General features: G+C 55.8%; 60 protein-coding genes (1 of these 60 running past the window's edge). 24 read left to right on the top strand and 36 right to left on the bottom strand.

All coding sequences use genetic code 11. From position 1 onward, the window contains the following. Positions 1 to 68 precede the first annotated feature (68 nt). The 9 genes from tolB to ruvC all read right to left on the bottom strand — a co-directional run bounded on the left by tolB (position 69) and on the right by ruvC (position 7,135). On the bottom strand, positions 69 to 1,394 hold the full coding sequence (gene tolB / locus K3729_16335) for a Tol-Pal system beta propeller repeat protein TolB (GenBank protein ID UWQ98960.1): 1,326 nt from the start codon (positions 1,392 to 1,394) through the stop codon (positions 69 to 71). A gap of 100 nt (positions 1,395 to 1,494) precedes the next feature. After that, a complete protein-coding gene (locus K3729_16340) occupies positions 1,495 to 2,616 on the bottom strand; it encodes an energy transducer TonB (protein UWQ98961.1) in 1,122 nt (373 codons plus the stop codon). A 6-nt stretch (positions 2,617 to 2,622) separates the two neighbouring features. Next, complete coding sequence (locus K3729_16345) at positions 2,623 to 3,090, bottom strand: ExbD/TolR family protein (protein UWQ98962.1); 468 nt, start codon at positions 3,088 to 3,090, stop codon at positions 2,623 to 2,625. Between the two features lies 1 nt (position 3,091). Next, on the bottom strand, positions 3,092 to 3,760 hold the full coding sequence (gene tolQ / locus K3729_16350) for a protein TolQ (protein UWQ98963.1): 669 nt from the start codon (positions 3,758 to 3,760) through the stop codon (positions 3,092 to 3,094). Between the two features lie 104 nt (positions 3,761 to 3,864). Beyond that, on the bottom strand, positions 3,865 to 4,251 hold the full coding sequence (gene ybgC / locus K3729_16355; protein UWQ98964.1) for a tol-pal system-associated acyl-CoA thioesterase: 387 nt from the start codon (positions 4,249 to 4,251) through the stop codon (positions 3,865 to 3,867). Continuing rightward, positions 4,248 to 4,871, bottom strand: coding sequence for a hypothetical protein (locus K3729_16360; protein UWQ98965.1), 624 nt, complete (start codon positions 4,869 to 4,871; stop codon positions 4,248 to 4,250). Before K3729_16360 ends, ybgC begins: the two co-directional genes overlap by 4 nt. Positions 4,872 to 4,943: 72 nt before the next feature. Further along, positions 4,944 to 5,963, bottom strand: a complete 1,020-nt coding sequence (gene ruvB / locus K3729_16365; GenBank protein ID UWR01099.1) for a Holliday junction branch migration DNA helicase RuvB — start codon at positions 5,961 to 5,963, stop codon at positions 4,944 to 4,946. Positions 5,964 to 5,972: 9 nt separating this feature from the next. Continuing rightward, positions 5,973 to 6,632, bottom strand: coding sequence for a Holliday junction branch migration protein RuvA (gene ruvA, locus K3729_16370; protein ID UWQ98966.1), 660 nt, complete (start codon positions 6,630 to 6,632; stop codon positions 5,973 to 5,975). Beyond that, positions 6,629 to 7,135: a crossover junction endodeoxyribonuclease RuvC gene (gene ruvC, locus K3729_16375; GenBank protein ID UWQ98967.1), complete on the bottom strand. Its 507-nt coding sequence runs from the start codon at positions 7,133 to 7,135 to the stop codon at positions 6,629 to 6,631. Before ruvC ends, ruvA begins: the two co-directional genes overlap by 4 nt. A 347-nt stretch (positions 7,136 to 7,482) precedes the next feature. On the opposite strand from ruvC, the gene K3729_16380 reads away from it, so the two are divergent. Then, positions 7,483 to 7,689 (top strand): DUF1127 domain-containing protein, encoded by a 207-nt coding sequence (locus K3729_16380; protein UWQ98968.1) that lies wholly within the window; start codon positions 7,483 to 7,485, stop codon positions 7,687 to 7,689. A 121-nt stretch (positions 7,690 to 7,810) separates the two neighbouring features. Here the strand turns inward: K3729_16380 and K3729_16385 are convergent, their stop codons facing one another. The 5 genes from K3729_16385 to K3729_16405 form a co-directional block, all read right to left on the bottom strand. Then, entirely contained in the window at positions 7,811 to 8,095 is a 285-nt protein-coding gene (locus tag K3729_16385) for a hypothetical protein (protein ID UWR01100.1), read from the bottom strand. 163 nt (positions 8,096 to 8,258) lie between these two features. Next, positions 8,259 to 9,131 (bottom strand): 50S ribosomal protein L11 methyltransferase, encoded by an 873-nt coding sequence (locus K3729_16390; GenBank protein ID UWQ98969.1) that lies wholly within the window; start codon positions 9,129 to 9,131, stop codon positions 8,259 to 8,261. 108 nt (positions 9,132 to 9,239) lie between these two features. Next, positions 9,240 to 9,890 (bottom strand): peptide-methionine (S)-S-oxide reductase MsrA, encoded by a 651-nt coding sequence (gene msrA / locus K3729_16395; protein ID UWQ98970.1) that lies wholly within the window; start codon positions 9,888 to 9,890, stop codon positions 9,240 to 9,242. Positions 9,891 to 10,036: 146 nt separating this feature from the next. Then, positions 10,037 to 11,263: an MFS transporter gene (locus K3729_16400; protein ID UWQ98971.1), complete on the bottom strand. Its 1,227-nt coding sequence runs from the start codon at positions 11,261 to 11,263 to the stop codon at positions 10,037 to 10,039. A gap of 49 nt (positions 11,264 to 11,312) precedes the next feature. Further along, positions 11,313 to 13,505, bottom strand: a complete 2,193-nt coding sequence (locus tag K3729_16405; protein ID UWQ98972.1) for a primosomal protein N' — start codon at positions 13,503 to 13,505, stop codon at positions 11,313 to 11,315. A gap of 111 nt (positions 13,506 to 13,616) precedes the next feature. Here K3729_16405 and fsa point away from each other — a divergent pair, with 111 nt between their 5' ends. The 5 genes from fsa (at position 13,617) to K3729_16430 (ending at position 17,461) form a co-directional block, all read left to right on the top strand. Beyond that, positions 13,617 to 14,270 carry a fructose-6-phosphate aldolase gene (gene fsa, locus K3729_16410; GenBank protein UWQ98973.1) on the top strand — a complete coding sequence of 218 codons (654 nt, stop codon included), beginning with the start codon at positions 13,617 to 13,619 and terminating at the stop codon, positions 14,268 to 14,270. Positions 14,271 to 14,284: 14 nt separating this feature from the next. After that, positions 14,285 to 14,890 carry a histidine phosphatase family protein gene (locus K3729_16415; GenBank protein ID UWQ98974.1) on the top strand — a complete coding sequence of 202 codons (606 nt, stop codon included), beginning with the start codon at positions 14,285 to 14,287 and terminating at the stop codon, positions 14,888 to 14,890. Positions 14,891 to 15,004: 114 nt separating this feature from the next. After that, positions 15,005 to 15,712 carry a DUF484 family protein gene (locus tag K3729_16420; GenBank protein UWQ98975.1) on the top strand — a complete coding sequence of 236 codons (708 nt, stop codon included), beginning with the start codon at positions 15,005 to 15,007 and terminating at the stop codon, positions 15,710 to 15,712. Next, positions 15,709 to 16,623: a tyrosine recombinase XerC gene (locus tag K3729_16425; protein UWR01101.1), complete on the top strand. Its 915-nt coding sequence runs from the start codon at positions 15,709 to 15,711 to the stop codon at positions 16,621 to 16,623. Before K3729_16420 ends, K3729_16425 begins: the two co-directional genes overlap by 4 nt. 142 nt (positions 16,624 to 16,765) lie before the next feature. Beyond that, positions 16,766 to 17,461, top strand: coding sequence for a CDP-alcohol phosphatidyltransferase family protein (locus K3729_16430; protein UWQ98976.1), 696 nt, complete (start codon positions 16,766 to 16,768; stop codon positions 17,459 to 17,461). Between the two features lie 40 nt (positions 17,462 to 17,501). On the opposite strand, the gene K3729_16435 is transcribed toward K3729_16430, so the two are convergent. Both K3729_16435 and ileS read right to left on the bottom strand, forming a co-directional pair. After that, positions 17,502 to 17,942 carry a methylated-DNA--[protein]-cysteine S-methyltransferase gene (locus K3729_16435; protein ID UWR01102.1) on the bottom strand — a complete coding sequence of 147 codons (441 nt, stop codon included), beginning with the start codon at positions 17,940 to 17,942 and terminating at the stop codon, positions 17,502 to 17,504. Positions 17,943 to 17,964: 22 nt separating this feature from the next. After that, positions 17,965 to 20,955 (bottom strand): isoleucine--tRNA ligase, encoded by a 2,991-nt coding sequence (gene ileS, locus K3729_16440; GenBank protein UWQ98977.1) that lies wholly within the window; start codon positions 20,953 to 20,955, stop codon positions 17,965 to 17,967. Between the two features lie 244 nt (positions 20,956 to 21,199). Between ileS and K3729_16445 the strand changes: the two genes are divergently transcribed. Continuing rightward, complete coding sequence (locus K3729_16445) at positions 21,200 to 22,399, top strand: FAD-dependent monooxygenase (GenBank protein UWQ98978.1); 1,200 nt, start codon at positions 21,200 to 21,202, stop codon at positions 22,397 to 22,399. Here K3729_16445 and K3729_16450 read toward each other — a convergent pair. The 4 genes from K3729_16450 to K3729_16465 all read right to left on the bottom strand — a co-directional run bounded on the left by K3729_16450 (position 22,396) and on the right by K3729_16465 (position 26,062). After that, complete coding sequence (locus tag K3729_16450) at positions 22,396 to 23,127, bottom strand: extensin family protein (protein ID UWR01103.1); 732 nt, start codon at positions 23,125 to 23,127, stop codon at positions 22,396 to 22,398. The genes K3729_16445 and K3729_16450 overlap by 4 nt on opposite strands. A gap of 173 nt (positions 23,128 to 23,300) precedes the next feature. Further along, complete coding sequence (locus tag K3729_16455) at positions 23,301 to 24,224, bottom strand: prephenate/arogenate dehydrogenase family protein (GenBank protein UWQ98979.1); 924 nt, start codon at positions 24,222 to 24,224, stop codon at positions 23,301 to 23,303. Then, the gene (gene hisC, locus K3729_16460; protein UWQ98980.1) at positions 24,224 to 25,309 is read right to left on the bottom strand and encodes a histidinol-phosphate transaminase; all 1,086 of its coding nucleotides are present in this window, start codon (positions 25,307 to 25,309) and stop codon (positions 24,224 to 24,226) included. The genes K3729_16455 and hisC overlap by 1 nt, the downstream gene beginning before the upstream one ends. 60 nt (positions 25,310 to 25,369) lie before the next feature. Beyond that, positions 25,370 to 26,062: a rhomboid family intramembrane serine protease gene (locus tag K3729_16465; protein UWQ98981.1), complete on the bottom strand. Its 693-nt coding sequence runs from the start codon at positions 26,060 to 26,062 to the stop codon at positions 25,370 to 25,372. A gap of 91 nt (positions 26,063 to 26,153) precedes the next feature. On the opposite strand from K3729_16465, the gene trpS reads away from it, so the two are divergent. Continuing rightward, entirely contained in the window at positions 26,154 to 27,176 is a 1,023-nt protein-coding gene (gene trpS / locus K3729_16470; GenBank protein ID UWQ98982.1) for a tryptophan--tRNA ligase, read from the top strand. A 63-nt stretch (positions 27,177 to 27,239) separates the two neighbouring features. Here the strand turns inward: trpS and K3729_16475 are convergent, their stop codons facing one another. Next, positions 27,240 to 28,055, bottom strand: a complete 816-nt coding sequence (locus K3729_16475) for a PRC-barrel domain-containing protein (GenBank protein UWQ98983.1) — start codon at positions 28,053 to 28,055, stop codon at positions 27,240 to 27,242. Positions 28,056 to 28,320: 265 nt separating this feature from the next. On the opposite strand from K3729_16475, the gene K3729_16480 reads away from it, so the two are divergent. After that, positions 28,321 to 29,040, top strand: a complete 720-nt coding sequence (locus tag K3729_16480) for an SGNH/GDSL hydrolase family protein (GenBank protein ID UWQ98984.1) — start codon at positions 28,321 to 28,323, stop codon at positions 29,038 to 29,040. Positions 29,041 to 29,057: 17 nt separating this feature from the next. Here K3729_16480 and K3729_16485 read toward each other — a convergent pair whose 3' ends face one another. Next, positions 29,058 to 29,513, bottom strand: coding sequence for a universal stress protein (locus tag K3729_16485; protein UWQ98985.1), 456 nt, complete (start codon positions 29,511 to 29,513; stop codon positions 29,058 to 29,060). Between the two features lie 64 nt (positions 29,514 to 29,577). Then, entirely contained in the window at positions 29,578 to 30,435 is an 858-nt protein-coding gene (locus tag K3729_16490) for a branched-chain amino acid aminotransferase (GenBank protein ID UWQ98986.1), read from the bottom strand. Positions 30,436 to 30,747: 312 nt separating this feature from the next. Between K3729_16490 and K3729_16495 the strand changes: the two genes are divergently transcribed. The 12 genes from K3729_16495 (at position 30,748) to K3729_16550 (ending at position 40,396) form a co-directional block, all read left to right on the top strand. After that, the gene (locus K3729_16495; protein ID UWQ98987.1) at positions 30,748 to 31,311 is read left to right on the top strand and encodes a NifU family protein; all 564 of its coding nucleotides are present in this window, start codon (positions 30,748 to 30,750) and stop codon (positions 31,309 to 31,311) included. A 3-nt stretch (positions 31,312 to 31,314) separates the two neighbouring features. Further along, positions 31,315 to 31,596, top strand: a complete 282-nt coding sequence (locus K3729_16500; protein ID UWQ98988.1) for a hypothetical protein — start codon at positions 31,315 to 31,317, stop codon at positions 31,594 to 31,596. Continuing rightward, the gene (gene tsaB / locus K3729_16505) at positions 31,593 to 32,177 is read left to right on the top strand and encodes a tRNA (adenosine(37)-N6)-threonylcarbamoyltransferase complex dimerization subunit type 1 TsaB (protein UWQ98989.1); all 585 of its coding nucleotides are present in this window, start codon (positions 31,593 to 31,595) and stop codon (positions 32,175 to 32,177) included. Before K3729_16500 ends, tsaB begins: the two co-directional genes overlap by 4 nt. After that, complete coding sequence (locus K3729_16510) at positions 32,174 to 32,620, top strand: GNAT family N-acetyltransferase (GenBank protein ID UWQ98990.1); 447 nt, start codon at positions 32,174 to 32,176, stop codon at positions 32,618 to 32,620. The genes tsaB and K3729_16510 overlap by 4 nt, the downstream gene beginning before the upstream one ends. Positions 32,621 to 32,775: 155 nt before the next feature. Next, positions 32,776 to 33,771 (top strand): BMP family ABC transporter substrate-binding protein, encoded by a 996-nt coding sequence (locus K3729_16515; GenBank protein ID UWQ98991.1) that lies wholly within the window; start codon positions 32,776 to 32,778, stop codon positions 33,769 to 33,771. A 77-nt stretch (positions 33,772 to 33,848) separates the two neighbouring features. Beyond that, a complete protein-coding gene (locus K3729_16520) occupies positions 33,849 to 34,202 on the top strand; it encodes a molecular chaperone GroEL (protein ID UWQ98992.1) in 354 nt (117 codons plus the stop codon). Then, positions 34,199 to 35,737: an ABC transporter ATP-binding protein gene (locus tag K3729_16525; protein ID UWQ98993.1), complete on the top strand. Its 1,539-nt coding sequence runs from the start codon at positions 34,199 to 34,201 to the stop codon at positions 35,735 to 35,737. The genes K3729_16520 and K3729_16525 overlap by 4 nt, the downstream gene beginning before the upstream one ends. Further along, complete coding sequence (locus K3729_16530) at positions 35,737 to 36,837, top strand: ABC transporter permease (GenBank protein ID UWQ98994.1); 1,101 nt, start codon at positions 35,737 to 35,739, stop codon at positions 36,835 to 36,837. The genes K3729_16525 and K3729_16530 overlap by 1 nt, the downstream gene beginning before the upstream one ends. 3 nt (positions 36,838 to 36,840) lie before the next feature. After that, positions 36,841 to 37,809 carry an ABC transporter permease gene (locus K3729_16535; protein UWQ98995.1) on the top strand — a complete coding sequence of 323 codons (969 nt, stop codon included), beginning with the start codon at positions 36,841 to 36,843 and terminating at the stop codon, positions 37,807 to 37,809. After that, the gene (locus K3729_16540) at positions 37,793 to 38,602 is read left to right on the top strand and encodes a purine-nucleoside phosphorylase (GenBank protein UWQ98996.1); all 810 of its coding nucleotides are present in this window, start codon (positions 37,793 to 37,795) and stop codon (positions 38,600 to 38,602) included. Before K3729_16535 ends, K3729_16540 begins: the two co-directional genes overlap by 17 nt. 127 nt (positions 38,603 to 38,729) lie before the next feature. Next, positions 38,730 to 39,644 (top strand): sulfite exporter TauE/SafE family protein, encoded by a 915-nt coding sequence (locus K3729_16545; GenBank protein UWQ98997.1) that lies wholly within the window; start codon positions 38,730 to 38,732, stop codon positions 39,642 to 39,644. Between the two features lie 2 nt (positions 39,645 to 39,646). Then, positions 39,647 to 40,396 carry a TIGR02186 family protein gene (locus K3729_16550; GenBank protein ID UWR01104.1) on the top strand — a complete coding sequence of 250 codons (750 nt, stop codon included), beginning with the start codon at positions 39,647 to 39,649 and terminating at the stop codon, positions 40,394 to 40,396. A 3-nt stretch (positions 40,397 to 40,399) separates the two neighbouring features. Here K3729_16550 and K3729_16555 read toward each other — a convergent pair whose 3' ends face one another. From K3729_16555 to K3729_16585, 7 genes are all read right to left on the bottom strand, one after another. Continuing rightward, positions 40,400 to 41,116, bottom strand: coding sequence for an SDR family oxidoreductase (locus K3729_16555; protein UWQ98998.1), 717 nt, complete (start codon positions 41,114 to 41,116; stop codon positions 40,400 to 40,402). Continuing rightward, positions 41,113 to 42,645 carry an AAA family ATPase gene (locus K3729_16560; protein UWQ98999.1) on the bottom strand — a complete coding sequence of 511 codons (1,533 nt, stop codon included), beginning with the start codon at positions 42,643 to 42,645 and terminating at the stop codon, positions 41,113 to 41,115. The genes K3729_16555 and K3729_16560 overlap by 4 nt, the downstream gene beginning before the upstream one ends. Positions 42,646 to 42,684: 39 nt before the next feature. Continuing rightward, positions 42,685 to 43,317 carry an autoinducer synthase gene (locus K3729_16565; protein UWQ99000.1) on the bottom strand — a complete coding sequence of 211 codons (633 nt, stop codon included), beginning with the start codon at positions 43,315 to 43,317 and terminating at the stop codon, positions 42,685 to 42,687. A 106-nt stretch (positions 43,318 to 43,423) separates the two neighbouring features. Then, positions 43,424 to 44,200 (bottom strand): LuxR family transcriptional regulator, encoded by a 777-nt coding sequence (locus tag K3729_16570; protein UWQ99001.1) that lies wholly within the window; start codon positions 44,198 to 44,200, stop codon positions 43,424 to 43,426. 346 nt (positions 44,201 to 44,546) lie between these two features. Next, a complete protein-coding gene (gene ccrA, locus K3729_16575; protein UWQ99002.1) occupies positions 44,547 to 45,830 on the bottom strand; it encodes a crotonyl-CoA carboxylase/reductase in 1,284 nt (427 codons plus the stop codon). 143 nt (positions 45,831 to 45,973) lie between these two features. After that, complete coding sequence (locus tag K3729_16580; GenBank protein ID UWQ99003.1) at positions 45,974 to 46,339, bottom strand: hypothetical protein; 366 nt, start codon at positions 46,337 to 46,339, stop codon at positions 45,974 to 45,976. A 92-nt stretch (positions 46,340 to 46,431) separates the two neighbouring features. Next, a complete protein-coding gene (locus K3729_16585) occupies positions 46,432 to 47,784 on the bottom strand; it encodes a 1-acyl-sn-glycerol-3-phosphate acyltransferase (GenBank protein UWQ99004.1) in 1,353 nt (450 codons plus the stop codon). Between the two features lie 157 nt (positions 47,785 to 47,941). Between K3729_16585 and K3729_16590 the strand changes: the two genes are divergently transcribed. The 3 genes from K3729_16590 to K3729_16600 all read left to right on the top strand — a co-directional run bounded on the left by K3729_16590 (position 47,942) and on the right by K3729_16600 (position 51,150). Next, entirely contained in the window at positions 47,942 to 49,909 is a 1,968-nt protein-coding gene (locus K3729_16590; protein UWQ99005.1) for a protein meaA, read from the top strand. A 94-nt stretch (positions 49,910 to 50,003) separates the two neighbouring features. After that, positions 50,004 to 50,339 (top strand): H-NS histone family protein, encoded by a 336-nt coding sequence (locus tag K3729_16595; GenBank protein UWQ99006.1) that lies wholly within the window; start codon positions 50,004 to 50,006, stop codon positions 50,337 to 50,339. Positions 50,340 to 50,733: 394 nt separating this feature from the next. Next, on the top strand, positions 50,734 to 51,150 hold the full coding sequence (locus K3729_16600; GenBank protein UWQ99007.1) for a hypothetical protein: 417 nt from the start codon (positions 50,734 to 50,736) through the stop codon (positions 51,148 to 51,150). Here the strand turns inward: K3729_16600 and K3729_16605 are convergent. The 6 genes from K3729_16605 to sdhA all read right to left on the bottom strand — a co-directional run. Further along, positions 51,147 to 51,995, bottom strand: a complete 849-nt coding sequence (locus K3729_16605) for a DUF1989 domain-containing protein (protein UWQ99008.1) — start codon at positions 51,993 to 51,995, stop codon at positions 51,147 to 51,149. The two genes, K3729_16600 and K3729_16605, sit on opposite strands and share 4 nt — an antisense overlap. Before the next feature lie 266 nt (positions 51,996 to 52,261). Beyond that, positions 52,262 to 52,777 carry a hypothetical protein gene (locus tag K3729_16610; GenBank protein ID UWQ99009.1) on the bottom strand — a complete coding sequence of 172 codons (516 nt, stop codon included), beginning with the start codon at positions 52,775 to 52,777 and terminating at the stop codon, positions 52,262 to 52,264. Positions 52,778 to 53,121: 344 nt separating this feature from the next. Further along, positions 53,122 to 53,901, bottom strand: a complete 780-nt coding sequence (locus K3729_16615) for a succinate dehydrogenase iron-sulfur subunit (protein ID UWQ99010.1) — start codon at positions 53,899 to 53,901, stop codon at positions 53,122 to 53,124. 32 nt (positions 53,902 to 53,933) lie between these two features. Further along, positions 53,934 to 54,227, bottom strand: a complete 294-nt coding sequence (locus tag K3729_16620; GenBank protein UWQ99011.1) for a hypothetical protein — start codon at positions 54,225 to 54,227, stop codon at positions 53,934 to 53,936. Next, positions 54,224 to 54,697 (bottom strand): hypothetical protein, encoded by a 474-nt coding sequence (locus K3729_16625; protein ID UWQ99012.1) that lies wholly within the window; start codon positions 54,695 to 54,697, stop codon positions 54,224 to 54,226. The genes K3729_16620 and K3729_16625 overlap by 4 nt, the downstream gene beginning before the upstream one ends. Continuing rightward, a protein-coding gene (gene sdhA / locus K3729_16630; protein ID UWQ99013.1) for a succinate dehydrogenase flavoprotein subunit crosses the window boundary here: on the bottom strand, positions 54,697 to 56,101 show its 3' portion. 401 nt of this gene lie beyond the right edge of the window; only the last 1,405 of its 1,806 coding nucleotides appear in the window; its start codon lies beyond the right edge, outside the window; the stop codon is at positions 54,697 to 54,699. The genes K3729_16625 and sdhA overlap by 1 nt, the downstream gene beginning before the upstream one ends.

Below are 56,101 nucleotides of genomic sequence, written 5' to 3' on the forward strand. Positions count from 1 at the left end.
TCCTATTATTCTTGGTTTGTTGGCGCGATCTTAACATGTGTTTCGCATCATGTGAATCACGCTTTGTTTTATGGCTGTAATGGACCCCATGTAGGGTCAGATGCGCCGCCTTGGACTGGTACGGCTTGTAAATTGCGCCCTGAAACATCGACAGAGTACAGGGACGACGTCCCACCGGCGCCCAATGTTTCACGGAAAAACATGATGACGCGCCCATTCGGTGACCATGTGGGGCCTTCGTCCAAAGGTGACGCGGTCAAAAGGCGTTCTTCGCTGCCGTCAGTACGCATCACGCCGATGTGGAACCGGCCTGCGTTTTGTTTTGTAAAGGCGATCAGATCGCCCCGCGGTGACCAAACGGGTGTGCCATATCGACCTTCGCCAAAGGAAATGCGCTGCGCATCACCGCCATTTGCGGACATGATGTAAAGCTGCGGCGCGCCCGAACGGTCGCTTTCAAACACGATTTGGCTGCCATCGGGGCTAAACGACGGTGCCGTTTCAATCGAAGGGGCAGAGGTCAACCGCGTGTGCGCACCGCTGGCCAAGTCCGTCCGGTAAAGATCCGTGTTGCCGCCATTCGCGAGGCTATAAATCACTTGTGTCCCGTCACGTGAAAAGCGCGGCGAAAACGCCATTTCGCCTTCAGCGGTAGGAAGCTGCCGTTTTCCAACATTTGCTACGTCCAAAACGTTAATGCGCGGGAAGCCGGATTCATACGATGTATACAGGACCCGATCGCCTGTCGGACTGAAACGTGGCGCCAAAACAATCGCGCTGCTGTCCGTTAAGAATTGAACGTTCGCACCGTCATAATCCATGATCGCGAGCCGTTTGGCACGGTTATCTTTTGGCCCAGCTTCGGCCACATAAACCACGCGACTGTCGAAATATCCGCCTTCACCTGTGATCCGCGAATAGGCTGCATCGGCCACTTTGTGGGCCATACGCCGCCAGCCCGGCACGGTGCCTGCGAACTGCAAACCGCCGCCCAATTCAGCACCAGAGAACACATCATATAGCCGGAATTTCACCGTCAGGTTCTGCCCGCTGACCGTCACGGCCCCTTTAATCAAGGCCTGCGCGTTGATGGCGCGCCAGTCAGGATAGGACACTGGCTGCGAAAACGAAGCTTCTTGCGCGATAAAGGCAGACGACGGAATTTCGCGGAACAGACCCGTCCCGGTCAAGTCAGCCGCAACAAGGCGCGTGATATCGGCGGCGACCTGTGCGGCCTCCGGGTTTTCGGCCTCGAACGCGGGCACGGCGAACGGCAACGGTTCGATCACACCATCAGTAATGGTTAATCGCAGTGGACCATCTTGCGCCACAACGGGGGCCGCTAGCCCGCCGGACAAGGCCGCCGCTAGCAAAATGGTCAATAGTCGTTTCATGCTCTCGCCTCATTTTCGATAGGTGCGCCTGCACCTTCGTCTTAACTATTACACGCGTCACGGGGAAAAGGTTCCTGCCCCCCTGCGCAATTTCTTGCCGTTATCTTAACCGCATCCCTGAAGGGTCAAAGGTAATTTCGACATCTTTCCATTGGCCATATTTGTCCGCAGGCAACTGGTATCCATTTGGGTTTTGGCACCGCAGAATGGCACGTCGCGCCGCCCCAAAGGCCGTACTTTGCGCAGAACTATCACCACCGGATGCAGAGATTTGACGCACGTCGCCTTGAACTTTGCCCGCTTGATCAAGGCTGAATCCAACGACAAGCGTCACTCGTGCTGCCACTGATCCCGGGTCCACGTTCCAGCATCGGTTCACCGCGACACGGAAACCTTCACGTTCTGATCCAGTCATCGGCGGGCCTTGCGGGATATTTGGCGCATCGCTGCTGCTGGCCGCGTCCGCGAGCGCTGCTGCGACCGCGTCATCAACTTCGGTCGCCACGTTGTCGCTTGATGCTGTCGATGTCTCTGCTGGTGTCACAGGCGCGGGAGTTGGACGGTTCGGGCGCACGTTGGGTCGCACGGATGTCTCAACCGCACCTGACGGCACGGCGTCTTCCAACACGATTTCTGTCGCGGCTTCTTCGGGTGCCGTTTCTTCGACCGCTTCTTCAACGACCTCTTCGGGTGTTTCTTGTTCGGGCGCTGCGCTTTCGGTTGCGACCTCTGCTACAGCCACGTCTTCCGGCGGCGGCGCAACCTGCGTTGGTGCGATGCGGTCCGCCTGACGCTGTTGCGGGCGTGGCGATGACGTCAAATCTGGCGCACCGGGTGGTGGCGTGTCTGGCACGGGCGGCAGTTCCGGGATCGCGTCGCTGACAACAGCGGGTTCGGCGGCAGGAACAGGTGCAGGCGGCGGCGTATCTTCAGCCGGTGTTTCCACGGCTTCGGGTTGTGCTGGCACAGGCGTCGGATCATCGACCGCTTCGGGGGTCGGGGCCGCATCGTCGACTTCTGGCACGGGCGGCGCGGACGGGTCTGCAGTGCCCGGTTGCGGCGTCGTGGCCGCCACGATCTGCGCATATTCCTCTCCAGAAACGACCGACACCTCGGATACCTCGAACGGCAAAGGTTCGGCGTTGAAGCCCCAACCGGCGATCAGCCAGATCAGGAGCCCCGCGTGCCCTACGCCTGAAATGATAGTGCCCGGTGTCGCCATTTTGGCTTACTCGCTCGCGCCTGTTTGGGCCATGTCCGTCACCAAGCCGATGTTGGAAAAGCCACCCGCGTTCAAGTCGCCCATGATTTCCGCGACCGCATTCCAAGAATTCGCGCCATCGGCCCGCAGGAAGATGCGGTCAGATGTTCGTTCTGCGGCAATCGCAGACAATTTCGCGATCAATTCAGCGCGCGGCGTTTCCGTCGTTTGGATCAACGTGCGCCCATCGGCGGTGATTGTAACGGTCAGCGGTTCCTCGTCGTCGGACGGCAACGCGTTCGCGCTGGTCTCGGGAAGTTCGACAGGAATACCGACAGTCATCAACGGCGCGGCCACCATAAAGATGATCAGCAGCACCAACATCACATCCACAAAGGGGGTGATATTGATCTCGGCCATCGGCTGGCCACGCGATGACCGGCGACGCCGTCTGCGTCCACCGCCATCGTCTGATTTCATGACACCGGCACCCATATCAGGAATCCAACTGACGGCTGAGGATCGTCGCGAATTCGTCGGCGAAGGCTTCGTAGCCAGCAGTGATCCGGTCGGCATCGGCGCTGAGTTTGTTATAATAAATCACGGCAGGGATCGCGGCGAGCAAGCCAAGGCCCGTGGCCAAAAGCGCCTCAGCAATACCGGGTGCCACAACGGCAAGGTTCGTTGTTTGGGCTTCTGCGATTTCGATAAACGCGTTCATGATCCCCCAAACGGTCCCGAACAGGCCAACAAACGGAGCGGTCGAACCGGTCGTTGCGAGAACTGGCAGGCCCTTTGTCAGCTTTGCGGACTCTTTCGCAATCGCCACATCCATCGATCTATCGATCCGCGCCTGCGCGCCCGCGATCAGGTTGCCGTCCTGCTTGTGCGACCTGCGCCATTCCAGCATGCCAGCCGCGAAAATCTTTTCGCTTTGACCACGCGGGTTCGCACCGATCTGATCAAAAAGGGTATCCAGCGGTTCACCCGACCAGAATGCGCGGTCAAAAACCTCCGCTTCGCGCCGCGCTTTGCGGTATTGAATGATCTTGTCCACGATCACCGCCCAGCACCACAATGATGCGGCAATCAGCATGATCATAACCAATTTGACGGTAATCGTCGCGCGCGCAAACAGCGCCCACATTGTGAAGTCGTGTTCCATATACCTGCTCTGCCCTTAGGCCCGTTGTCGGGCTCTGTTGCAGATAGTGTTAGCGCATCGCGAAAACAAAATCCACGACGCAATTGATCACGAATTGTTGGCGTTTATGCCAATTGTGCGCGAAGTTCCGCCGGAAGCCGCACGGGACGTCCTTCATTCGTCATGCAAACGGCCGTGACGTCGGCCTTGAACAGACATTGATCGCCGCGCCAAACCGTCTGGTCGAACACCCATCGCAGTGGGGATGTCGCCTTATGCGTGGTTTTGACTTCCAATCGGTCGCCCAGTTTCGCAGGCGCCAGATAATCGGCCACCACGCGGGTCACGACGAAGACGTATCCGTCAGCTTTCATGATATTTTGATCTACGCCCAATTCTTCAACGATTTCGGATCGGGCCCGTTCGATGAACTTGAGGTAGTTAGCATAGTAGACGACCCCGCCCATGTCCGTGTCTTCGTAATAGACTTTGACAGGCAAAACATGGGTCATTGCACCATTCCAATTCTGGCGGACAGGCGCAAAGCATGGGACGGATCATGCGCAACGGCAGGCATAACCGGATCGTAAACCGCGCGGATGACGTTTGCGATTTCCGGACGCAGAACAGTTTGGTCATTCACAACGGCCAAAGGCGATGTTTCACGGAACGCCTGATCGGACCATAAAACAATCGTCTGAACCGCTTGCGAAAGCGCCAACGTATCGGCCGACACCTGTTCAAGATGCGCGTCCATCCGCAGGAAAACAAACGCCGCGCGAATGGCGCCGGCTTCGTCAAAGCGGAAAATCCGGTATTGGTTCGCGTCCGCTGCCTTCAGCCGCTCCACCAGCGGCACCAGATCCGGCACCAGCTTTTCCAGATGCGGCACCTCTGGCATCTCGTCCCAATCGCGACAGAAGAACACCATCAGGTTTGCACCCAATTCCATGTCCGTTTCATCCATCTTGTGGTTGGCAAGCGTCACGACAGCTTCGATTGCGCCTTTGAAAACGGCAAGCGTCGCGTCATCCACACCAAACACCACTGGCACAATCGGTCGACCCCACCGCGCGCACAGATAGGTGTCATCTGCACGCGTGAACAACGCAGCAACTTGATCAGGTTCCATTTTCATCTGTCCTTAACAATTCTCGCCGGAGGATCTTGGGTTTCGATTTTTCCAGAAAAATCGCGCATCCCGCTACCCGAACATATCCGTCTGCCCTTTGGGCGCATCCAACCCCAGATGACGCCACGCGGCCTGCGCCAGCATCCGCCCGCGCGGGGTCCGTTGGATCAACCCTTTTTGCAGCAGGTATGGTTCAATCACGTCTTCCAAACTATCGCGGCTTTCGCTTAATGCCGCCGATAGGGTTTCAACGCCCACAGGACCACCGCCATAACTTTCCGCGATCAATCGCAGATACCGACGGTCGGCGCTATCAAGGCCGAGGTTATCCACGCCAAGCCGTGTCAGCGCCATATCCGCGATTTCCTGCGTGACCGTTCCGTCGCCATCCACAACAGCGAAATCAACGACACGGCGCAGCAACCGTCCCGCGATCCGTGGTGTGCCCCGCGCCCGTTTCGCAATCTCGCGCGCACCCAGATCCGCCGCAGGTGCGCCCATCAGGCGGGCACCACGCGTGACGATTTCGTGCAGTTCATCTTCGGTGTAGAATTCGAGCCGCGTCGGAATCCCAAAACGATCCCGCAAAGGGGTCGTTAGCAGGCCCATCCGCGTTGTCGCGCCGACCAGCGTAAAGGGCTGCAATTCAATCCGCACAGTCCGCGCAGCTGGTCCCTCGCCAATCACGAGATCAAGCTCGAAATCTTCCAGTGCTGGATAAAGCACCTCTTCAACAGCAGGGTTCAGACGATGAATTTCGTCGATAAACAAAACATCGCGGGCTTCGAGATTGGTCAGAATCGCAGCCAGATCGCCCGCCTTGGCCAACACAGGGCCAGAGGTCATGCGGAAATTTACGCCCAATTCGCGCGCCATAATCTGGGCAAGCGTCGTTTTCCCAAGGCCCGGCGGCCCATGAAACAACGCGTGATCCATCGCTTCGCCGCGTTTCTTCGCGCTTTCGATGAAAACCTTCAGGTTCGCGCGGGCATCACGCTGCCCGATAAATTCATCCAGCGTTTGCGGACGCAACGCGCGATCCGCATCCTCGGGCTGGCGGTCAGGGCGTAATGTGGGGTCCGGTTCTTGCATGGACACCCTTTACTCCTTCGGGGCCAGCAGCTTCAAGGCGGCGCGGATCAATCCAGCCGTCTGCAGATCAGGTTCAGCGCCCAACGCCTCAGCGACCGCACTGGCCGCATCACCGGGCGCATAACCAAGATTGCCGAGCGCCGACAACGCCTCTGGCTGCGCTGGATTCGCCTTTGGCGTTGCTGCGCGTTTCTTTTTCGGCGCTTCGACCGGTTCCAAGACCGCATCGTCCAGATTTTCAGCCAAAGTGCCGCCCATTGCCATCACTGACGGGGCTTTGTCCTTGAGATCAAGGATCACCTTTTGCGCCGTCTTAGGGCCGACACCCTTGGCCTTTGCAATCGCATTCCAATCGCCCAGCGCAATGGCGCGGCTGACACCTTCATCGCCCAAGGTGCCCAAAATCGCCATCGACGCTTTCGCACCGATCCCTTGCACGGACATCAACAGGCGGTGCCATTCCTTTTCAACCAAAGACGTAAAGCCGAAAAGTTGCAAATTCGTTTCTTGCACCAGTAGATCGGTGAACAACGCCACCGCTTCGCCATTCGCGGGCAATCCGGCTTTCACGCGGTCCGACACATAGACAACATAGCCCACGCCCCGCACGTCAATCAGCACGTGATCCGATCCGCGATAGTCGATAATCCCTGAAATCTTCCCAATCATGCTGTGGCCTTTGCAATCGCGCGTGACAAATGGTTCGCCGATTGTTGATGGTGTGCGTGGCAAATGGCAATCGCCAATGCGTCCGCCGCATCTGGGCCAGCCAGTTCGACCCCCGGCAATTGCAGGCGGACCATATGGTCAATCTGCGCCTTTGCAGCGTGGCCCACGCCAACAACGGCTTTCTTGACCGCGTTGGGGGCATATTCGCCAATCTCGAGCCCGGCCTTCGACGGAACCAACATCGCGATCCCGCGCGCTTGGCCCAGCTTCAGCGTGCCAACCGCATCTTTGTTCACAAACGTCTGTTCAACGGCGGCAGTCTCAGGCCCGTAGGTGTGAATGACGTCCGTCAATTGCTCGTAAAGCGACAACAACCGAAACCCCAAATCCTTGCCCGTCGAATGGGCAATTCCGTTGGCGACGTGGGTCATGCGGCTGCCAGCCACGTCGATAATCCCCCAGCCCATGTTCCGCAGACCCGGATCAATCCCCAATACGCGCATCTGACTTCCTCATCCTGCTCGGTTTTTTGTTGTTTTTTTCACCGATAGCACAAAAGGCGAACATATACCAAGCGGGAACTGAATTGCCGAAATCCGACATGAGGTATGTCGCAATTGCAGCATGACCCATTTTGAAGGTCAAAATGCGCCATCAGATTGTCAAAAGACGACATCAGTCGCCGCCCCATTTCGCCTTATTTCAAAGGGCGAAATGGCGAAACTTCGGGTATTCTGAAAACGCATATGACCTATGCAATAAAAGTCCCTAGTCAGACTCGAATAAGACTCCTAAGTGCGGCTTATCAGACATCACCGCTGCAACGCAGCACCAGCTAAGGAGCATGGCCATGGCCGCTTTTGACACCACCCGCCCAGTCGCCGTCCTGAACGCAGGCCGCTTTTCTAACATCTTCGCCTCCGTAATAGGCACTTTGGCAACTTGGAACGACGCGCGTATCACACGCAAAGCGCTGTCCAAACTGTCAGCACGTGAACTCGAAGATATCGGCCTGACTTACGCTGATCTGGACACCATTTCGACCATCACGCGCTAATTCCCCAACACTTGGGACAAGCAAAAAGGCCGGTTAGAGAAATCTAACCGGCCTTTCGTATGTGGGTGTTCAAAACAATGAACAGACTCGATACTGGCGGCATGCGCCTGCCGGCCAGAAATTACCCGATAAACTTGTTAAGCAGCTCTGAAATCGCCAACGTCATAGGATCGGCAAACATGGCAAGTCCCCCGACTTGCTCAAACACTGTCCCTTCGGACAGGGCCGAAATGCGTTGGTTGAAATCAGCTTCCCCCAGTGCGTAGTGCACGTACCCCTTAAACACAAACACCGCAAAAGTGAGCAGAACTAAACCGCGCCACGGAAAACGGGGCGCGTAAAGTCGTGGCTTGGCAACAACCAAACCATCCGATTGCATCTTATGAACTACGCCCGCATTCGCCATGCGGTTATTCGTGCGCACAATTTTGCGCAGGCGTTTCTCAAATGGTGCATTAACATAAGCCATTACGACCTCACTCAAACATTAATCCTACCCTAATGGGTATACTCGAAAATTGACGCTGAATTGTGGCAATAATGGGGCAAAGCCCTGATTTACGAAGGAATTAAGTCTTTTTGGTGAATGTAAGCGTCGTCCATTCAACAATCACATCGCGATGCAAAAGACTGTATCCATTTCCTTCATAAACGTTAACCACATCATCAGCTTGTTCGTTCAAAATACCGGACAGAATCACATGCCCACCTGCGATTGTCGCGTTTGCCATGTCGGCAGAAAGGCCGATTAGTGGCCCTTTTAAGATGTTGGCGAAGATCAAATCGAACGGGGCCGCGTCTTTTAGCACCGGGGTTTCGAATCCGGGGGCTGTGACACAGTTCACCTGACCGTCCAGTTTGTTTGCCCGCACGTTCACTTCGGCGACATCAACGGCGACCGGATCGATGTCCGTGGCGATCACAACTTCTGGTACGACAGTTGCTGCGGCCATTGCCAAAACGGCGGTCCCACACCCGATGTCCGCGACCTTGCCAGATGTGAACCCTGCGTTGACCAGTCGGTCGAACGCCCGCAGACAGCCCAATGTCGTGCCGTGGTGGCCCGTGCCAAACGCCATCGCCGCCTCGATCAACAACGGCGTACAATCATCGGGCACTTTGTCCACGTCATGTGACCCGTAGACGAAGAACCGACCAGCGACGACCGGTGCCAGTTCGCGCCGCACATGCGCGACCCAGTCGGTGTCGGGAACCTCGGACACGACAAACGGCTTCACGTCATACATCGTGGTCAACACAGCCATGCCAGCGACATCAGGTTGGTCGTCGAAATACGCGCCGACTTCCCATAGGCCGGACCCATCTTCGACCTCGAAAACGCCCACGCCAGTTGGTTCAGGTGTCAGTGCCTCAAGCGCGTCGCCCAGTTTCGTCGCAAGCTCTTCGCCCATCAGTGTCGTTAGTGCAGAATAAGTGGTCATATCAGGTGCCCTTTGCGGTTTGCCCTCCGGTATGCCGTGGCGACGGGCAGGTCAAAACAAAAAAGCCTTCCCCGCAGGGAAGGCTTGTGATCGCTTATTGTGTTTTGCTTAGACCGCAACACCAATAGGACAGGTCACGCCAGTGCCACCGATCCCACAATACCCGTCCGGGTTCTTTGACAAATACTGCTGATGATAATCCTCAGCGAAGTAGAATGTGGGTGCCGGCGTAATCTCTGTTGTGATCGCACCAAACCCTGCTTTGGACAGGCGCGGGGCAAAATCCGCCTTGCTGGCTTCTGCCGCTTTGGCCTGCGCATCGGTATAAGTGTAGATGCCTGACCGATATTGCGTGCCACGATCATTACCTTGGCGCATCCCTTGGGTCGGATCATGGCCTTCCCAGAACACCTGCAACAGTTGATCATACGATATCACTGATGGATCATAGACGACGCGAACCACTTCATTATGGCCGGTTTTGCCGGAACACACTTCTTCATAGGTCGCGTTCGGGGTGAACCCGCCCGCGTAGCCCACCATCGTCGACGTCACGCCATCCAGTTGCCAGAACATGCGCTCAACGCCCCAGAAACAGCCCATGCCAAACATCGCGACCTCTTGGCCTTCTGGCACATCTGGTGTGATCGGCGTGCCAAAAATGTGGTGCGCTTCGGCAGTCGGGATTGGCATCGCACGCCCCGACAGGGCCGCATCAGCAGAGATCATTTCGGATTTGTCGCGGGTCATAAAGAACATGGCAATCTCCTGTTCGGGTTCGGGTAGTATATAGTGCGCGGTAAGCGACCTTTCCAGCAGCGCACACAAGGGCGTGAATTTTGGCTTAAGACGCCGTGCGGGACTATACTAAAAATCATTTAAAAACAAAAGTTTCGCCGCGAAACTCAGGCAACGCGCGCCAAAGGTGTCTGCAACCGCGTCTCGTAACCCGGCACAGGATGGCGCGGGATCAACAATGCCAATGCAAAAGAAACGCTCGCCATGCAGGCTGCCAACACGAAAACTGCCGTTGGTGACGTCAGCCACAGATAGCCCAACGCTGCAGGCAGAAACACCGCCGCGATGTGGTTGATCGTAAACGCAACGGCAGCTGTGGGGGCAATGTCTTGGGGGTCCGCGATCTTTTGGAAATAGGTCTTTAACGCCAAGGCAAGCGCGAAAAAGATATGATCGACAACGTAAAGCCCCGCCGCGACGATGACGCCCCAGCCAAAGTAGTAGACGCCGCCATAGGCCAAAAACACCACGATCAGCCCCGCATATTCAAACAGTAGCGCACGGCGTTCGCCAAACACGCTGACCAAACGGCCCATCAACGGGGCAAAGACGATGTTGACCACAAGGTTGATCAAATACAGCTGCGTGATCTCATGGACCTCTAGCCCGAAAAGCTCGACCATCATAAAGCCCGCGAAAACCACGAAGATTTGACGGCGCGCGCCCGACATGAACTGCAGCGCGTAATAAAGCCAGTAGCGGCGACGCAGGACGAAAGTCTTCAACTGCGGATGCGGGCTTTCGAATTGGGGATAGGCAAAATAGGCGAAAACCGCGACAAACGTAGTGAACCCGCCAGCAGCCATGTAAACAAAAGCGTAACTTAGGTCGTAGGTCTTCCACGTGCCCACAATCAACAGATAGGCCACAAGCGTCGCACCCGACCCTGCAGCGGTCAGCCACCCTAACATCTGGGGCGCGCGTTTGATGTCGATCCATTGCAATTGCAGCGATTGGTTCACGGTTTCAAAGTAGTGAAATCCGATCGACGACAGCATCGTGATCGTCAAAATTCCCGCCATCGACGGAAAATAGGCCGTGATCGCGGTCGCAACGCCCAACATCACAAGGGCCACAATCCCTAACACCTGTTCGCGCATGAACATGATCAAAGCGATCACACCAATCGCAAAGAAACCGGGAATTTCGCGGACTGTATGCAGCCAACCAATGTCAGAGCCGTCGAAATTCGCGACCTCAATGACAAAATTGTTCAGCAATGCAGACCATGTCGCAAAAGCAACCGGCAGCGCCATCGCGAACAGAAATAGCAGCGTCACAGGCCGCTGCCAGAATGGCAGGTGCCGGGCATCTTCAAGGCGGACGATATTCATGAGCCAGGCTTACGCCCCTTATACGGGATTGGAAAGCGCGGCTTACGCGTCAGTAAAAGCTTTGCGGATCGATATCGATGGCCATCCGCAATTCGCCGCGCAGCTTGAACTGACCGGCCCATTGCGCCAGCGCTTGTTGAAGCGGCGCTGACTTTTCTGCTTTGACCAATAACCGAACGCGGTGCCGTCCGCGTACCCGTGCGATAGGTGCTGGCGCGGGACCAAAAACCTGTGCGCCAATCCGGCGCAATGGCCCGTCTTGGCGTGCCATCGCGTTGCCCAGATCGAACACCTCTTCCGCCGTCGTTCCGCTAAGGATGATCCCCGCCATGCGACCATAGGGCGGCACGCCAGCGTCTTTGCGTTCATGCGCCTCGGCCGCCCAGAATGCTTCTTCGTCGCCAGCCAAAATCGCACGAATCACGCCGTGTTCGGGCTGATAAGTTTGCAGCAACGCCTCACCGGGGGTTTCGGCCCGTCCGGCGCGCCCTGCAACCTGTCGCATCAGTTGGAACGTACGTTCGGCGGCACGCAGATCAGAACCTTGCAATCCAAGATCCGCATCAATGACCCCCACAAGCGTAAGCTTTGGAAAGTTATGGCCTTTTGCCACCAGTTGCGTCCCGATGATGATGTCGGTGCCGCCCTGCGCGATTTCTTCGATATGCGCCTTCATAGCGCGGGCAGAGCCGTACAGATCGGAAGACAAAACAGCGACGCGGGCATCCGGAAACAGATCCGTAATCTCTTCGCCCATGCGTTCAACACCGGGGCCAACGGCGCTGAGTTTATCCTCAGCTTCGCAATGCGGACAGACGTTTGGCATCGGTTTGGTTTCACCACATTGGTGGCACATCAATCGCTTGAGAAAGCGGTGTTCGACCATCCGCGCATCGCAATGATCGCAGCCAATTTGATGCCCACAAGCGCGACACAGCGTGATTGGCGCGTAACCACGGCGGTTCAGGAAAACAAGCGATTGTTCCCCTTTTTCAATGCGTTGCGCAATGGCTTGGCGCAACGAAGGGGACACCCATTTGCCGCCTGGCAGGTCTTCGACACGCATGTCGATAGCCGACATTTTCGGCATGATTGCCGGACCGTAACGCGATTTTAACTCAAGCCGCTTATATTTGCCCTGATCCGCATTCGCCCAGCTTTCCAGACTTGGTGTGGCCGACGCCAAGACAACCTGTGCCCCATTAATCGCCGCCCGCAAAACGGTCATATCGCGGGCGTTATAAAGGACACCATCCTCTTGTTTATATGACGTATCATGTTCCTCATCGACGACGATGAGACCCAGATTTTGGAACGGCAGGAACAACGCGGATCGCGCACCCACGATCAGCTGTGCGTCCCCCTGCCCGACCATCCGCCAACAGCGGCGGCGTTCGGTCATCGTCACGCCGGAATGCCATTCGGCTGGTTTCATGCCGAACCGCGCTTCGACCCTGTTAATGAATTCGCCAGATAGCGCGATTTCCGGCAGCAACACCAACGCCTGACGCCCCATGCGCAGACATTCGGCAACCGCTTCGAGGTAGACTTCGGTTTTGCCGGAACCCGTCACGCCCTTTAGTAGCGTCGTCCCGTATTTGTCGCTGCGCAGATCGGCGCGTAACGCATCTGCACCTACCGCCTGATCAGGGCTGAGTTCTTTGCCGCCGTAGTCCGGATCGAGCATCGGATAGGGCATGTCGCGAGGGGCGTCGACTTCGGCGACCGCACCCAATTTCACCAGCCCCTTCACCACAGAGGACCCAACACCCGCCATGTCAGCCAGTTCTTTTAGGGTAAACGACAGGCCACCATAGTCGCGCAAAACCTCTAGCACCTTGGTGCGGGCCGCCGTCAAGCGGTCAGGTTCTTGGTCGCCCAGACGGTAGACTTTACGCATCGACGGGGCATCACCCAATCCCGGTGCACGGGTCGCGAGCCGCAGCATCGCGTGCAACGGTGTCAGCGTGTAGTCGGCGGCGCGCGTCAGGAATTGCCGCATCTCGTCACGCATGGGCGCGACATCCAGCACCCGAATGACCGACCTTACCTTGTTGTAATCAAAGTCACCCTTGCCCGGTCCCCAAACAACGCCTAGCACTTTGCGCGGCCCCAACGGGACTTCGACGAATGCACCAAGGTGACAGCCACCTTCGGTCGCCTTGTAATCAAGGAACCTGTCCAGCGGCTGGGCCGTCAAAACGGCGACCAATTCACCTTCGTGGAAGAATTCTTGGCTCAAGCGTGATCCCCTTCGGGCGATTGGCAGTTGCGGTATGGGCTTTTCGCCCTGTCCGTTCTGAGGTAAACGCTGGCGCAACAAACGCCAACCCATTCCCCGGAGGGATTACAGATGAAGTTTTTCGTAGATACGGCTGAAATTGACGAGATCAAGGAACTGCACGCCCTTGGCATGGTTGACGGCGTGACAACCAACCCGTCCCTGATCGCCAAATCAGGTCGCGACATTCTGGAAGTCACGAAAGAAATTTGTGACATCGTATCTGGTCCTGTGTCCGCCGAAGTGGTCGCATTGGACGCGGAAACCATGCTGGCCGAGGGCCGCAAGTTGGCCAAAATCGCTGACAACATCGCCGTGAAAGTGCCACTGACATGGGCCGGTTTGCAAACCTGCAAGGCGCTGTCCGACGAAGGCACGATGGTTAACGTGACGCTGTGTTTCTCTGCTAACCAAGCGCTTTTGGCTGCCAAAGCTGGTGCGACATTCATCAGCCCGTTCATCGGCCGCTTGGATGACATCAACTTAGACGGTCTCGAATTGATCGAAGATATTCGGACAATTTACGACAACTACGGCTTCGACACACAGATTCTTGCCGCCTCCATCCGGTCGGCGAACCACATGTCCGAATGTGCGAAAATTGGTGCGGATGTCTGCACTGCGCCCCCTAAAGTGATCAAAGCGATGGCAAACCACGTTCTGACGGACAAAGGATTGGCCGGTTTCATGGCTGATATCGAAAAAGCAGGTATCACAATCCTTTAAGAAAATGCCGATTTATGGTAAACGAATGGCGGCCTACGGGTCGCCATTTTCGTTTGATCGGGGCCAAGTTGGTGTCAGCGCACATCTATCTTTATCGTCATGCTGCTGTCGATTTTGACAACACGGAACGCGTTGCGTTTCGTGATTTTCGCGCCTTGGTTGATGCATATAACGCGGCCCCTTTGGTCGCGTTCCTACCGACGCAACCGACCCCGCGTTGCGATTATATTTTCACCAGCAGCCTCAGACGCAGCCCCGATACGGCGATGGAAGTCTTTGGGTTCATGGATGTGAACGATCCGGTTTTCCGTGAAGCCGAATTGCCTGACCTTCCGGCGCTTCCGTTTCGTGCGAAACCGAAAACCTTGTTTGCGATCTCTCGTGTTCTTTGGTTTCTTGGTCGGCGCAAAAATTGCGAAAGCCGCGACCGGTTCTTTGCACGTGTCGACCGCGCTGCAAAGCTGATGATCAGGGCCACCGGCGAAAATCCTTGTGTCGCGCTCATTGGTCATGGTGTTCTGAACCATTTTATGTCCCGCGCTTTGCGCAAACATAATTTCCGCTCGGACAAGCCTCTATCCCGAAGCTATGGTCACTATACCTTATTTGCCAGCGTCTAGCTGCGTATGTTGCACCGATACCCCGCTTTGTGCCGCAGTGCGAAAAAACCTATCCCAAGGCATCTTCGCTCTGCTATGTCTAAAAGAAAATAATACCGTAGCGAGCAGGTTCTAATGACAAGCATTCCCCTGATGGACGCGGATATCCGCGCCAAGATTATTTCCGATCCTGAAGCATTGCTTGAGGACAAAGACATCATGAGCGCCCTCGTGGCCGCAAACGAACAGACCATGGGCGGCAATATTGTCGATCTGCGCGGTATTGCGATGGAACGTCTTGAGGCCCGTCTGGATCGTCTTGAGGACACCCACCGTTCAGTGATCGCCGCCGCATACGAAAACCTGGCGGGCACGAACCAAATCCACCGCGCAGTTCTGCGGATGATGGATGCCACTGAATTCGAAGCCTTTTTGCAGGATTTGTCCGGTGACGTTGCCGATACATTGCGTGTTGATGTGATGCGTCTGGTGTTGGAAAGCGAAGATGCCGAACCGAACGCCGCAGTCGCCAAAGTTGGCGAAGTTTTGCAGGTCGTGCCGGTCGGTGAGATCGACGAATATATCACCCATGGCCGCAACATGTCCGTGCGCCAAGTGACCCTGCGCCAAGTGACTGCAGACGACACTAGTCTGTTTGGCGACAAAGCCAGCTACATCCGGTCAGAAGCCTGTTTGAAACTTGATTTTGGACCGAACCGCTTGCCTGGCATGTTGGTGATGGGATCAGAAGATCCACATCAGTTCACCCCGCAGCAGGGCACCGATTTGCTGACATTCTTTGGTGGCGTGTTCGAACGCGCGATGCGCCGGTGGCTGGCCTGATTTCTCCAGCTCTGTCACATGCGCTTGCGGCGTGGTTGGACCACTGCCGCGCCCTGAACGATGCCGCCGACAATACGCTAAAAGCCTATCAAACCGACGTGATGGGTTTTCTGACTTTCATGACGCGGCACAACGGCGAGGCCCAAGGTCTTGGGCCACTTGCGAAGATCAGCGTCACGGACATGCGGGCGTGGATGGCGCATGAACGCAGCCGCGGTGTCGGTGCAAGATCACTGGCGCGTGCGCTATCGGCCGTCAAAACCTTCTATCGATGGCTTGCCGAACGCGAAGGTTTTGAACCAACAGCCGTGCTATCCACCCGCAGCCCGAAATTCACCAAGAAACTGCCGCGTCCTTTGGCGATTGATGCCGCCTCTGCGATGATCGATACCGTCGAATTGCAGGCCAAAGACAGTTGGGTCGCTGCGCGCGACATGGCCGTTGTGACGCTGATGTACGGGTGCGGTTTACGGATTTCCGAAGCCTTGGGCCTGACAGGTGCGTCCGTCCCATTGCCGGATACGTTGATGATCAAAGGCAAAGGCGGCAAGGAACGCATCGTGCCCGTGATTGATGCGGCGAAGGACGCAGTCGAAACCTACCTGCGTTTGTCGCCTCACCCGATAGAATCAAGCGGCCCGTTGTTTCGCGGCACCCGCGGTGGCGCGCTCAATCCGCGTATCGTCCAAAAGGTCATGGAAAAGGCCCGCCTGCAATTGGGTCTACCTGCAAGCGCGACACCCCACGCGATGCGCCATAGTTTCGCGACCCATTTGCTTACTGCGGGTGGCGATTTGCGGGCTATTCAAGAACTGTTGGGCCACGCGAGCCTGTCGACCACGCAGGCCTATACGGCTGTCGATACCGCCCATCTAATGGACGTCTACAACCGTGCCCACCCGAAAGCCTGATACCCCTTCTTTTGGTCCTAAATATCTCGGGGGTATGGGGGCTGGCCCCCATGTAAACGCACTACACAGGAACTGACCATCTTGTTGTTCCTTATGCGGTCTTATTGTTGCCCCGACACAGAATTTCCTGCATGAACGCGGGATGACACTTTCACAAAAAGCTTTGGGCGTTCATTTACTAACGGCCACCGGTGCAGTTTTCGCGATGCTTGCGATGCTCGCCGCTGTTGATCTCGACTGGTCAATGATGTTCCTGTGGCTCGTCGTGGCCTTTTTCGTAGACGGTATCGATGGTCCGCTGGCCCGCAAATACGACGTGAAGACCAACGCGCCTATCTTTGACGGCGTCTTGTTGGATCTAATCATCGATTATCTGACTTATGTGTTTGTGCCTGCCTACGCGCTGTTCAAATCGGGGCTACTGCCCGGCTGGACCGGTTGGGTGGCGATCATTGTCATCACATTTGCATCGGCCCTGTATTTTGCTGACATGCGCATGAAAACAAAAGACTATTCATTTTCCGGCTTCCCCGGATGCTGGAACATGGTGGTTCTTGTTCTGTTTGCGATCCAGCCCAATTTCTACGTGAGCCTCGTGCTGGTTGCCGTCTTAGCCGCCGCCATGTTTTTCCCGGTCAAGTTTGTCCATCCGGTCCGCACTGCCCGTTGGCGTGTGGTCACCTTACCTGTGGCGATGGCGTGGACGGTGTTTGCCGGTTGGGCCGCATGGGTCAATTTCGACCCAGCGTCTTTGGCGCATTATGGTCTAATGCTGACGTCGATTTATCTGCTTGGGGCTGGTGCCATGCAGCAGGTGATCCACGGCAAAGACGGCTAAAAGCCGCCAAGGGTTTGCCGCGGTCCATACGTGGCCTTTGCTACAAAAGAAGCGATCCGGCCCCTTCAAGTTGCAACAGCTTCACCTTAGTCTCGACCCCGCCTGCCCCTGAATATCCACCAAGACCTGTCGACGACAGAACGCGGTGGCAAGGGATCAGGATAGCGATCGGGTTCGCCCCGCAGGCCTGACCGATGGCCTGAGCCGGACGGTCAAGCTGTTTGGCAAGGTCGCCATAGGTCCGTGTTTCACCGTATGGGATGTCGCAAAGGGCTTTGCCGAATATCTTTTGGAAGTCAGAGACCTGCGGCGCAAAGGGCAAATCAAAATCCTGCCGTTTGCCGTCAAAATATTCGCTAAGTTGATCCAATGCCGCAACAAGCACCGGGTGATCGTCATCGCGCAATGGTTTCACCCAATCAAGCGCCACAACAGCGTCGTTTTCCACGACAATGGTCAGCGGGCCGACCGGCGATTGCATGCCGGCCCGCAGTTGGTTTGCTTTACGCAAGAGCCGCGTCGCAGCGTCCGCAGACACCTGCGTGCCTATGCGTGCCCACGTCTGGCAGGATTTTCCAGCAGCGTTGGCATTTGTCGCCGTCCGCCCGTGCAAACACGACTGCGACGTCCGCTACATCGTCGTTTGTGAACGCATCCGCTGGGGCCGCATCGGTGCTGACCGTGATACCGGACGTGATGCACAGATCGTCAAAGGTTACTGTTTCCAGCACCTTAGCGACATCCGCTGTCACATAGACGGTTGGCGCTGCTTCAAGCGATGCACCGATGACTTTGTTGGTCCGTTCGACCTCTAGCGCGCCGGTCACAACGCGGCGCACTTGGCGCACGGTTGCCCACTTTTCAGCAAGTGCCGCGTCGCGCCACGCCATCGGTGTTTCCGGCATATCGGTTAGGTGGATTGATACGTCGTCGCCTTTGTGACGTTCCAGCCAGACTTCTTCCATCGTGAAGACAAGGATGGGTGCCAGCCACGTTGTCAGGCGGTGGAACAGGATGTCCAGCACAGTACGTGATGCACGGCGACGGTCCGTATCCCCATCGCAGTAGAGCGCATCTTTGCGAACGTCGAAGTAGAACGCGGACAATTCGACCGTTGCAAAGGCGAAGACCGCTTGGAAAACCCCTTGGAAATCGTAGGCAGCGTAGCCCTTGCGCACGGTCTCATCCAGTTCGGACAGACGGTGCAGCACCCAGCGTTCCAGTTCCGGCATATCCGCCGGTTCAACCCGATCCGCGTCGGTGAAATCGTTGAGCGACCCGAGCAGGAAGCGCATCGTGTTGCGCAAGCGGCGGTAGCTGTCAGACACCCCTTTGAGGATTTCATCACCGATCCGTTGGTCGTTTTCGTAGTCAACCTGCGCCACCCAAAGACGCAGGATATCCGCGCCATATTGGTCCGCCACAGTTTTGGGGGCGATGATGTTGCCCAAGGATTTCGACATCTTCATGCCCTTGGAATCCAGGGTAAAGCCACAAGTCATCACACCGCGATATGGCGCACGGCCAATCGTTCCGCAGCCTTGCAGCAAAGATGAATGGAACCAGCCACGGTGTTGGTCTGTGCCTTCCAGATACAGATCAGCAAGCCCGTCTTCGGACCCGTCTTCGCGGTCGCGCAGGGTGAAGGCGTGGGTTGAACCGGAATCGAACCACACGTCGAGCACGTCCATGACCTGATTGTAGTCGTCAGGGTTCACGATACCGCCCAAGAACCGTTCTTTCGCCCCGTCCATGTACCACGCGTCTGCGCCTTCGTCTTCGAATGCGGCGGTGATGCGGCTGTTGACCTCGTCGCTGCGCAACAAGAAATCGGCGTCGGTCGGCAGCGCACCCTTTTTGGTGAAGCATGTCAGCGGCACACCCCACGCGCGTTGCCGCGATAGTACCCAGTCGGGACGATCAGAGATCATCGCGTGCAGACGGTTGCGTCCTTTTGGCGGCGTCCATGTCACCAGTTCGTCGATGGACCGCAACGCGCGTTCGCGGATCGTGGTGCCGTATGTGTCCTGACCGTCGCCAACTGCTTTATCCACGGCGGCAAACCATTGCGGCGTGTTGCGGTAGATGATTGGCGCTTTGGATCGCCATGAATGCGGGTAGCTGTGTTTGATTTTGCCACGCGCGAGCAGACCGCCAACGGCCGCTAGTTTCGAGATGACAGCGCCGTTTGCGTCGCCTTCCCAATCGCCCTTTTTAGCCTTCGCCCGCAGGATGCGTTTGCCGCCAAAGAATGGCAGGTCTTCGCGGAAAGATCCGTCGTCCATCACGTTATAGGTGATCATCTGCTCAAGCATGCCGAGGTCGCGGTAGAGTTCGAATTCTTCCATCCCGTGCGATGGTGCGCAATGGACAAAACCAGTACCTTCTTCGTCGGTCACGAAGTCAGCGGCGCGGAAATCGCGTGGTTGGTCCCATTCGCCATTGCCGCCTTCGACGCCGTTCAGCGGGTGGCGCAGGGAAATCGTTGCAAGCTCTGACGCCTCAACGGACCGGATGCGCCGCCACATGTTTTCATCCAGCCGTGCTTTGGTCAGCACGCCGTCGGCCAATTTGTCAGCCAGGATGAACTTTTCGCCGATGGTGCACCAGCTTTCCTCGGGTGTGCCGATGACCTCGTAAAGGCCATAATCATAGTCGGCGCCGTAAACGACCGCCTTGTTTGACGGGATCGTCCAAGGCGTGGTGGTCCAGATCACAACGCTGGTGTTCAGCAAATCCTCGGCGAGGTTCTGTTGAATGCCTTCGAAATCGCCCGCTTCATCCAGCAGGGCCATATCGACGCCTTCGCCTTTGGCGCGGACAGCGAATTTCACCCAGATCGCGTGGCTTTCTTTGTCGTGGTATTCGACCTCAGCTTCGGCAAGCGCTGTTTGTTCAACCGGCGACCACATGACGGGTTTGGAGCCTTGGTACAGCGTCCCGTTCATCAGGAATTTCTGGAATTCTTCCGCAATCACGCGTTCTGCGTGGAAATCCATCGTCAGGTATGGGTTTTCCCATTTACCAGTGACGCCCAAGCGTTTGAATTCTTCGCGCTGGATGTCGACCCAACCCGCAGCAAAATCGCGGCATTCTTGGCGGAATTCCACGACAGGTACATCGTCCTTGTCGCGGCCTTTTTCGCGGTATTTTTCTTCGATCTTCCATTCGATTGGCAGGCCGTGGCAATCCCAACCAGGGATATAACGTGCGTCTTTGCCCATCATCTGTTGGGACCGCACCACAAAATCCTTGAGGATTTTGTTCAGCGCGTGACCGATGTGCAGGTGACCGTTCGCATACGGCGGGCCGTCGTGCAACGTGAATGGTTCACGTGTTTCCGCCTTCGCTTTGTCGCGCAGGCGGTCGTAAACGCCGATGCGGTTCCAGCGATCAAGCCATTCAGGTTCACGCTTTGGCAGACCAGCCCGCATCGGGAAGTCCGTTTTGGGCAGGTTCAGGGTCGATTTGTATTCAGGGGTGTCGGCGCACATGGGTGGCGTCCTTTGGATCATATCACGTCATAGGATGAGGGTCGGCGCGCGGTCGCAACACCTGAAGCCCGGCTCGTCTGGTGGTCAGACAGCCGGGTGAATAATTCGTATTTGGATCATCATGTGATGTCTCATAAAGCGGCTTATAAGGCGCTGTCCCGCGCGGGTAAAGAGGCGGCTTTGCCCCATGGTTTGCGCGGATTTATGCGGTTAGTGTGCCCGAAAGTCAGGTTAGAGGGTCACGATGGGTTCTGTTCAAAAGATTGCGGTTGTTGGTGCGGGAATCGGCGGCTTGGCGGCGGCGTCGATGTTGGCGGATCAGGGCCATGATGTGACAGTCTTTGACCAGTTTGATACGCCCCGCCCAGTTGGGTCGGGTCTGGTGATCCAGCCGATTGGTCAGGCTGTACTGGATAGTGTTGGTGCGGGTGATCTTGCGCGTGCGAAGGGCAATTTCATCAGCCGGATGTTGGGCCATGTGGAACCATCGGGGCGACGGGTGCTGGATGTTCATTACGATGCCAAACACGGTCTGCAGCGCGGTTTGGCCATCCACCGCGCGAGTCTGTTTGATGCGTTATTCCAAGCCGCACAGACCCGCGATATCGCATTGCAAAGCAGCGCCGAGATCAAGTCAGCCTCTGCTGGCGTTTTGACCACCGCCGATGGGCAACAATTTGGACCGTTTGATCTGGTTGTGGATAGCGCCGGTGCAGGATCCCCTTTGTCGCCGATTGTGTCGCGCCCTTTGGCTTATGGCGCGATTTGGGGCACCGTCGATTGGCCGGAAACAGATTTACCGAACGATTACCTGAGCCAGTGTTATCGCCGTGCGGACCGGATGGTGGGTGTCTTGCCGATTGGAACATTGCCGGGTGACGACCGCCCGAAGGCCGCGATCTTTTGGTCAATGCCGTCCGGTGCGCATGCCGATTGGGTGGCAGGCGGCGTCGATGCTTGGCGCGATGCGGCGACGGCGTTGTGGCCTGCCTTTGCCCCTTTTGCTGCTCAGATCACGCAGACCGATCAAATGACGATGGCCCGCTACACTCACGGGACTTTGCGCAAACCCTTCGGCAACGACATCGTTCACATTGGTGATGCCGCGCACCGCGCCAGCCCGCAGTTGGGCCAGGGGGCGAATATGGCGTTGCTGGATGCTGTTGCCTTAGCGAAAGCTGTGTCCGTAGCCGGTGTCGATGCCGCCCCTGCCCTATATGCAAAGGCACGTCGTTGGCATGTTTGGGCGTTTCAGGCGATGTCGGCCGCGTTTACCCCGCAGTATCAATCGGACAGTACGTTCCTGCCGAAGTTGCGCGATCACGTGATGTTTCCGGTGTCACAAATTTGGCCAGCGCCGCATGTGTTGACGCAGATTGTGCGCGGGACGATCCTGCCGCCGATGGGCCGGCTCAGCCATGTCGGCAAGCCGGACTTTCGTTAACGGCAGTACGACCCAGATCGGTAGCTTGCTGTGTCAAAATGAAAATGGTCGCGATGAAACCGGTTCGCGTTGGGACCCAGCACAGTGCCAAAAGGCCCGCAGGCGGCTTGCCACATACGTCGCAAAGCGTTGGAATCGCGCGATGAATTCCAGCCTGTCAAAACAGTAATCTCGCGACCGCTTTTCAGACCGATACCCGCGATGTCGATTGCTTTGCCGAATGCATGTTCGGACAAACGGCCTGTTGAGGCCGCATTGCGATTACGGCAAGCGTAGTGCGAGACCACGCGCAAAGACAACGCCTGCCCGCCTGTCGCGGGTTGCGCGCCCGTCGTCACCCAGCGTTTCAGCGCTGATGCCGTGCGACAATCGATGGTCGCGGCTGGTTGCAAGGTCACACCAGCTACCGATCGCACGCGCACAGCGTTATCGATGCCACACCGTCCCCGACCGTTCACACGCCCGATAGCTTCGCCTTGGATCGCGGGGTCGCCGCAGACTTGACCCCGCCGGATGGCCGCGGCGCGTTGTTGCGCGGCACGTTCAATTGCAGCTGGGCGTTGCGTCGGGCGTTCAGACAAGGCGGGTGCCGTCGGGCTAAATGCAAAGAGATCTTGTTCAGCCCGCAATTGCGGATCAGTCGCAGCACCATGCGCCAATTCAGGGCGTTCGTAGGGGCGTGCCGTCGGACGCAGTTCAGCGGATGGGACCGTTAGACGCGGGGCCATCGCAATCACACCCGGCGTGCGGGACAAAGGCCGAATGGCCGATAGATCAGGTTGAATAGGTGCAACCGGAGCAGTCGTTTGCGCTGCAGGCCGTGCGTTCGGGCGTTGCGTTGCGTCTTGCGCTAAGGCCGTGCTGCACCCGAGCGTGCAAAGCAAAAGGGCCGCGCGAAAAATCAATCTTTCGTGCCCGGAGTCCGGCCAAAATTCGGCTCTGACGTGTCTTGGCCCGCTTCGATAATGCCACGCCGGATCGCCCGTGTGCGTGTGAAGTAGTCGTGCAGATGTTCACCATCGCCTTGCCGGATGGCCCGTTGTAATGCGAATAGCTCTTCGGTGAAGCGGCCCAGAATTTCCAGCGTCGCGTCTTTGTTCGTCAGAAACACATCCCGCCACATCGTTGGATCGGATGCTGCGATACGGGTGAAATCTCGAAAACCAGCTGCCGAAAATTTCACAACTTCGCTTTCGGTGACGCGCGCCAGATCGTCGGCGACCCCAACCATTGTGTAGGCGATCAGATGGGGCGTGTGGCTGGTGACAGCCAAAACCAGATCGTGGTGATCCGGCGTCATGGTTTCGACGTTTGCGCCCAGCGCTTCCCAGTATTGCGTGAGCTGATCGACTTTGGCCGGATCGGAGTTTTCAAGCGGCACAAGGATATTCCAACGGTTGTCGAATAGCGTCGCGAAGCCAGAATGCGGGCCGGAATGTTCGGTCCCTGCCAGCGGGTGACCGGGGATAAAGTGAACACCGTCAGGGACATGCGGGTTCACAATGTCGATCACCGCTTGTTTGACCGACCCGACATCTGTCAGCGTCGCACCCTGTTTCAGATGCGGTCCGATGTCGGCCATAACGGCTTCCATCGCCCCAACGGGCACACACAGCACGACCAGATCAGCGTTTTTCACAGCTTCGATAGCGGTTTCAGTGATCCGGTCACACAGGTTTATTTCGGTCGCGATTGCGCGTGTTTCGGCGGACCGCGCGGTGCCGACAATTTCGGTCACACATTTCGCGCGGCGCATCGCATGCGCCATGGAACCCGCGATGAGGCCAAGACCGATCAGCGCGACCCGTTCGAAGATGACGGCCATTACCGCGCCCCTTTGTATTGCGCGATGCCGTGTACGACACGGCGGCAGGCACTTTCATCGCCGACGGTGATCCGCAAGCAGTGCGGCAGTTTGTAACCAGCGACACGGCGCACAAGGATGCCTTCGGATTTGAGGTGGTCGTCACAAGCGTTTGCTTCCTGTTCGGACCCGAAACGGGCCAGAACGAAGTTGGCTGTGGATGTGTCACATGGCACGCCGATTTCGGCCAATGCGTTGGCCAGCCAGTCGCGCCATTTGGCGTTTTCTGTCCGGCATTTTTCGAGGTAGTCGAGGTCACGCACTGATGCTTCCGCCGCCGCAAGTGCCGCAGAGGACAGGTTGAACGGACCACGGATGCGGTTCAGCACGTCGATGATTTCTTTTGGGCCGTACCCCCAACCAACCCGCAATCCACCAAGGCCATAAATCTTGGAAAACGTGCGGGTCATGACGACGTTGTCGCGGGCTTCGATAATTGATGCCCCGCCATCGTAGCCGTCGACGAATTCTGCGTAGGCCCCGTCGAGCACCAGGATCGTATGATCAGGCACGCCGTCGGCCAGCCGCATCAGATCGCCTTCGCCGATCATGGTGCTGGTCGGATTGTTCGGGTTCGCAATGAAAACCAGCTTTGTATTGCTGTTACAGGCGTCAAGGATCGCATCGACGTCTGTCACGCGGTCGTTTTCTTTCACCTCAACGGGTGTCGCACCCGCGGCCAGCGTTGAAATGCGGTACATGGCAAAGCCGTGTTCGGTGTGGATGACTTCATCACCCGGACCGGCGTAGCATTGGCACAAGAAGTGGATGATTTCGTCCGATCCGACGCCGCAAATCACGCGATTAGGGTCCACTTTCCACGTCTCGCCAATTGCACGACGCAGTGGGCCGTGGTCGGTGGACGGGTAACGGTGCATGTCGTGGACCGACCGCGTCACTGCTTCTTTCGCAGCCGCTGATGGTCCAAGCGGGTTTTCGTTCGACGACAGTTTTAACACGTTGGTCTGCCCGTCCACATGGGACGCACCGCCTACGTATAAAGCGATGTCCATAATCCCGCGCTTGGGCTTAATCTGGCTAGCCATTGTCGTGTTCCCCATTTCGTCTGGTGTTATTTAGCTGGCCTGCACCGCCCTGACCAGAGCTTATCCCCGCTGGCGCAGACGTGCGACCAAAGCGCCCCAACCGCCCGGCACAAGGATGGTTGCTGCGGCAAAGCCAAAGACGAAGCCGGCGAGTTCCGCGATCCACGACTGCCCGCCGCCAAACAACAGACCAAAGACCAATTGTAGGCCCAAAAGGAAGCCAATCAAACGGAAGGCCGTTAGTTGGTTTTGGCCCGTTTGGCCAAGGCGCAGCCACAGGATGTACGTGTATGACCCGATCAGTGCGAAGATCGCGGGATATGCCCCGAACAGCGGACTGGAATCGCGGGCGAGCAGGCAGAATATGACCGCCCCGAAGATCGACCCGCCAAAGAAGACGACCAGCGTTTTGATTGACCCGAACGCGTCCCCAACGAATTTGCCCAGCGCAAGCAAAAGCGCAATTGCAAACAACGCGTGGGTAAAGTCACCATGAACGAAGGGATAGGTCACAAAGCGTTGCACCAGATCGCGGCCATAATCGCCACGGGTTGTGATCACTTCGAGCACGAGTGGCGAGATGCCGTAGTCCTGCAACGCCCCGATCCGCCAGCCGATGCCCGTAGGCCCACCAATGATGCCAGCAGCCGCAAGCGACAACGCCCCTTCGACGACAACCATGATCAAGGCCAGCACGATAATTGCTGGCGGTAACGGGTTCACGGGCGGTTCAAAATCCGGATCGCTATGCATGGTCGTCGTTCCCCAAGGCCTGTTGAAAGTCGTGTATCTGTCTGGCATGGGTATGCGACCTCATTTCAGATGGCCAGAGTGGACCCGTCACATGACACAAACACAATTCACACCCCGCGTTTTTTCGGGGATTAAACCGTCCGGCGGTCTTACGCTGGGCAATTACCTTGGCGCGATCAAACGGTTCGTGGGTATGCAAGGCGATATGCAGACGATTTACTGCGTTGTGGACATGCATGCGATTACCGTCTGGCAAGACCCTGCAGAGCTGGCAAATGCCACACGTGAAGTGGCTGCTGGGTATCTGGCGTCCGGCCTTGATCCGGCGCAATCCATTTTGTTCAACCAGTCCGCTGTTGCGGCACATGCCGAATTAGGCTGGATTTTCAACTGTGTGGCCCGTGTCGGTTGGATGAACCGGATGACCCAGTTCAAGGACAAGGCTGGTGCGAATGCTGAGAAGGTGTCGCTTGGCCTGTACGCCTACCCTGCCCTAATGGCCGCCGATATTTTGCTGTATCACGCCACCCATGTGCCAGTGGGTGAAGACCAGAAGCAGCATGTTGAACTGACGCGCGATATCGCGAAGAAATTTAACCACGACTTCAAAAACGACTTCTTCCCTGAGACGACCCCAGTGATCGAAGGCCCCGCGACGCGGATCATGAACCTGCGCGACGGTACCAAGAAGATGTCGAAGTCCGGTGAATCGGACATGGAACGCATCAACATGACGGATGGCGCGGACCTGATCGCGAAGAAGTTCAAGAAAGCACGGACCGATCCTGATGCTTTGCCAGACACAATGGACGGTCTGAAAGACCGGCCCGAGGCAAAGAACCTCGTCGAGATTTACGCCGCTTTGGATGACCGTAGCGCCGATGATGTGATCACCGAATATGCAGGTGCCGGTTGGGGTAAATTCAAACCTGCGCTGGCGGATCTAGCTGTTGAAAAACTCAGCCCGATTTCCGGCGAAATGGCGCGCCTGATGGATGATCCTACAGAGATCGACCGGATTTTGGCGGATGGTGCTGTAAAGGCGCGCGAAATCGCAGAACCTATTTTACAGCAAACCTACGACATCGTCGGGCTGCTGCGGCCACAGCGCTAAGCTGGACACAAAAAGGGGGTGGGAGTTTCCCCCCACCCCGATCAGTTTACAATTCAGAAGGTGTTACCCTTCGTATTCTGGCTGTGCTTCTAGCGCTTCTTGGGTGCTGTCGATATAGACGCGGAAGTCGTCACCGTCGTCAGAACGTGTGATGTTCAGCTCTTCCAGCGTCACCGCAACTGGGCGTTCGCCCATGCCAAGGAAACCACCAACGTCGATCACCGCGCGGCCAATCGTGCCGTCGTCGTTCAGGATCAGTTCACTGATTTCACCCACATCTTCGTCGTTCAGGCCGTAAACGCGTGCACCGGTCAGGTCTTCCGTGGTCAGATCTTCGTTGCTGACGCGTGTGTATCCTTCACGTTCGATGTCTGGTGCCATCAACATTGGACGGTCTGCATCGTCCGTCATTGCGGCTTGGTCATCCGTCATTGTGTCTTCATCGGCATCGCTTCCAATGTAGGCTGGCGCATCTTCGATACCCGCAACGCTGGACTGTACGACAACAAAGTATTCATCGGCTTCTTCACCGTCACTGATAAACTTCAGCTCATCCATGCTGATTGAGACGTCTTTTTCGCCAATGCCGATAAAGCCACCGACGCCTACGATCACGTTTTGCACGTCACCGGCGCGGGACAGAACGATTTCATTGATCTCGCCAATGTCATCCCATTCTTTTTCACCGTCTGCTTCGACGGTCATTTCTGCGTCCACTTCGTTTTCGGATGCGTAGACACGTGCACCGATCAGTTCAGAGGCATTGAGGTTGATAGCGGAGTCGAACTCCATGTCAGAAAACACGGCTGTGTGTCCGTCGGCGTATGCAGTCGTTCCAAGTACAAGTGCTGCGGCGGTTGTTGTAAGAAAGCGTTTCATCGTATTCTCCTCAGTAGTTATCCGCTGAATTCGTCAGCGGTTACGGCTAAGCAACGACAAGCCCGGCAGATCGTTCCAAGAAAATTTCATGATTTTTCGCGGAACCCAGAAACGTGAAATTTCCGTTTGCTCTGGCACCCTTAATATATAGTGCCCCCCATTTTCCGGCGTGACTGGGCCCGCATTTGCGCAGCTTTTCGGGAACCCAATTGCCGTTCTGAAGTTGCTCCTGCGAACCTACGAAACACTGCCTTGGAGAGAGAAGATGCTTGATGTCGTTGCCCGCTGTGCGCTGTCGCCTTACCTTGCTTGGCAGGCGTATAACGTCAGGAAATCTGCGCTGAAATTGCCGGATGCGTCGGGCGAACGGTCAGGCAAACGCGGCACTGGTCCTGATCTGCGGCTTTTGATTGTGGGTGACAGTTCAGCCGCGGGTGTCGGCGCATCCCATCAAGAAGAAGCGTTATTGGGTCATATGCTGCGCCGTTTAACGCAGACCAACACGGTAACATGGGCCGTGAACGCCAAGACAGGATCAACCACACCTGAAACGATGGACCGCGTGCGCGACATGCCGTCCGGGAAATACGATCTAATTTCGGTGTCATTGGGCGTGAACGACATCACAAGCCTGACGCCCGTTCATATTTGGATACGACGCTACGCAGAATTGTTGGCCCTGCTTGAAGAAAAGTTCGCACCTGATGTGTTGTGCATCAATGGCATTCCGAAAATGCAATACTTTCCGCTATTGCCGCAGCCGCTGCGCTGGATCGTTGGCGCCCAAGCCGCCCGTTATGATCGCGCGCTGCGCAAGATGGTGCAGCATCGTAGTAACTGCCGTTATGTAGAATTGGATTTTGAACCGGAGCCAAGCCTGATGAGCCCTGACGGCTACCACCCCGGTCCAAAGATTTACGCCGAATGGGGGCGCAAAGTGTACCGTTCGATCAGGAATGACGTGCGTCAGATGACCATCAACTGAACCACGTCGCTGACCGCTTATGTGATTGCTTCCAGACGTTCTTTTGACATCTCGCCGGGCACAATCGTCAACGGAACAGGCAAATCGCCTGCTTGGCGCGATAGTGACGTCACCAAAGGACCCGGACCCTTTTTGTCCGCCCCCGCCCCGAGAACCAGCACACCGACTTCCGAATCTTCGTTGATATAGTCCAACAATTCGTTGATCGGTTCACCTTCGCGGATGACCAGTTCGGGATCTACGTTTTGTTTGTCGCGCATCCATTTGGCGAAGACTTCGAAATGGACTTCGATCCGTTCGCGTGCTTCGGCCCGCATGATTTCACCAACCCCGATCCAGTGGTTGAATTCATCGGGTGGAATGATTGACAGAACAGTCACGCCGCCGCCGGTATTTGCGGCCCGCATCGCTGCAAACCGCATTGCATTCAGACATTCACGGCTGTCGTCGAGCACCACTAAGAATTTCCGCATTGATGCCTCCCTCATGCGCCTTTGGTCAGAGTGTGCCGTAACCAAACCGCGCTGGCAATCGGTATCAGGCGGTTGCCGCCCAGTCCCAATACATATCTCTAACTTGCCGTGTGATCGGCCCCTGCTGGTATTGCACGTCATCAAAGGCCGTCACGGGGGTGACTTTGGACATATTGCCCGAGATGAAAACTTCGTCTGCAGCGCGGAAATCGTCGAAAGTCAGGATCGTTTCATACACTTCCATGCCCGCGTCCCGCATATTAGACAGGTGCCGCGCCCGCGTAATGCCAGCTAGGAACGTTCCGTTAGGGATCGGCGTAAACGTGACCCCGTCGCGCACCATAAAGACGTTTGCCGTTGCTGTTTCTGCGACATTGCCCATGGCGTCCGCGACCAGCGCGTTTCCGAACCCTTTTGCCCGCGCTTCCATCAACATGCGTGCGTTGTTAGGGTAAAGGCAGCCCGCTTTGGCGTTAACCACCGCGTTTTCCATAACCGGTCTGCGGAAGCGGGTGGTCGTGAGTGTCGTTGTGGCATTTGCGTGAAAGGGGATTTCTTCGAGGCAGATTGCGAAACCTGTCGCCCCTGGCGCTGGTGCAACGGCTGTCGGCCCACCATCCAGCGCCCAATACATTGGCCGGATATAGACCGCGGCGTCGGGCGCGAACATTTTCAGCCCTTCGCGCACGATTTGCACCATGTCGTCCGCTTGGACAGTTGGTGTGATAATTAGTGCCTCTGCTGATCGGTTCACCCGTGCGCAATGTGGTTCCAAATCCGGCGTTAATCCATTCACCAGCCGCGCCCCGTCGAACACAGTCGTCCCAAGCCACGACCCGTGGTCCGCCGCCCGCATGATCGGCACATCGCCGTCATGCCATTGGCCTTCGAAGTAGGTTTTGATGTTGGTTCCGGTCGCCATGGTCTGCCCCTGTTTGTGCCAAAGCAGAGCGTAGGATGCAGATTGCGGTCGGTAAAGCCGAGACTTGTCACCGATACAAACGCGCCCGGCGGGGGAGCGCCGGGCGCAAATGGTCTGCTGCGATGTTTGTTGGGACGGGGTCGCAGCGGCCGACTATGGGGTATCGGTTGGGTTAAGTGTCGCTGATTCTCATGACGGTTCTGTGAAACGACCGGAATTGCCGCCGTCCTACCAACTTAGAATGATTCCAAACCCTTGACACATTGGCGGGTCGGGCGCATATCTGTGGTCCAACCGAAGGGACCGCACCTCATGTTTATTCAAACCGAATCCACACCGAACCCAGCCACGCTGAAGTTCTTGCCGGGTCAGTCCGTTCTCGAAGTTGGCACCGCTGATTTCCCAACACCCGAAGCCGGCGAAGCATCCCCGTTGGCCAAACGCATTTTTGCGACTGGCGGCGTGACGGGTGTTTTCTTTGGTATGGACTTCGTGACAGTCACGAAAGCCGATGACGTTGAATGGGACCACATCAAACCCGGCATTCTGGGCGCGATCATGGAACATTACCAGTCTGGCGCATCTGTGATGGGTGCCGATCATCAGGTCACGTCCGGCCACGCCGAGCACACTGGTGAAGACGGTGAAATCGTTGGTCAGATCAAGGAATTGCTTGATACGCGCGTGCGCCCTGCTGTGGCCCAAGATGGTGGCGACATCACATTCCACGGTTTTGAACGCGGGATCGTGTACCTTCACATGCAAGGCGCCTGTGCCGGTTGCCCGTCATCCACACTGACGTTGAAGATGGGGATCGAGAACCTGTTGCGTCACTATATTCCTGAAGTCATCGAAGTTCGTCCAGTCGCGGCCTAAGCCATGACAAAGATCGCCGTCGAAAACGTCAATGTCCCCGGTCAAGTGACCAATGTGGATGCGGCCAAGTACACGGCGATGAAAGACGCAATGATGCGGGTGATGTCCAGCGATCCGATGACAGCCGCCCAAATTAAAGACGCGGCTAAGGCCCATTTACCAGACGATTTGTTTCCCGCCGGGGCCACATCTGGCTGGTGGGTCAAATGCGTTCAGCTTGATTTGGAAGCGAAATCTGTACTGACGCGTCATGCTACCAAACCTTTGACGTGGTCGATCACATGACATCGCGGGTTCTGGCGTTTGATACGGCCAGTGCACATTGTGCTGCCTGTCTGATCGACGGCGATACAGTGGTTGTGCGTGTTGATCCGATGGCCAAAGGCCAAGCCGAACATCTGATGCCAATGCTGGAAGAGGTTTTGTCCGACAACGGGCTGACTTGGCAGGATCTTGACGCGATTGGTGTGGGCACCGGTCCGGGCAATTTTACGGGTATCCGGATTTCTGTATCTGCTGCGCGTGGATTGGCTTTGGGGCTTGGTATTCCTGCTGTGGGTGTGACCCATCTTGAGGCACAGGTGCATGGATTGCCCCGCCCCGTGGTCGCGCAGGTCAGCGCGCCGCGAGAACAGGTTTACGTCCAAACCTTTGCCGATTTAATCAGCACGGCAGTTCTGGTCCCCGCGACGTCAGATATCGCACAGGCCGCCCCGCCGATTGTGGCGCCTGAGACCATGATCAAGAACATCGCCTTGATTGCGCGCGACCGCGCAGCAGACACAACCGATCGCCCCGCACCTTATTATGTCCGCGCCGCAGACGCGGCCCCGCCGCGCGACGCAGCCCCTGTTCTATTGCCATGACTCCCGATGATTTGGCGCGTGTGCATGCGGCGGCCTTTACCCAGAGCCGCCCATGGACCGCGAAAGAGTTCGCGAGCCTGCTTGATTCCACGGGAGTGATTCTGCTGGGTGACGTGCGGTCATTTTTGCTGGGGCGGTTGATCGCCAGCGAAGCAGAGGTTCTGACCATCGCAACAGACCCAGATTTTCACCGCCAAGGCCACGCCCAGCGCAACCTTGCCACATTTTTGGACGACCTGCGCAGACAACAGGCGACGTCGGTCTTTCTAGAAGTCGCCGAAGACAATATTGCAGCTAAGACACTGTATGAAAACAATAGTTTCGAAAACGTCGGAATGCGCCCAAAATACTACGCCCGCACCGATGGACATGCCGTTGCCGCATTGGTACTGCGCCGCACGCTGATTGGTGATCATTCCGCAAATGGTCTGATTAAAAATTGACCGGTTGGTCAAAAAAACATCCCTCGAATTGAAAAACCGGTTGACCCTAGCGGGCTGGCAATGCCTTATCGTGCGATAAACCAGCACAGACTGGTTTGACTTTTGGGGGAAAGTCGTTGGCCTTCCCTCCTCACAACGACTTGGGAGACACCATTATGACCCTTACAACGAAATTCTTGGGCGCGACGGCCGCTTTGGCATTGTCCGCTGGCGCAGTTGCTGCTGACCCTGCTGTTCTGTTCGATCTCGGCGGCAAGTTCGACAAATCCTTTAACGAATCTGCTTACAACGGCGCGCAGCGTTGGGCCGAAGAAACTGGCGGTTCATACGCCGAAGTTGAAATTCAGTCCGACGCACAGCGCGAACAAGCGATCCGTCGTTTCGCTGAAACTGGCGCAAACCCAATCGTTATGGCTGGTTTCGCATGGGCATCCGCCCTTGGTGAAGTTGCTGGCGACTACCCAGACACTAAATTCCAAATCATCGACATGGTTGTAGACGCGCCAAACGTCCGTTCCATCGTGTTCGCTGAAGAGCAGGGTTCATACCTTGTTGGTATGCTGGCTGCGATGGCGTCCGAGACTGACACTGTTGGTTTCATCGGCGGCATGGACATCCCGCTGATCCGTAACTTCGCATGTGGCTACGCACAGGGCGTAAAAGCGGTTAACGCTGACGCGACTGTTGTTGCAAACATGACAGGTACAACACCTGCAGCATGGAACGACCCGGTTAAGGGTTCCGAGCTGACAAAAGCGCAAATCTCTCAGGGTGCTGACGTTGTTTACGCAGCCGCTGGCGGTACTGGCGTTGGTGTTCTGCAAACAGCTGCAGACGAAAACATCCTGTCCATCGGTGTTGATGCGAACCAGAACTACCTGCACTCCGGTCAGGTTCTGACATCCATGCTGAAGCGCGTTGATAACGCGGTTTATGACGCGATGACCGCTGGTACTGATCTTGAGCCAGGTTTCAACGTAATGGACTTGTCCAACGGTGGCGTTGGCTACGCAGTTGACGAGCATAACGAAGCGCTCATCACAGCAGAAATGACTGCAGCACTTGACGCGGCACAAGCTGCGATCGTGGCCGGCGAAATTTCTGTCCACAACTATAACTCTGACGAGACGTGCCCAGCGCTTGACTTCTAAGTCAGCCAAATAGGCCAAACGATCAGGGCCGCACCGTTTGATTATGGTGCGGCCCATCTCATTTCAGGAATATGCCGATGATCCCCCAAATAGATGCCTTTTTCACCGCATGGTCGATTGCTGACGATGCAACCAGAGACGCGCAGGTCGCGGATTCTCTTTCGGATGAAATTGTCTATGCGGACCCACGCACGGCTGACCCTTTGACGACAGTAGCTGCCGTTCAGGCCTATGTCGGACAGTTTTCCAAGATGGCTCCGGGCATGCCTGTTGCCGTCCTCAACACATCAACAACCCTGACTTACGCCCGTGCGACGGTCCAATTCGGTGAGGGCGATCAGTCCCAATTGGGTCAGTACACAGTTGATCTGGCCCCCGACGGCAAGATCACACGCATGGTAGGATTTGTAGGGATGGGGGCACCCACATGACAAACGTAGCACCAGCCATTGAGCTGAAAGGCATTTCCAAGGCCTTTGGTCCCGTTCAAGCGAACAAAGATATTTCGATCAGCGTGATGCCCGGCACGGTCCACGGCATCATCGGCGAAAACGGCGCAGGTAAATCGACGCTGATGTCGATCCTGTTCGGGTTTTACAAAGCCGACGCTGGCGAAATTTTCATCAGCGGCACGAAAACCGCAATCCCTGACAGCCAAGCCGCGATTGCCGCTGGTATCGGAATGGTGTTCCAGCACTTTAAACTGGTCGAGAATTTCACCGTTCTAGAGAACGTGATCTTGGGCGCCGAGGATTCCGGACTGCTGAAACCGTCCCTGAACCGCGCCCGCAAAGAGCTGAAAGACCTCGCTGACGAATACGGTCTGAACGTCGAAGTTGACGCGTTAATCCAAGACATTGGCGTGGGTATGCAGCAGCGTGTCGAAATCCTGAAAGCCCTGTACCGCAAGGCCGACATCCTGATTTTGGACGAACCCACTGGTGTGTTGACCCCCGCTGAGGCTGATCAGTTGTTTCGCATTCTGGAGCGTCTGAAAGCCGAAGGTAAAACGATCATTCTGATCACCCACAAACTGCGCGAGATTATGGATACGACGGATACAGTGTCCGTGATGCGCCGTGGTGAAATGACCGCTACAGTGAAAACGTCCGAGACATCACCGCAGGAACTGGCGGAATTGATGGTCGGCCGTAAGGTGTTGTTGCAGGTTGATAAGGTCCCTGCACAACCGGGTGCGAATATTCTTGAGGTGAAGAACCTGAACGTGACCGACGATAAGGGCGTTCACCGCGTGAAAGACGTCAGTTTCAACGTCGCTGCCGGTGAAATCCTTGGGATCGCCGGTGTTGCAGGCAACGGTCAGTCCGAATTGCTTGAAGTCCTAGGCGGCTATGAAAAAGCCACTGGGTCGATCACCGTGAACGGTGTTGAGCTGGACCTAACCGGATCGAAGTCTGACGGTCGGTCCCGCCGTGCCCGTGGGATTGCCCACGTGCCAGAGGATCGCCAGCGCGAAGGTCTGATCATGGATTATGCCGCGTGGGAAAACACCGCGTTTGGCTATCATCACGACGAGAAATACCAGCGCTCTGGTCTGTTCATGGACAACAATGCGATCAAACAGGACACCATCGAAAAGATGGAACGGTTCGACGTGCGTCCGCCTGATCCGAAACTGGCGGCCAAGAACTTTTCCGGCGGCAACCAACAGAAGATCGTTCTGGCCCGCGAGATTGAGCGTAATCCGGACCTTTTGCTGATCGGTCAACCGACCCGCGGTGTGGATATCGGCGCAATTGAATTTATTCACCAACAGATCGTTGCCCTGCGTGATCAGGGAAAGGCGATTTTGCTGGTGTCCGTAGAACTGGAAGAAATTCTGTCCCTGTCCGACCGCGTGGCCGTGATGTTTGACGGGATGATCATGGGCGAACGTTTGCCCGCTGAAACTGACGAAAAAGAACTGGGCCTGTTGATGGCCGGTATGACTGGGGATGTTGCGTAATGGATGTGATGCCAAAATGGGCCGAAGTGGTCCTTGTCCCGCTCATTTCATTGATTTTGGCCGCTTTTTTATCGGCTCTGGTGATCCTCGCGATCGGTGAAAGCCCACTGGCTGCGCTGAAACTGATGATCGATGGTGCGTTGGGGTCGACCTATGGCTGGGGCTATACGTTGTATTACGCCACCAACTTTATGTTCACAGGTCTGGCCGTCGCCGTGGCGTTTCATGCCCGCATGTTCAACATCGGTGGTGAAGGTCAAGCGGTTCTGGGTGGCTTGGGCGTGGCACTTGTCTGTCTTTATATCCCATGGCCGCATTGGTCGATTGCACTGGTGGGTGCCAGCCTTGGCGCTGCGCTGTTTGGTGCCGCTTGGGCCGCGATCCCTGCGTTTTTACAAGCGAAGCGCGGTAGCCACATCGTGATTACAACGATCATGTTCAACTTCATCGCCGCTGCATTGCTGAACTACCTGTTGATCGGCGCATTGAAGGTGAAAGGGTCGATGGAACCTGCAACGGCGAAGTTCGCGGAAAGCGCCCATCTGCCGTCATTCCAAGACATGTTCAGCTTTGGCGAAACAACCCTATTCCGTGGCGCGCCTGCGAACGTTTCATTCTTTGTCGCTGTGGCTGCGTGTTTCGCGGTTTGGGCGCTGATCTGGAAAACCCGTTTGGGCTATGAAATTCGCGCCTTTGGCCATTCAGAAAGTGCTGCGAAATACGCAGGGATCAGCCCGACGAAAATCATCATGGTTTCAATGATGATTTCTGGTGGTCTTGCGGGCATGATGGCGATCAACAACGTGATGGGTGAGGCCGAACGCCTTGTTCTGAACGCCGTCGAAGGTGCCGGTTTCATCGGGATCGCTGTGGCGTTGATGGGCCGGTCCCATCCGTTCGGCGTGTTCCTTGCTGCGATCCTGTTCGGGTTCTTGTACCAAGGCGGCGCAGAGCTGGCCCTGTGGACATCGATCCCACGCGAATTGATCGTTGTGATCCAAGCGCTTGTGATCCTGTTTACCGGTGCACTGGACAATATGGTCCGCAGCCCGCTTGAGAAAATGTTCCTCGCCATGCGGCGCAATAAGGCGGAGGCATAAGCCATGGATCTGTTAACTCTTCTTCAAATCCTCGATTCCACAATGCGCCTGTCCACGCCTTTGTTGCTGGCCTGTCTTGCGGGTCTGTTTTCCGAACGTGCGGGCATCTTTGACATTGGCCTTGAGGGCAAAATGCTGGCCGCCGCGTTCCTGTCTGCTGCTGTCGCATATGTCAGCGGGTCGGTCTGGGTCGGCTTGTTGGCTGGTATCGCCGCGTCATTGGTGCTTTCCGCTATCCACGGCCTTGCGTCGATTACATTCCGTGGGAACCAGTTGATTTCCGGCGTTGCGATTAACTTCCTCGCCGCTGGTCTGACCGTTGTCGTCGCCCAAAGCTGGTTCAAACAAGGGGGCCGGACACCGCAATTGACGGACGGCGCACGGTTTGAACCAATCACACTGCCATTCGCGGACGCGTTGCGTGACGTGCCCGTGCTTGGCCCGATCTATTACGAACTGATCTCTGGCCACACTGTGTTGGTCTACATCGCCCTGCTTTGTGTCCCTGCCACGTGGTGGTTGCTGTATCGCACCCGTTTTGGTCTGCGTCTGCGTGCTGTCGGTGAAAACCCTGCCGCTGTGGATACGGCTGGTGTGTCGGTCGTTGGTCTGCGTTATGCAGCTGTTGCGATCTGTGGCGTGCTGTGCGGCATTGCGGGTGCTTATTTGGCGACCGCGCTGCAAGCTGGCTTCGTGAAGGACATGAGCGCTGGTCGCGGCTATATCGCGCTGGCTGCGTTGATCTTCGCGAAGTGGCGTCCGTGGTATGCGCTTTATGCGACGTTGCTGTTCGGCTTCTTGCAGGCCTTGGCGCTGCGTCCCGACCTGATCGAAAGCATCTTGTCATTCAAGGTGAACGGTCAGCTGCTGGACGTGCTGCCTTACATCCTTACCGTGATCATCCTTGCCGGTTTCGTCGGCAAAGCGATCCCACCTCGCGCTGGCGGAGAACCTTATGTCAAAGAACGCTAAATCCGTCGCGGACGTGATCCGCGCAAAAGCGGGCGACGCCCCCGTCAGCGTTGGCCTGATCCTTGGGTCAGGTCTGGCGCATATCGCTGACGAAGTGGACGGTGTTGCGATCCCGTACGCGGAACTGGACGGGTTTCCGCATGCGCGCGTGTCTGGTCACAAGGCCAGTCTGACTGTGGGCGATCTGGACGGTGTCCGTGTCGCTGTGTTCGGCGGACGGTCGCACTATTACGAAAGCGGTCGCGGCGATGCGATGCGTCATCCATTAGAGGTTCTGAAGGAATTGGGCGCTGACACGTTGGTCGCAACCAACGCGGCCGGTTCCATGCATCAGGAAATGCCGACAGGGTCGATCATGTCGTTGTCTGATCACATCAACTTTTCCGGCCTGAACCCGTTGATAGGTGAACCGACTGACGCCCGCTTTGTCCCGATGAAAGATGCGTATGACCCAAGCATCCGTGCGGCCATGCGCCATGCGGCCGACGCTGAAGGTGTGGATATGCATAGCGGCGTCTATGCGTGGTATTCCGGTCCGTCTTTTGAAACCGTAGCGGAAATCAAAGCGATCAAGATGCTGGGTGCCGATGCGGTTGGGATGTCTACCGTACCTGAGGTGATCCTTGCGCGGTTCTTGGGACTAAAAGCAGCTGCAATTTCGTGTATCACGAACATGGCCGCTGGCATGTCTGACGAAAATATCAGCCACGAACACACAAAGGCGATGGCCCCGATTGGTGCTGCAAAGCTTGAAAAAGTGTTGCGCCGCTGGCTGCGTGACAAGGCCAATTAGGCTGCACGATTAGGTCCAATCCCCCGCCAATGCCGCGTTTGCACAAAAATGTGTCGCGGGGGGTTTGACTTAATCCACCTAGTCGGGTCATGTGAAGACAGCGGACTTAAACGCTCGGAACAGCCCAATGCAAATATACCTTCCTATCGCCGAGGTTTCGGTGAACGCCTTCCTATTACTTGGACTAGGCGGCATTGTGGGTATTTTGTCGGGAATGTTCGGCGTTGGTGGCGGTTTTTTGATGACACCCCTGCTATTCTTTATTGGCATTCCTCCTGCTGTGGCCGTCGCCACAGAGGCAAACCAAATCGTTGCCTCATCGTTTTCGGGGGTGCTCGCCCATTTCAAGCGAAAGACCGTGGACCTCAGGATGGGGACGGTGCTGCTGATCGGTGGTTTGATTGGTGCAGCACTTGGTATCGTAGTGTTCAACTACCTGCGGTCGCTGGGCCAAGTCGATTTGCTGGTACAGCTTTGCTACGTGGTTTTCCTTGGCATGATCGGGTCGCTGATGTTTGTCGAAAGCCTACGGGCGATCCGCAAATCCGGCAAAGGTGCCCCGCCAACGCGTCGTAAACACACATGGATTCACAACCTACCATTCAAGATGAAGTTCCGGGTATCCGGTCTTTATATCTCTGTCATTCCGCCGCTTTTGGTTGGGATCACCGTTGGTATTCTTGCCGCGATTATGGGTGTCGGCGGCGGGTTCATCATGGTTCCGGCGATGATTTACCTGCTTGGCATGCCGACCAAAGTGGTTGTCGGCACATCCCTTTTCCAGATCATTTTTGTGACCGCGTTCACGACAATGCTGCACGCGACAACCAACTACACCGTTGATGTTGTTCTGGCCGTATTGCTGTTGGTCGGCGGCGTTGTTGGCGCGCAGATAGGCACGCGGATCGGCGTGAAGATGAAGGCCGAACAATTGCGTATTCTGCTGGCCATCATGGTGCTGTTGGTTTGCGGCAAGCTGGCCTTTGATTTGCTCGTCCAACCGTCAGAACTGTATTCTATTGGCGGCGGGGGTGGTCACTAATGCTGATCCGTCTGCTGTCCTTGCTTTGCCTGCTATCCATGCCTGCCAAAGCCGAAGAAATCGTTCTAGGCCTGAGCCGCGATGAAGTCGCGATTACCGCGAATTTCGACGGATCAGACATCCTGATCTTTGGCGCGATCAAACGCGATGCGCCTGCCCCGACTGACGAAAAGTTGGGTGTCATTATCACCGTTGCAGGGCCCGACGGTCCGGTCACTGTGCGCCGCAAGGCCCGCAGGCTTGGTATCTGGGTGAACACGGATTCTGTGAACGTTGCGGTTGCGCCATCGTTCTATGCCGTCGCCACGAACATGCCATTGGCCGACGTTCTGAATGCTGAGGTCGATAGCAAAGCCCGTATCAGCATTGCGAATGCAATCCGGACATACGGGCAGATGGATGGCAAAGAAGTTGATTTCGAGGATGCATTGATCCGCATTCGGGAAGATCAGCGTCTTTACCAGACGTTGCCGGACGCCGTACTGGTCGAAGACGAAACCCTATTCCGCACCAACATTTCGATGCCTGCAAACCTGACCGAAGGCGATTACCGCGCCGAGATTTATCTGACCCGTGGTGGCGATATCGTCGATGTTTATGTGACGGATATTCCGGTGAAGAAAGTCGGGCTGGAACGTTGGTTGTATAATCTCGCGCATGACAACGCGCTTCTGTACGGCTTGATGTCGCTGGCAATTGCGATCGCTGCCGGTTGGGGAGCCTCTGCCGTGTTTTCCGTGTTCAAACGGTAAACACTATCCCCGACCGATGTAGGGCATCTTCGTCGCCATCAGCGTTTGGAATTGCACGTTTGCCTCAGACGGCAACATCGCCATGTGATAGATCGCTGTGGCCACATCTTCCACGGCCATGCTTGGTAACGGATCAAGCCCCTCAGCCGCCCGTTTTTCTTCAAGCTGCTGCACAAGGTCGGTCCGCGCGTTGCCAATATCGATTTGCCCGCATGCAATGTCATAAGGCCGCCCATCAAGGCTCAGCGTTTTGGTTAGCCCCGTGACGCCGTGTTTTGTCGTCGTGTAGCAGATCGACCCTTCACGCGGGCTATGCGCTGAGATCGAGCCGTTGTTGATGATCCGACCACCTTGCGGCGTTTGCTTGCGCATTTGCCGGAACGCCGCGCGCGCACACAGAAACATGCCAGTTAGGTTTACATCAACCACGGACTGCCAATCGGCGAGGCTGATCTCGTCGATTGTGGTTTGTTTGCCGAACATGCCCGCATTATTGAACAACACATCAACCTGCCCGAAGGCGTCAAAAGCGGCGTCAACATCCGCCTCTTTTGTAACATCACAGGGCAGCGCGACGGCGTTGTCATAGGCCGCAGCAAGATCTTCCAGCGGTTCTGCACGACGCGCGATCATGCCGACACGCCAGCCTTCGTCGAGAAACTTTTCGGCGGTCGCTTTGCCGATGCCGCTGCTGGCGCCCGTGATAACAATGCTTTTCATAGCTCTCCCCCGCCGGTCAGCTCCAATGGTGCCGCTGGTGCGCGTAGGTCGTCCACACGCAGTTCACCCGATGGCTTCGCAAGACGGTTCCGCACCACCCAGCGTAACTGGTTTTCCGCCCGCGTAATTGCAACGTATGTCAGGCGTTTCCAAAGCGGCTGGCCCGCCTCGACCCGTCCCATGCGGGCGGCGATTTCGATATCGGGTGCAAAGACTTGCACTGTGTCCCATTGCGACCCCTGCGCTTTGTGGATCGTGACAGCCGCGCCATGCAGGAACGTAGCACCCATGCGTGCCGCGAACGGGATAAACGGTTCTTCGTCGCCTTCCTGTTCGATCTTCACGATAGACGCCGCCGAGATTTGCGGTTCTTCCGCCCCCATCACGTGCAAGCGCGAAAAACCGGGCTTGCGACCCGGCCCAAGATAAACGACCTGCGCACCTTTGATCAGTCCGCGTGCTTCAAGGTCGAGCCGCTTTTTGCGGTGTTTCATCGGCAGTTCGATACCGTCACAGATCAACGGTTCGCCTTCCAGCAGTTCGTCGCCGGGCGCGCCATATGCGGCGCGAAACGCGTGGATCAACCGGATACGGGTTTTGTTGGTCCAGACCAGCACAGGCGACCGCGCCATCAGGTCAGATTCAACCCGTTGGGCCATGACAACCCGTTCGTCTTTTTGCGCGGCTTCCGCGACCATTTTTTCGAAATGATAGAAGTCGAGCATCGGGTCGGCCAGCGCATGTGCCAAATCAAGGATCGGGTTGCCTGCTGTTTGCCGGTGAACCCGTTCCAGAACTTTGACCTTCTTTTCAGGGAGCGTTTCGAACACCATCCCGCCAGAGGATTGCACCGGCGGCAGCTGTGCGGGATCGCCGAACAAGACAAGCGTCGGGAAAATCTCTTGCAGGTCTTCGAATTGTTTGGCGTCCAGCATCGAACTTTCGTCGATGAACCCGATATCGAGCGGTTCTTCGCGACGCTTCCAGCCCGTGATGAAATCCGATCCGCGCAATCCGGCGGCGGCAAGCGCCGCTGGCACCGATTTGTTCGCCTCAAACGACGCAAAGGCACGGTCTAATGCGACGTCTGTTAGACCTTCGATTTCAGGTTTTTCGCCCGATCCAGCCAGCCATTCGGCGACTTTTTCGTATTCTGGGTCATAGACCGGCGTGTAAAGAATACGGTGAATTGTTGTCGCAGGCACACCGCGATTGCGCAGAACTGACGCGGCTTTGTTGGTCGGCGCGAGAATTGCCAACGTCCTACGATCTTTACGCTTTTTGCCTTCCCAGTCGCCTGAAATGACATCAACACCAGCCTCTTCCAACGCTTTATAGAGCTTGGCCAACAACAGTGTTTTGCCCGACCCTGCCTTGCCGATCACAGCCATCACAGATGACTTATCGGATGCAGGCGGCATCAGCAGGCTATCGTCCAGATGCACCCCCGATTGACGAAGGGTCTGAGCAACAGCATCCCAGGCTTCGGCCTGATCTTCTGAGAAGGTGACTTGGGTCGGCATATTCATGCGCCGACCCTATATGGCACGCGGCAAAGGTGCCAGCGATCAAGCGGCTTTCGGAAGGATTACGGGACGCCCCATCGACCGCTGGAACCAGTGTTCGGACACGTCCGACGACACCGCCGCGCGGCGCAACACATGCACCCGATCAATCGGCCTGTATTGCCACAGCCCAACGCTGATCTGGTCGCGCCCTGTACCGCTTGATCCCAAGACTTCGGGACTAGACCCGATCATGCGGTAAATGCGGATCATACGCGCATCAAAGACACCAAGCAGGTGTGTTAGTTGAAACGCGCGCATCAATTCGCCACCGCCGAGCATAAGTGCCGCTGCGACACGGGATGGCACCCCTTCGCGCAAGCAATATCGTGTGCATTCCCAAATCAGCGGATCGTCGATCACACGATCCCCCAGCAGGTCGCTAAAGTGGTCGTTTACCATCGTCTGGCCAGACGATGGAATAAACCGCATAGACCCGCCATGCGTCCCGTCAGGCATCACCCAGATGACATAAAGGGTATCGTCACGGTCGTATTCGTCGATTTCCCAGCCACGGTCATCAACGGTAACTTCCCATCCAAGACGTCGCTTAAATTGGTCCGCACGATCGCGGTGCATTGACGCCTGTAATTTGGCGTCCAGACCGATGTCCCGTCCATAAATATATCGCAGCATCTGCCGCATCCTAACCTGTCTATAAAAAGATGGTTAAGATTGCGACGTGCGGGTCTAGGAAGGATTACGGTACCGTACGCTGGTCTTTAAGAAATCATTGACGGCATTAATGACCGGAGTGTGTATCACGCCCTGGCCAACCGCCCACGGAATCGCGCGCAGCACCGCCGACGATGATGTGTCCGTCTGCCAGCGCCTTGGCGACAGCATGGATCGTATTGGACGCCCCGAGCTTGAACCGCGCGCTTTCGATATAGGCCCGCAACGTGTGTTCCGAGATCGACAGCATGTCCGCAACCTGCGCACGGCCGTATCCCATCGCAAGGAACGTCAAGGCATCTACCTCGCGGGGGGAAAGAGGGCGGGTTGCTTCTGGCACGCGATTTTTCTCTAACTCCAACGCTTTTTGGTTCAAGAAATATGCGATCAAAACCAGATCGCGTTGATGTTCTGCGGTAAATGCTTCCCAGACGTCGTCCGAACACGTGTGGGACACGCTAAACACCGCAAACTGTCCATTTGGCCCGCGCAGCGGGATCGAATACCCTTGGTTCCCAATACCGTGGTCGATTGCATCTAATTGGAATTGCCGAGCCGCTTTGCTGCGCCAGTCAAGGCGCTTCCAATTGACCGGATGAGCGCCCTGAAAACAGCCTATGACGACCGGATCGATACGAAGATATTCCTTATCTACGTAGTGTTGAACCCATTTGGGCGGATACGTCCCGAACCCATATTGATCACCATCCGCGCTGACCCAGTGATAAACCACATGGTCGATTTTGTAGTGATCACGTAAACCTAATGTCAGCCCATGAATTTCTTCAAGAGCCGTAACCTTCTCAAGCTTGCGTAAGAATTCGTCTAGGTTCAGTTTCTTCACTTCGTGCCAAATGCGACACGCCCCTCTTGTCCGGGTCTATTTCAGCTTCTGCCACGACCGCGACCCGATCCAATTCTTCGGCTAGGTCGGGCAATTCGTTCTGCTGAGCAAAACTTTTCAAATCAACAATGACGTCAAGAATCCATTGGTGTCCCATGTTACAGCCTTTGCATTTAAGGTTAACAAATCGCTAACCCTCAATACTTACCATCTTCAGGGCCCCCGCATCACCGGCGGTTTCGGCACCCCCATAAATAGCGGGCCGACTATCAAACAAGTATTTGAAAACATTAAGGGCGCAACCAAAATGGATGCGCCCCCTTTCGATTAACACAACTTATAGTTGTTATTCGGGCGCAATGCAATCCTCAAAGGTGCGCAACCCCATTTTGGGAGATTGAACCAGCACGGCCATATTGCCGGGCTTGTGTTCGTTCTTGCGCATCTTCGTATGAGCGGCCGGAATTTCGTTCCACTCAAAGCATTCAGACATACATGGATCCAGTCGACGTTCGACCATCAGGTGGTTCGCGGCGGACGCCTGTTTGAGGTTTGCGAAGTGGCTCCCCTGCAGGCGCTTCTGGTGCATCCACATGTATCTAACATCAAACGTACAATTGTACCCAGAAGTTCCCGCACAAATGACAACCATGCCACCTTTTTTTACAACGAGGCTCGAAACTGGGAAAGTTGCTTCGCCCGGATGTTCAAAAACCATGTCCACATTCACGCCTTTTCCGGTGATATCCCAGATGGCTTTGCCGAACTTGCGCGCAGCTTTGAGCCATCCGTCATATTCGGGTGTGTTCACGGTAGGCAGTTGCCCCCAGCAATCGAAATCGTTCCGGTTGATCACACCTTTCGCCCCGAGCGACATCACAAAGTCACGTTTGCTTTCGTCGCTGATCACGCCGATTGCATTGGCCCCAGCCGTGTTGATCAACTGGATCGCATAGGACCCCAGACCGCCGGACGCTCCCCAAACCAGAACGTTCTGACCCGGTTTCAGATCATGTGGTTCGTGACCGAACAGCATCCGGTAGGCTGTCGCGAGCGTCAGTGTGTAGCACGCCGCTTCTTCCCACGTCAGGTGCTTGGGACGCGGCATCAGTTGCTGCGCTTGCACACATGTGAACTGTGCAAATGACCCGTCAGGGGTTTCATAGCCCCAAATCCGCTGAGACGGAGAATACATCGGGTCGCCACCGTTACAGTGTTCGTCGTCGCCGTCGTCTTGGTTGCAATGGATCACAACTTCATCGCCGACTTTCCAACGCTTCACCTTGTCACCTACGGCCCAAACGATGCCAGAGGCATCCGAACCGGCGATGTGGTATTCGGCTTTGTGTACGTCAAACGGGCTAAGGGGTACGCCCAAGCCAGCCCAAACACCGTTATAATTAACGCCAGCGGCCATCACCATAACCAACACTTCGTGGCTGTCGGGTTTCGGTGTTGCGACAGTTTCGATTTCAAACGCTTTGTCTGGTTCGCCGTGACGTTCACGACGGATTGTCCATGCCTGCATCTGCTCTGGGACATGGCCCAAAGGTGGCATTTCACCGACTTCGTAAAGGTCTTTTTTCGGGGCTGCGTAGGCGTCTGCGCCTGCTGTCAAATCAAGGGCCATGGTGCGCTCCATCTCGCTTTATTCCTGTGTCAATGCCGCGCCGCAGAATCGGGCGTCTGACCTAGCAATAAGATCGGTAGCGAAACAAAGCAACACCATGGCTGCATTTTTTGTAATTTAATTACTGCCGCATCGCAGAAACGTTAGGGAAACGAGACCAGCGATACGGTACAAACGTCGATATTGTTCTTCACAATGCTTGTTCCGTCTTGGAATTCGGCCCGCATATCGTAACCGCAGCTTGTCCGGCCATCTGCAAAATCAATGTTGCGCGACGTGCCCGCAGGGAACACTTCAGATCCCAGAATGTCTTCTTCCCAGCTGTTGGTCGTTGTCGGAGACCCGTAGAACCTCCAAATGGTCCGCCCTGTGTTGTTGCTAACCGTGACGACTTTGTTCGCGAGAATAACCGCCTGGCTGCCACCGCCGCCTGAAGAAACGTCTGCACACCCTGCAAGACCGCCCGCCACGATCCCAGCCGCAACCAAAGATTTAAAATGAAATGCCATTAATGAGCCCTTTCTAAGACGATAAAATGTATGCGTTATTAGGCACATTAACCCGGTTTCAGGCAAGACTGGATTCCAGTACCTGACGCGGTTCAGGACGGGAAATGGTGCTTAATTGAATTCGCGTAATAGCCAAGCACATCAGCGCCATCGCCCTTAACGCGAACTTCGTCAGCATCACGTTCCAGCAAGTTGCGCAACACAAACCGTCCGAGCGTTTCATCCACAATCGCCGCGACATTCCGTTTCGGCAACGGCATCCGCTTTTCTTTCAATCCGTCCAGCATCCTGCCAACGGACGTTTCGAGATCTGAAATTGACGTGGCACCTTCCACAACGATGGCCCGCGCGACAAGAGGTGCTGCCAGAACCGGCACCACGGCCCTGATCCGAGACATCAGTTCCTGCGCGACTTCGCTCGTCAAATCCGATTGAACATCGAATTTCGACAGTGTCAGCGGTGCGCCAAATGCAACCGACGCTGTCCCGAAACCTTTGAATTGCCCCGTCAGGCGCCGCCAGAAGTAGGCTGATACGCTGCTGACGACCGTCCATAGCGGTGGCCGAAAGCGGCGATTGCCCCCCTTGCCTGCCTTAATCAGGAACCGGTCTTCGAGGACTTGGTCGTAATTCAAAGCCACAGGAACGAAAATCACGTCCCGGTCCCCGTCTTCAAAACTTTCGACGATGTAGTTCAACAGGCCCAGCTTCGGATTACCGACCTCGCCCGTCAGGCTTAGCCCGCCTTCGGGGAACATTGCTTGAGTCACGCCACCATCGGTCGCCAGCTGGACGTATCTTGCAAGAACACGACGGTACAAAGCTGTGCGTGACCGCCGACGGATAAAGTACGCCCCCATCATGCGGATCACGCCGGACAACGGCCAAACCCGCGCCCATTCGCCAACGGCATAAGACAACGCAGAGGCCCTGCTGACGAGATAAGTCACCAGAACATAGTCCATATTACTGCGATGGTTCATGACAAAGATCACCGTCGCGTCTTTGTCCAAAGACTGTAGCGCATCGCGGTCAAACGACCCAAGGCGGACCCGATATAACATCCGCGATAGCCATTTGGCGATGCGCATGCCGAAGGTAAAATAGACCGTCGCAGAGAAAGACGGCACAATTTCGCGGGCGTAATGCCGTGCTTTTTCAAAGGCTACGTTTTCCGGTACGTTATTTTCGCGGGCGTGATCCACGATGGCTTGGGTAATTTCTGGATCGTACAGCAAACGCTGGATCATGTCGTAACGTCGCGCCAGTTTGAAAGGCTCAATCGGACGTTCAAGTCGCGTGTTTAACTGCGCGATCAGCTTTTCAGCCCTGCGCCGGAAGAACCAACGCACAGACGGAAACAGAAAATGCGACGCAAACGTCACTGCGGCGAAAAGCACGATCAGAATGAACGCCCAAAGGGGCAGCGTCACAGGTTGCGTCATTGCGGGACATTGCCACGGGCGGCGTCCTAGGTAAATCCCACCGGTTCCTCAAGAAAAACGGGGATGCCGCAACGCAGCGAATTGACAGCGCCACAAAATGTCTCATATTAACCCCACAGCGAAACAATATTACCTGATCTGATTCCGGAGTAGCCTTATGTCGCAGACGCAGAAAACGAGACCATGGTTGTTCCGGACCTATGCAGGGCATTCGACAGCGGCGGCGTCTAATGCGCTTTATCGTGGCAATCTGGCAAAGGGCCAAACCGGTCTTTCGGTCGCTTTCGATCTACCGACACAAACCGGCTATGACAGCGACCACATTCTGGCAAAGGGCGAAGTCGGTAAGGTTGGCGTTCCTGTTTCTCATCTCGGGGACATGCGCGCGTTGTTCGACAACATCCCGCTTGAACAGATGAATACGTCCATGACAATTAATGCGACCGCCCCTTGGTTGTTGTCGCTCTATATTGCGGTCGCCGAAGAACAGGGTGCGGATGTGTCTGCGCTGCAGGGCACCGTTCAGAATGATATCATCAAGGAATATCTGTCGCGCGGCACATATATTTGCCCGCCAGAACCATCCTTGCGGATGATTACCGATGTCGCGGCTTATACCCGTGAACATTTGCCGAAATGGAACCCAATGAATGTGTGTTCCTATCATTTGCAAGAAGCAGGGGCGACGCCGGAAGAAGAATTGGCTTTTGCATTGGCAACTGCAACCGCCGTTTTGGATGATTTGAAAGACAAAGTTCCCGCAGAGCATTTTCCAGCGATGGTCGGTCGCATTTCGTTTTTCGTGAACGCAGGCATTCGTTTTGTGACCGAGCTTTGCAAAATGCGCGCATTTGTCGAACTGTGGGACGAGATTTGTCAGGAACGTTACGGCGTCGAAGATCCGAAATTCCGCCGTTTCCGTTATGGCGTGCAGGTCAATTCACTCGGCCTGACCGAACAGCAGCCTGAAAATAACGTTTACCGCATTCTGATCGAAATGCTTGCGGTGACCCTATCCAAGAACGCCCGCGCCCGTGCAGTACAATTGCCCGCATGGAACGAAGCGCTTGGGCTACCCCGCCCATGGGATCAGCAATGGTCGCTGCGCATGCAACAGATTCTGGCGTATGAAACTGATTTGCTCGAATACGATGATCTGTTTGACGGCAATCCTGCAATTGATCGCAAAGTGAATGCGCTAAAAGACGGCGCACGTGCCGAACTGAAACAGATTGACGGTATGGGCGGCGCAGTAGGCGCAATTGGTTATATGAAATCCCGCCTCGTCGAATCCAATGCAACCCGTATTGGTGGAATTGAAACGGGTGATACAACCGTTGTGGGCGTCAATAAATGGCAGGCCGGTGAACCGTCACCGCTCACCGCTGGTGATGACGCAATTATGGTGTCCGATCCAAAAGCCGAAGCGGATCAACTTGCGCGTTTGGCCAAATGGAAATCAGATCGTGATGCAAATGCTGTTGATCAATCGCTTGCCGCTTTGCGCGCTGCTGCAATTGACGGCACGAATATCATGGGCCCTTCAATTGCCTGCGCAAAAGCCGGTGTCACAACGGGCGAATGGGCGGATGTCGTACGCGACGTATTCGGCCAATACCGTGCACCTACAGGCGTCAGCAGCAATCCGTCAAACCGGACCGAAGGGCTAGATGACATTCGCGAACAGGTCGATTTGGTCAGCGCGGCACTTGGTCGTCGGATGAAGTTTCTTGTTGGAAAACCTGGACTTGACGGCCATTCAAACGGCGCTGAACAAATCGCTACCCGTGCGCGCGATTGCGGCATGGATATCGCCTACGATGGTATTCGCCTGACACCCGAAGACATTGTGTCAGCCGCCCGATCTGAAGACGCACATGTTATTGGCCTGTCGATCCTATCTGGATCCCATTTGCCATTGATTGCCGAAGTCATGTCGCAATTAAAAGCTGCTGGCTTGGATCATATTCCAGTGATTGCGGGCGGAATTATTCCGGACGACGATGCGCTTAAATTGAAAGCAATTGGCGTCGCCAGAGTCTACACACCAAAGGATTTTGAATTAAACAAAATCATGTTTGATATCGTTGCTTTGGTCGACCCACGCAAAATTGCAGCGGAATAGACAACAGACGTATTTTTCGTGTATGGCGGAAAGACATGTGTAAACCCCACGGGAGTCGGGGCGATTTATGCATGAATTTCTAACGGAGCTACCGATGAAAATTAACCTAAAGGGTATGTCTCGTAAGGAGCTCGAAAAGCTCCAAAAAGACGTGGACAAAGCGCTTGCGCGTATTGGTGACAAAGAACTGAAAGCGGTTCGGGACGAAGCCGCAAAACTTGCGGCCAAGCACGGCTATACGCTTGCTGACATCACGGGTGATGCACCTGTGAAAAAAGCACGTAAAGCAGCGGGGCCAAAAACGAAGGCACCTGCAAAATACGCGAACCCGTCTGATAAATCTCAGACATGGACCGGCAAAGGGCGTCAGCCTGTTTGGTACAAAGAAGCCGTTTCATCAGGCACTGCGCCTGAAGCTATGGAAATTTAAGTCTCGACAATATTACGAGTATTTTTCTGATAGGGTGGCTTGCGAGCCACCCTTTTCTTTTGCGCTCTCTGCACCTTTTGCGATTAGATCACAGCATGGCTTGAGCTTGCGAACAAAAAAACGCATCTTCGCGCCACGGTTCATCGCGGGGTCGGGCGAAACACTATGCATCTTCGTCATACAGGCCCATGTTTGTGTAATTCATGTATGTAAGATTGATCTCGTTATGCGTTTTGCCAGATGGCCATTTCTTACGACAGTTTTCATTGCGTCGTCATGCGGCCCCGCCGCCCAAAAAGGCGCATCAGGTGGTTTCGAAACCCCTGCCCCAAATGGTCAATTCCCCGTCGCCTTAGTAGAAACACAGTCAACAGTTTTAGATGACACCGTTTCATTGATTGCCGGCCGCGAAGAAGGCGTAGGATTGCGCGCCTTTGCCGGCATTATCCCCGACCAGCCAGTTCAATCCGACCTAACTGGAAATGCGACGTTCACTGGTCCCTATGCCGTCGCGTTTATTGAAGATATTGCGATTACCGACAATTTTGTCCGTGGCCGCAATTCTCTTTTGCGCGGAACGATCACATTAGATGCTGACCTGTCGACCCTTAGTTTTAGTGGCACCGATCAGGTGCTAACTGTCGATGCGCAGATCAGGGATGACAACGTTTTGGACGGTCAGGTCACCGTGCTCGGCGTCGCTGGAACATTGCAGGGCGAGATTGGCGAAGATCGCGCATTCGGTGCATTTCACGGGGCGGATGAGACCCATTTGATGTCCGGCGGATTTGTCAGCTACCCCGCGCCTTAACGTCCGTGGCTGCGGTCATATCCGTTCTGTTCAGGTGAACTCCATTGCGATAGCGCTCCGTCAAGCGGCGCGATCACATCCATTTGCAACGGATAGCACGCTGCCGTGTCTGACGAATGTTCGGCGCTGCAATCGCCACCCGGACACGCGCTAAGCACGGCAAGCAGGTCAATTTCTGCGAATAGATCAAGGTGGTCACCAGGCCGCACCGGGCTGGCCTTCATAAAATATTGCCCCGTATCGCGCGTGAACCCCGTGCACATGAAGACGTTGAGAACATCGTGCACAAAGGGTTCCGCTTCACGCAGCGACACCCCAGTCGCATCCGCCAAGGCACGCGTCAGATTGGAATGGCAGCAGTGGTGATACTGCGTCCCGTTCAGCAGGTTACCGGTGTAAGGATCGCAACGCGTCCCGATGACATCGTGCACGGACCCACCGAAATCATCGATGCCGTACCAATCGAGCGTGTCATTGATCACGGTGGCCATTGGCCGCAACTGCGGAAAACTGGACCAAAGCCGGTCACCTGTGCTGACATGCGTGCCGTGCAAGGCACGCGTTTTTCCTGAATAGAACCGTTCATTCAGGTCATTGGCGTTGAAAAGATTCAGATCACCCACCTGCGGTCCGTCTACGCTCGTGATCCGCAACATGTGCCCTGCAGGAACGCGAATTGCAGCCGCGTCGCGCGGAGCTGCCTGAACAGTTGAAATAACTTGGGCCGCATCAAAAGCTACGGCGTATGTTTCAGTGGGTGCATTTGGCAAGGCATCGGTTGGGTAACAAATGACCGGGGCAATCGCACGGCGCGCAGCCGCATCAGATGGAGGAGAATGTGTCATGCGCTATATGAACGCCATGTTCAGGGCATTTGCAATTACCTGACAGCCCTTATTTCGATTTGCTAATGTGAGCCCGCAGGCATTTTACCCCAACTGATTTGGACCGCCCCGACAATCGGTTTTCCCAACTCGTCAACGTAGCATTTACCCGTGCGTGCGTCATCCTTCTCGTCACGAGCGTTAGAGGGCATTGCTCCGGTGGACCAAAGACCGATCATGCAGTAACCTCCGCCTTGGACCACACAGATAGGGCAGTTCAATGCCAATCAGCAAACCTGTCTTGTATTACGTTTACTCAATGTGTCTTGTAAAATTGAGAACTGGCCTTGTTGTGTAAAATTATGTTTCACGAGGGCAATCGATTTATCCAAGAAACGAATTGTCATGACAGTGCCTTGTCTCATTTGGATGACATCGACGCTTTGAATTTCAGATATTTTGATTGTCAAAGAGCCATGGCCAAAAAGGCCAAGCGGGATCGTCAAGGTGTCGGCCGACATGACGATATACCTTGTTTCACGCAAAGAAGATCGTAACATCACCCCAGAACACGCAAATAGCGTCAAAGAGAATATGAGCACGAACCAGTTGAATGTACGCGTCGTTGTTTCTGAAACGCCCTCGCTCACCGCTGAACCGTCATGCGTGAGCACAAGATGCAAGGCTGCCCAAGTGAGCACGCTCCCGATAATTAGGCACAAAATGGCCAGTGCTGTGCTTGGCTTGTAGCCCATTTTTAGCTCAGCTTGTGATTGATCAATTGAGGCAATGCTGCTGGTCAAGACTGAATCGAACCTTTGTTGATTTCGCGAAAACGGACTGCGATTGTCCGGCGGCTACTTCTAAGTTGGGCGCAAAAACTGAGATATGCAGCAGGCTTGTGATTTGGACTTGTTGCAGCATACGAACTTTTGATGCTTAGTGTATTCGATCTAAAGGGGACCATCGGGGTAATACGCTCTGGCGCGGCGCCTTTCGAGACTTTCGCCGCGCGCTGCGTGGGGCGGCTGCTATTGTCGGTTTACTTCGGCTATTATCGACAGGTTAGGACCAAGTGACGTTCAACATCTAGAAATGCAAAAGGCCCGCCAGACTGGAGGGCCTTTGCGAACCGTGTCAGTCAGCCTTAAACGACGCGTTCGACCATCATGCCTTTGATGCTCGCAATCGCTTTGGCTGGGTTTAGACCCTTCGGGCAGGTCTTTGCGCAGTTCATGATCGTGTGACAACGGTAGAGTTTGAACGGATCTTCCAATTCATCCAGACGCTCGCCAGTTGCTTCGTCACGGCTGTCGATGATCCAGCGGTAGGCATGCAACAGCGCTGCTGGCCCAAGATACCGATCGCCATTCCACCAGTAGGACGGGCAGGACGTTGAACAACATGCGCACATCACGCATTCATACAGACCATCCAGCTTTTCGCGGTCTTCAACAGACTGCTTCCATTCCTTCGCAGGACGGTTTGTCTTCGTTTCCAGCCACGGCATGATAGATGCGTGCTGTGCATAGAAGTGCGTCAGATCAGGGATCAGATCTTTGATCACGGGCATATGTGGCAGCGGGTAAATCTTCACGTCGCCTTCAACGTCATCCATGCCGTAGATGCAGGCCAGCGTGTTGATCCCGTCGATGTTCATCGCACAAGATCCGCAAATCCCTTCGCGGCAGGAACGGCGGAACGTCAGCGTCGGGTCAATCTCGTTCTTGATCTTGATCAGCGCGTCCAGAACCATAGGACCGCATGTGTCCATATCCACGAAATACGTGTCCAAAGACGGGTTTTTGCCGTCTTCTTCGTTCCAACGATAAATCTGCACTTTGCGCAGGTTCGTCGCACCTTCAGGTTTTGGCCAAGTCTTGCCAGTCACCATGCGGCTGTTCTTAGGGAGTGTCAGTTGTACCATGTCTTCTCTCCTTCTGGGGCAGGCCCAGTCTTTTATCTATTGCGCAGAACAGGTGGCCGGATCGGCAATTCACCCGTGCGCTGAAACACACATCTTTCGTAGACCGCAATTGGGTCCGCGCCATGCAGGAAATCCGAACTGACCCCAACGCTGGCGTTTGCAAAATTTCCGTTGTTGCTACTGGTGCCGAGGGTGAGCTGCCCAGTTGGAGCTTGCGCAGCACGCGCCCGTTCTTCGCATTGGTCAGCGACCAACGCCGGATCAGGTGGGGGTAGGTCACAGGCAGATAACCCGATGATCGGTATGATCAAAAATGCCCGCATCATTGTCCCGTACAATATCCCGCGCCGCCGAACAGAACAGACGCACCAGCGGGACAATCGCGCGTCACGACCCGGGCTGGAGCAACCGAAGCTACTTCAGATAATTGGGGAAGCGGGACGATGGCGACTTCGCCAACTGGTGCTTGGATCGGCAATGGCGCTTCCGCCGAGCTTACCTCACCTGACGCGGGCGTCATTGCCACTGCATTCTCAGCCGTGGCGCGTGCGCAAGCATTTACCCGCCGCGCGGCTTCGCGTGAAAGCCTTTCACTTGGCAAAATGGAAGCAATCCCTTTACCACTCGATGACGCGAGAATATCGACCGCTATTGGAAAGACCGCATCACCTTCAAGTTTCGCGCAAGCATGGATGGCGTCCTCTTGCACTGAAATTGGTGGTAAATCATCCAGACTTCCACAAGCTGCCAGCGCAAGGATACCCGCGCCTGTTAAAATGCAATGCGCAATCCCCATCAGTAAACCCGCGCCTTTGGTGCGATTTTCTTAAGGTCAATCCCGCCTTCGTCGTGATTTGTCAGCGGGTCAAGATGCACTGGACGTGTTGTCAGTGTGGTTTTTGCCCCATCGACAACCGCCAACGAATGAACGCGCCAGTTCTTGTCGTCACGATCAGGATAATCCTCGTGGGCATGCGCCCCGCGGCTTTCCTTACGTGCTTCAGCAGCCACAATCGTCGCCAATGCGTTTGGCATCAGGTTTGTCAGCTCAAGCGTTTCCATCAGGTCAGAGTTCCACACCAGCGACCGGTCGGTCACTTTGATGTCGTCCATCTTGCCTGCGATACCTTCCATCGCGGTCACACCTTCGGCCAGCGTTTTGTCTGTCCGGAACACAGCCGCGTCTTTTTGCATCGCTTTTTGCATTTCGAGGCGCAGTTCGGCGGTGGATGTTTCGCCTTTTGCGTGGCGCAGCCCATCGAAACGATCGAATGCGTAGTCCACGGACGCTTGGTTCAGCGTCGGGTTCGCAGAGTTCGGATCAACAACTTCACCAGCGCGGATCGCGGCAGCACGGCCAAAGACCACGAGGTCGATCAAAGAGTTAGACCCAAGACGGTTCGCACCATGCACAGACGCACAACCCGCTTCGCCCACAGCCATCAAGCCCGGCACGATTGCGTCGGGGTTGTCTTTGGTCGGGTTCAGCACCTCACCCATATAGTTCGTTGGAATACCGCCCATGTTATAGTGAACAGTCGGCAGAACAGGGATCGGTTCTTTGGTCAGATCAACACCGGCAAAGATACGTGCGCTTTCCGAAATACCCGGCAGACGCAGATCCAGCGTTTCTTTCGGCAGGTGGTTCAGGTGCAGGTGGATATGGTCACCATCTGCGCCAACACCGCGGCCTTCGCGAATTTCCATCGTCATACAGCGGGACACAACATCACGCGACGCGAGGTCTTTATAAGTCGGCGCGTAACGCTCCATGAAACGCTCGCCTTCGGAGTTGGTTAGATAACCACCCTCGCCGCGCGCGCCTTCGGTGATCAAACAGCCAGCGCCGTAAATCCCAGTCGGGTGGAACTGAACGAATTCCATATCCTGCAACGGCAGCCCCTGACGGGCCACCATGCCGCCACCGTCACCAGTACAGGTGTGGGCAGAGGTCGCAGAGAAATAAGCACGGCCGTAGCCGCCAGTCGCCAAAACAACAGTCTTCGCGTTGAAGACGTGCATCGTGCCGTCGTCAAGTTTCCACGCGATGACGCCTTGGCAGACGCCGTCTTCGGACATGATCAGGTCCATCGCGAAATATTCGATGTAGAACTCAGCCTGTTGCTTCAAAGACTGACCATACAACGTGTGCAGGATCGCGTGACCCGTCCGGTCAGCCGCCGCACAGGTCCGTTGTACA

This window comes from Rhodobacteraceae bacterium S2214, assembly GCA_025141675.1.
Classification (GTDB): Bacteria; Pseudomonadota; Alphaproteobacteria; order Rhodobacterales; family Rhodobacteraceae; genus Yoonia.

What these genes read in the sequence shown, in the direction of transcription:
- fsa (UWQ98973.1), top strand. Translation starts at nt 13,617, where the DNA reads ATGAAGTTTTTCGTAGATACGGCTGAAATTGACGAGATCAAGGAACTG.
- ileS (UWQ98977.1), bottom strand. Translation starts at nt 20,955, where the DNA reads ATGTGCGCCGACACCCCTGAATACAAATCGACCCTGAACCTGCCCAAA.
- K3729_16590 (UWQ99005.1), top strand. Translation starts at nt 47,942, where the DNA reads ATGTCGCAGACGCAGAAAACGAGACCATGGTTGTTCCGGACCTATGCA.
- K3729_16495 (UWQ98987.1), top strand. Translation starts at nt 30,748, where the DNA reads ATGTTTATTCAAACCGAATCCACACCGAACCCAGCCACGCTGAAGTTC.
- trpS (UWQ98982.1), top strand. Translation starts at nt 26,154, where the DNA reads ATGACACAAACACAATTCACACCCCGCGTTTTTTCGGGGATTAAACCG.
- K3729_16605 (UWQ99008.1), bottom strand. Translation starts at nt 51,995, where the DNA reads ATGACACATTCTCCTCCATCTGATGCGGCTGCGCGCCGTGCGATTGCC.
- K3729_16420 (UWQ98975.1), top strand. Translation starts at nt 15,005, where the DNA reads ATGACAAGCATTCCCCTGATGGACGCGGATATCCGCGCCAAGATTATT.
- K3729_16540 (UWQ98996.1), top strand. Translation starts at nt 37,793, where the DNA reads ATGTCAAAGAACGCTAAATCCGTCGCGGACGTGATCCGCGCAAAAGCG.
- K3729_16525 (UWQ98993.1), top strand. Translation starts at nt 34,199, where the DNA reads ATGACAAACGTAGCACCAGCCATTGAGCTGAAAGGCATTTCCAAGGCC.
- K3729_16455 (UWQ98979.1), bottom strand. Translation starts at nt 24,224, where the DNA reads ATGGCCGTCATCTTCGAACGGGTCGCGCTGATCGGTCTTGGCCTCATC.
- ccrA (UWQ99002.1), bottom strand. Translation starts at nt 45,830, where the DNA reads ATGGCCCTTGATTTGACAGCAGGCGCAGACGCCTACGCAGCCCCGAAA.
- K3729_16620 (UWQ99011.1), bottom strand. Translation starts at nt 54,227, where the DNA reads ATGATGCGGGCATTTTTGATCATACCGATCATCGGGTTATCTGCCTGT.
- K3729_16530 (UWQ98994.1), top strand. Translation starts at nt 35,737, where the DNA reads ATGGATGTGATGCCAAAATGGGCCGAAGTGGTCCTTGTCCCGCTCATT.
- K3729_16625 (UWQ99012.1), bottom strand. Translation starts at nt 54,697, where the DNA reads ATGGGGATTGCGCATTGCATTTTAACAGGCGCGGGTATCCTTGCGCTG.
- K3729_16595 (UWQ99006.1), top strand. Translation starts at nt 50,004, where the DNA reads ATGAAAATTAACCTAAAGGGTATGTCTCGTAAGGAGCTCGAAAAGCTC.
- tsaB (UWQ98989.1), top strand. Translation starts at nt 31,593, where the DNA reads ATGACATCGCGGGTTCTGGCGTTTGATACGGCCAGTGCACATTGTGCT.
- tolB (UWQ98960.1), bottom strand. Translation starts at nt 1,394, where the DNA reads ATGAAACGACTATTGACCATTTTGCTAGCGGCGGCCTTGTCCGGCGGG.
- ruvB (UWR01099.1), bottom strand. Translation starts at nt 5,963, where the DNA reads ATGCAAGAACCGGACCCCACATTACGCCCTGACCGCCAGCCCGAGGAT.
- K3729_16465 (UWQ98981.1), bottom strand. Translation starts at nt 26,062, where the DNA reads ATGCATAGCGATCCGGATTTTGAACCGCCCGTGAACCCGTTACCGCCA.
- K3729_16545 (UWQ98997.1), top strand. Translation starts at nt 38,730, where the DNA reads ATGCAAATATACCTTCCTATCGCCGAGGTTTCGGTGAACGCCTTCCTA.
- msrA (UWQ98970.1), bottom strand. Translation starts at nt 9,890, where the DNA reads ATGTTCTTTATGACCCGCGACAAATCCGAAATGATCTCTGCTGATGCG.
- K3729_16615 (UWQ99010.1), bottom strand. Translation starts at nt 53,901, where the DNA reads ATGGTACAACTGACACTCCCTAAGAACAGCCGCATGGTGACTGGCAAG.
- K3729_16555 (UWQ98998.1), bottom strand. Translation starts at nt 41,116, where the DNA reads ATGAAAAGCATTGTTATCACGGGCGCCAGCAGCGGCATCGGCAAAGCG.
- K3729_16435 (UWR01102.1), bottom strand. Translation starts at nt 17,942, where the DNA reads ATGCAATCGCCGGTCGGCCCGCTGACCATTGTCGTGGAAAACGACGCT.
- K3729_16515 (UWQ98991.1), top strand. Translation starts at nt 32,776, where the DNA reads ATGACCCTTACAACGAAATTCTTGGGCGCGACGGCCGCTTTGGCATTG.
- K3729_16390 (UWQ98969.1), bottom strand. Translation starts at nt 9,131, where the DNA reads ATGACCACTTATTCTGCACTAACGACACTGATGGGCGAAGAGCTTGCG.
- K3729_16500 (UWQ98988.1), top strand. Translation starts at nt 31,315, where the DNA reads ATGACAAAGATCGCCGTCGAAAACGTCAATGTCCCCGGTCAAGTGACC.
- K3729_16475 (UWQ98983.1), bottom strand. Translation starts at nt 28,055, where the DNA reads ATGAAACGCTTTCTTACAACAACCGCCGCAGCACTTGTACTTGGAACG.
- tolQ (UWQ98963.1), bottom strand. Translation starts at nt 3,760, where the DNA reads ATGGAACACGACTTCACAATGTGGGCGCTGTTTGCGCGCGCGACGATT.
- K3729_16490 (UWQ98986.1), bottom strand. Translation starts at nt 30,435, where the DNA reads ATGGCGACCGGAACCAACATCAAAACCTACTTCGAAGGCCAATGGCAT.
- K3729_16585 (UWQ99004.1), bottom strand. Translation starts at nt 47,784, where the DNA reads ATGACGCAACCTGTGACGCTGCCCCTTTGGGCGTTCATTCTGATCGTG.
- ruvC (UWQ98967.1), bottom strand. Translation starts at nt 7,135, where the DNA reads ATGCGCGTATTGGGGATTGATCCGGGTCTGCGGAACATGGGCTGGGGG.
- K3729_16345 (UWQ98962.1), bottom strand. Translation starts at nt 3,090, where the DNA reads ATGGGTGCCGGTGTCATGAAATCAGACGATGGCGGTGGACGCAGACGG.
- ruvA (UWQ98966.1), bottom strand. Translation starts at nt 6,632, where the DNA reads ATGATTGGGAAGATTTCAGGGATTATCGACTATCGCGGATCGGATCAC.
- K3729_16385 (UWR01100.1), bottom strand. Translation starts at nt 8,095, where the DNA reads ATGGCGAATGCGGGCGTAGTTCATAAGATGCAATCGGATGGTTTGGTT.
- K3729_16360 (UWQ98965.1), bottom strand. Translation starts at nt 4,871, where the DNA reads ATGGAACCTGATCAAGTTGCTGCGTTGTTCACGCGTGCAGATGACACC.
- K3729_16430 (UWQ98976.1), top strand. Translation starts at nt 16,766, where the DNA reads ATGACACTTTCACAAAAAGCTTTGGGCGTTCATTTACTAACGGCCACC.
- K3729_16510 (UWQ98990.1), top strand. Translation starts at nt 32,174, where the DNA reads ATGACTCCCGATGATTTGGCGCGTGTGCATGCGGCGGCCTTTACCCAG.
- K3729_16450 (UWR01103.1), bottom strand. Translation starts at nt 23,127, where the DNA reads ATGGCCCCGCGTCTAACGGTCCCATCCGCTGAACTGCGTCCGACGGCA.
- ybgC (UWQ98964.1), bottom strand. Translation starts at nt 4,251, where the DNA reads ATGACCCATGTTTTGCCTGTCAAAGTCTATTACGAAGACACGGACATG.
- K3729_16480 (UWQ98984.1), top strand. Translation starts at nt 28,321, where the DNA reads ATGCTTGATGTCGTTGCCCGCTGTGCGCTGTCGCCTTACCTTGCTTGG.
- K3729_16560 (UWQ98999.1), bottom strand. Translation starts at nt 42,645, where the DNA reads ATGAATATGCCGACCCAAGTCACCTTCTCAGAAGATCAGGCCGAAGCC.
- K3729_16400 (UWQ98971.1), bottom strand. Translation starts at nt 11,263, where the DNA reads ATGAATATCGTCCGCCTTGAAGATGCCCGGCACCTGCCATTCTGGCAG.
- K3729_16485 (UWQ98985.1), bottom strand. Translation starts at nt 29,513, where the DNA reads ATGCGGAAATTCTTAGTGGTGCTCGACGACAGCCGTGAATGTCTGAAT.
- K3729_16580 (UWQ99003.1), bottom strand. Translation starts at nt 46,339, where the DNA reads ATGGCATTTCATTTTAAATCTTTGGTTGCGGCTGGGATCGTGGCGGGC.
- K3729_16415 (UWQ98974.1), top strand. Translation starts at nt 14,285, where the DNA reads ATGGTAAACGAATGGCGGCCTACGGGTCGCCATTTTCGTTTGATCGGG.
- K3729_16445 (UWQ98978.1), top strand. Translation starts at nt 21,200, where the DNA reads ATGGGTTCTGTTCAAAAGATTGCGGTTGTTGGTGCGGGAATCGGCGGC.
- K3729_16535 (UWQ98995.1), top strand. Translation starts at nt 36,841, where the DNA reads ATGGATCTGTTAACTCTTCTTCAAATCCTCGATTCCACAATGCGCCTG.
- K3729_16520 (UWQ98992.1), top strand. Translation starts at nt 33,849, where the DNA reads ATGATCCCCCAAATAGATGCCTTTTTCACCGCATGGTCGATTGCTGAC.
- K3729_16565 (UWQ99000.1), bottom strand. Translation starts at nt 43,317, where the DNA reads ATGCTGCGATATATTTATGGACGGGACATCGGTCTGGACGCCAAATTA.
- hisC (UWQ98980.1), bottom strand. Translation starts at nt 25,309, where the DNA reads ATGGCTAGCCAGATTAAGCCCAAGCGCGGGATTATGGACATCGCTTTA.
- K3729_16340 (UWQ98961.1), bottom strand. Translation starts at nt 2,616, where the DNA reads ATGGCGACACCGGGCACTATCATTTCAGGCGTAGGGCACGCGGGGCTC.
- K3729_16380 (UWQ98968.1), top strand. Translation starts at nt 7,483, where the DNA reads ATGGCCGCTTTTGACACCACCCGCCCAGTCGCCGTCCTGAACGCAGGC.